The following is a 54311-nucleotide window of genomic DNA, read 5'->3' on the forward strand; positions in this document are numbered from 1 at the left end:
GCCGGCCCTTCAGCGGGCCCCACTCGTTCGGGTCGGGAACGCCCGGCGGCAGCATCTGGCGGCGCTTGGGGCCGCCGTGCTCGGACTCGCCGGGCTCCTTCGCTCCGGGCCAGGCCTTGGCGACGCGGGCGGCGAGGACGAAGTCCTTGCGCAGCGGGTGCCCCTCGAAGCTCTCCGGGAGGAGCAGGTGCTCCAGGCCCGGATGACCCTCGAACACCACGCCGAACATCTCGTGGGTCTCACGCTCGTGCCAGGCCGCGCCCGCGTAGACGCCGACGGCGGTCGGCAGGGCGGGCGCCTCGTGCGGGACCGTCGTACGGACCAGGAGGCGGCGCACCGGGTTCAGGGCGACGACGTGGGCGCAGACGCGGAAGCCCATGCCGGGCTCGTCGACCGCGCTCAGCCAGTCGAAGTAGGTGCAGGACAGGGTCGTACGGGCCGTCTCCAGGGCGGTGAGCCAGGCGGACGGCGGCACGTCCACCGTCAGGACCTCGTACGACTCCTCGGCCGTGGCCCCCGCGCCGAAGAGGTCCTCGGCGGCGGCGGGCAGCCAGCCGACGGCCGCGCTCATCGGGCGTCCCCCTCCGCGGAGGCCGGCGCCGGGGGCTTCACCAGGTCGCTCTGCAGGGCGGCCGGGGACGGCCGGTGGGCCTGGTACCGCTCGCCGAGCGACTCGTTCGCGATCTTCTCCTGGAGCTTCAGGATGCCCTGCAGCAGCGCCTCGGGGCGGGGCGGGCAGCCGGGGACGTACACGTCCACGGGGATGATCTGGTCGACGCCCTTGGTGACGGAGTACGAGTCCCAATACGGGCCGCCGCAGTTGGAGCAGGCGCCGAAGGAGATGACGTACTTCGGCTCGGGCATCTGCTCGTACAGGCGCTTGACCGCCGGGGCCATCTTGTCCGTGACCGTGCCCGACACCACCATCAGGTCGGCCTGGCGGGGGCCCGGTGCGAAGGGGATGACGCCGAGCCGGATGAAGTCGTGGCGGGCCATCGACGCGGCGATGAACTCGATCGCGCAGCAGGCGAGGCCGAAGTTGAAGACCCAGAGCGAGTACCGGCGGCCCCAGTTGAGGACCACCTTCATCGGCTCGGGGGCCAGGCGGGCCAGCGCGCCCAGCCTCCCCCCGCCTTCGACGGGGGGACCCCCGGGCTCCGGGAGGTAGACGGGATCCGGGGTCACGTCCATGCCAGGACGCCCTTCTTGTATGCGTACAGCAGGCCCACGGCGAGGAAGCCGAGGAAGAGGAACATCTCCACCAGGGTGGTCGCGCCGTAGCCGGGGGCGGCGAAGACCGTCGCCCAGGGGAACAGGAAGATCGAGTCGACCGCGAAGATCACGTACAGGAAGGCGTAGACGTAGTAGCGGACCTGGGTGTGGGCCCAGCCCTCGCCGACGGGGTCGACGCCGCACTCGTAGGTCAGGAGTTTCTCGGGGGTGGGCACGACCGGGCGCAGCAGGCGGCCGGCGCCGAAGGCGACCGCGACGAAGAGCACGCCGATGAGCGCGAGCAGCCCTACCACCGAGTAGGACCGGAAGTAGCCGGCCGCCATGACATGCGCCGTGGCGGCCGTGGAGTCACCCAGTGTCTCCCGCACCGTGCGTCCCTCGCTCCCTGACCTCGTGTCCTTGGTGAATCCTGTGATGCAACGTGATTCGAGGATCTGTACGCACCGGAGTCTAGGCCCTGATAAAGAAGTGGTAAGCAGCCCGTCATGCCGTGAGACGCCTCGTGCGGCCGGGGGTGGGGTTTTCCCCCGTCGGCCAAGGGCGGCGCACCGCATGGCGCAAGGCGGGCCGAGCACGGCAGGCTGACCGTTATGACCGCTCCCAACTCCGCTGCCGACCGGGCCGACGGCACCGACCGCCTGCCTCCGCCCCGGTTCGCCTACGACGCGCATACCTGGAAGGAGATCGCGCATCTCCTGCTGAATCTGCCTGTGACGGTGTTCGGGTTCGTCTACGCGGTCACCGTACTGTCCACAGGCGGGGCCCTCACCGTCACCGCGATCGGTCTGCCGCTGCTGGCGCTGTCCCTGCTGGGCGCCCGGCAGCTGGGGAAGCTGGAGCGGGCCCGCGCCCGCGCGCTGCTCGGCGTCCGGGTGGAGGAGCCGACGCCGCTGCCGCTCGCCAGGGGCGGGGGGCTGCTGCAGCGGCTGTGGCTGGCGTTGAGGGACCCGGTCGGCTGGCGCACGCTGCTGTACGACGCGATCCGGCTGCCCTGGGGCATCCTCACCTTCTGCACGGTGCTGACCTCGCTGTTCGTGCTGTGGCCAGTGCTGCCGTTCCTCGCCCGGGGCCTGGCGAACGTGGACCGGATGATGGTGCGCGGACTGCTGTCGCCCTCCGACGAGCTGGAACGCCGGATCGCCGAACTGGAGTCGGACCGGGGCGTCGTGGTCGACACCGCCGCCGCCGACCTGCGGCGCATCGAGCGGGACCTGCACGACGGGGCGCAGGCCCGGCTGGTCAACCTGGCCATGGGGCTGGGCCTGGCCAAGGAGAAGCTGCTGGAGGATCCCGACGCCGCCGCGGCGATGGTGGCGGAGGCGCACGGCGAGGTGAAGCTGGCCCTGCAGGAGCTGCGGGACCTCGCCCGGGGCATCCATCCCGCGGTGCTCACGGACCGCGGTCTGGACGCGGCCCTGTCCTCGGTGGCCTCCCGCTGCACGGTGCCGGTGAAGGTGACCGTGGACCTGCCGACCCGCCCGGCGGCGGCCATCGAGGGCATCGCCTACTTCACCGTCTCCGAACTGCTGCAGAACGTCAGCAAGCACAGCGGGGCCCGGTCCGCCTCCGTCGACGTGTGGCGCGCGGAGGAACGGCTGCTCATCCAGGTCCGGGACGACGGCCGGGGCGGTGCCCGGCTGGACGGCGGCAGCGGCATGCGGGGGCTCGCGGACCGGCTGGGCGCGGTGGACGGCCTGTTCGTGGTCGACTCGCCGGCCGGCGGGCCGACAGTGGTCACGGCCGAACTGCCCTGGCGGGACCGCACCCAGTAGCCGGGCCGGGCGGCGTGGGGCGGGGTGGGGAAAACCCCCGGTCCAAGACGCCGACGCTCTCCATGGTTGCCACAAGCGCCGGGCGCGACTCTGGAACCACGGCTGAACCGCCGCTCGGACGAGAAGAACGGGGCGACATTCGATGGCCACGGAGTACGGGCACGACTATGGACAGGCGTACGGGCCGGAGCCCGGGCGGCCCGCGGCCGGAACCGGCTTCCGGCTGCCCGCCGCACTGCGGGCCCCGTTCGAGGCGCGCGCCCTGCGCGAACTCGGTTACGTGCTGCTGAGTCTGCCGGTCGCGGTGCTGCTGTTCACCTGGACGGTGACGATGGTGTCGATGGGCGCGGGCCTGCTGGTGACCTTCCTCGGCGTCCCGGTGCTGGCGGCCGCGCTCGCCGGCTGCCGCGGCTTCGGCGCGCTGGAGCGGGCCCGCGCGCGGGCGCTGCTGCGGCTGGACGTGGCCGAGCCGGAGCCGCTGCGGATGCCCAGGCCGGGTGCGCTGTCCTGGATGGGCGCGGTCCTCAAGAGCGGCGCGTCCTGGCGCGCGCTGCTGTACGCGATGGTCCAGTTCCCGTGGGCGGTGTTCTCGTTCTCGGCCGCGGTGACCTTCTGGCCGCTGGGCTGGGGCCTGCTGACGTACCCACTGTGGTTCTGGGTCTTCCCGACGTACGGCGGCCAGGGCGGTCTGCAGCTGTACGGCGACGAGCACCACAGCGTCTACCTCGACAACCCGTTCGAGATCACCGCGACCGCGCTGGCCGGACTGCTGATCACGCTGGCCACACCGTGGCTCGTGCGGGCTCTGACGACGGTGGACGGGCTGCTCGTGCGCTCCCTGCTGGGCCCGTCGCTGCTGTCGGCGCGGGTGGTGGAGCTGGAGTCGGACCGGGGCGTCGTGGTGGACACGGCCGCCGCCGACCTGCGGCGCATCGAGCGGGACCTGCACGACGGGGCGCAGGCCCGGCTGGTCGGCCTGGCCATGGACCTGGGTCTGGCGAAGGAGAAGCTCCGGGAGGACCCGCAGGCGGCGGCGCGCATGGTGGAGGAGGCGCACGGCGAGGTGAAGACGGCCCTGCAGGAGCTGCGCGACCTCGCCCGCGGCATCCACCCCGCCGTGCTGACCGACCGCGGCCTGGACGCCGCGCTGTCCTCGGTCGCCTCCCGCTGCACGGTGCCGGTCAGGGTCGAGGTCGACCTGCCGGCCCGGCCCGCGCCCGCCATCGAGGGCATCGCCTACTTCACCGTCTCCGAGCTGCTGCAGAACGTCAGCAAGCACAGCGGGGCCCGGTCCGCCTCGGTCGACGTGTGGCGCGCGGAGGACCGGCTGATGCTGCAGGTCGTCGACGACGGTGTGGGCGGCGCGGACGCCTCCCGCGGCTCGGGCCTCGCGGGCCTCGCCGGACGCCTCGACGCGGTGGACGGCGTCCTCCTGGTGGACTCCCCCGCCGGCGGCCCCACCCGGGTGATCGCGGAACTGCCCTGGCGAGGCTGACGGCCGGCCCTCACCCCCCGACTTGCGGAGTGCGGCGGCGTCCCGGCCGGAATGCTGGAATGCTTGACCTCCGTTACGCAGGGACGACGCGACGCACGTCACGGACCGACGGTCGTCGCCGGATCGGGCTGTGGGGGCCGAGGAATCGTGGAGGACAGAGTGCGGGTCGTCATCGCCGAGGACTCAGTGCTGCTCAGGGAGGGCCTGACCCGGCTGCTGACCGACCGCGGGCACGATGTGGTGGCGGGCGTCGGGGACGCGGAGGCGCTGGTGAAGACCATCGCCGACCTCGACACGAAGGGCGCGCTGCCCGACGTGGTGGTGGCCGACGTGCGGATGCCGCCGACGCACACCGACGAGGGCGTGCGGGCGGCCGTGGCGCTGCGCAAGGCGCACCCGGGGCTCGGCGTGCTGGTGCTGTCGCAGTACGTGGAGGAGCGTTACGCCACCGAACTGCTGGCGGGCTCCAGCCGGGGCGTGGGCTATCTGCTCAAGGACCGGGTCGCCGACGTGCGCGAGTTCGTGGACGCGGTGGTGCGGGTCGCCGAGGGCGGTACGGCGCTGGACCCGGAGGTGGTCGCGCAACTGCTCGGCCGCAGCCGCAAGCAGGACGTGCTCGCGGGGCTCACCCCGCGCGAGCGCGAGGTGCTCGGGCTGATGGCGGAGGGGCGGACCAACTCGGCGATAGCCCGGCAGCTGGTGGTCAGCGACGGCGCGGTGGAGAAACACGTCAGCAACATCTTCCTCAAGCTCGGACTGGCGCCGAGCGACGGGGACCACCGGCGTGTTCTGGCCGTCCTGACCTACTTGAACTCCTGATCGATCGAGACTGTGTCAGCGGCGCGTCAGATCGTCCGGCTTCCGTAGACGGTGGGTACCCGGGTGGAGACCGGAGGAGGAAGCCGGGGAAGGAAGCCCTGATGCGTCAGCGCACAGGCCGACTCGAAACACCGTCCAAACTGCGGATGGCTTCGGGTAGGCGACCCTAACCGACGTAGGGTTGATCCTGGGATGGTCCGTGGGACGACCACACCCCGGACAGCCGCCTCGAAGGAGGTCCAGTTCAGTGACCAGCCAGGTCAGCAGCCCAGCGGAGCAGGCCGACGGAACCGTCGTAGGAGAGCAGCGCAAACCGGGCGGCGCGAAGGACGTGCGGCGCCTGGACCGGGTGATCATCCGGTTCGCGGGGGACTCGGGTGACGGCATGCAGCTCACCGGTGACCGGTTCACCTCGGAGACCGCTTCCTTCGGCAACGACCTCTCCACCCTCCCGAACTTCCCCGCCGAGATCCGCGCCCCCGCCGGCACCCTGCCGGGCGTCTCCTCGTTCCAGTTGCACTTCGCCGACCACGACATCCTCACGCCGGGTGACGCGCCGAACGTGCTGGTGGCGATGAACCCCGCCGCCCTGAAGGCGAACATCGGCGATCTGCCGCGCGGCGCCGAGATCATCGTCAACACGGACGAGTTCACCAAGCGCGCCCTGCAGAAGGTCGGCTACGCCAGCGACCCGCTCGGAGACGGCTCGCTCGACGGGTACAGCCTTCACCCGGTGCCGCTGACCACCCTGACGGTGGAGGCGCTCAAGGAGTTCGACCTCTCCCGCAAGGAGGCCGAGCGCAGCAAGAACATGTTCGCGCTGGGGCTGCTGAGCTGGATGTACCACCGGCCCACCGAGGGCACCGAGAAGTTCCTGCAGTCGAAGTTCGCCAAGAAGCCGGACATTGCCGCGGCCAACATCGCCGCGTTCCGCGCGGGCTGGAACTTCGGCGAGACGACCGAGGACTTCGCGGTCTCCTACGAGGTCGCCCCGGCCGCCAAGGCCTTCCCGGTCGGCACCTACCGCAACATCTCCGGCAACCTCGCCCTGGCCTACGGCCTGATCACCGCCTCGCAGCAGGCGGACCTGCCGCTGTTCCTGGGCTCGTACCCGATCACGCCCGCCTCGGACATCCTGCACGAGCTGAGCAAGCACAAGAACTTCGGCGTGCGGACCTTCCAGGCGGAGGACGAGATCGCGGGCATCGGCGCGGCGCTCGGCGCGGCGTTCGGCGGCTCGCTGGCGGTGACGACGACGTCCGGTCCCGGTATCGCGCTCAAGAGCGAGACGATCGGCCTGGCCGTGTCGCTGGAGCTGCCGCTGCTGGTCGTCGACATCCAGCGCGGCGGCCCCTCCACCGGCCTGCCGACCAAGACCGAGCAGGCGGACCTGCTGCAGGCGATGTTCGGCCGCAACGGCGAGGCGCCGGTCCCGGTCGTCGCGCCGAGGACCCCGGCCGACTGCTTCGACGCCGCGCTGGAGGGGGCCCGGATCGCGCTGGCGTACCGCACGCCTGTGGTGCTGCTCTCCGACGGCTACCTGGCCAACGGATCCGAGCCGTGGCGGATCCCGGACCTGGACGAACTGCCGGACCTCAGAGTCCAGTTCGCCGCCGGGCCGAACCACACCCTCGCGGACGGCACCGAGGTCTTCTGGCCGTACAAGCGGGACCCGAAGACGCTGGCCCGGCCGTGGGCCGTCCCGGGCACACCGGGTCTGGAGCACCGCATCGGCGGCATCGAGAAGCAGGACGGCACCGGCAACATCTCCTACGACCCGGCCAACCACGACTTCATGGTCCGCACCCGGCAGGCCAAGATCGACGGCATCGAGGTGCCGGACATCGAGGTCGACGACCCGCACGGCGCGAAGACCCTCGTGCTCGGCTGGGGCTCGACGTACGGGCCGATCACGGCGGCGGTACGGCGGCTGCGCGCGGCCGGCGAGTCGATCGCGCAGGCCCACCTGCGCCATATCAACCCCTTCCCGCGCAATCTCGGCAAGGTGCTGGGTCAGTACGACAAGGTGGTCGTCCCCGAGATGAACCTCGGGCAGCTCGCCACCCTGATCCGGGCGAAGTACCTGGTCGACGCCCACTCGTACAACCAGGTCAACGGCATGCCGTTCAAGGCGGAACAGCTCGCCGCGGCGCTGAAGGAGGCCATCGATGACTGACACCGGCAACGGGCTGCTGCAGCTGGTCCCCAAGGCCGAGGCCAAGCAGTCGATGAAGGACTTCAAGTCGGACCAGGAGGTCCGCTGGTGCCCGGGCTGCGGTGACTACGCGATCCTCGCCGCCGTGCAGGGCTTCATGCCCGAACTGGGTCTCGCCAGGGAGAACATCGTCTTCGTCTCCGGCATCGGCTGCTCCTCCCGCTTCCCGTACTACATGAACACCTACGGGATGCACTCCATCCACGGCCGCGCCCCGGCCATCGCGACCGGACTGGCCACCAGCAGGCGGGATCTGTCGGTGTGGGTCGTCACCGGCGACGGCGACGCGCTGTCCATCGGCGGCAACCACCTGATCCACGCGCTGCGGCGCAACGTCAACCTCAAGATCCTGCTCTTCAACAACCGGATCTACGGCCTGACCAAGGGTCAGTACTCCCCGACCTCGGAGCTCGGCAAGATCACCAAGTCGACGCCGATGGGCTCGCTGGACGCGCCGTTCAACCCGGTGTCGCTGGCGATCGGTGCGGAGGCGTCGTTCGTGGCGCGCACCATCGACTCCGACCGCAAGCACCTGACCGAGGTGCTGCGTGCCGCGGCCGACCACCCGGGCACGGCCCTGATCGAGATCTACCAGAACTGCAACATCTTCAACGACGGCGCGTTCGAGGCCCTGAAGGACAGGCAGCAGGCCGAGGAGGCGCTGATCCGCCTGGAGCACGGGCAGCCGATCCGGTTCGGTGCCGACGGCTCGCGCGGGGTCGTCCGCGACCGGCGGACCGGCGACCTGGAGGTCGTGACGGTGACGCCGGAGAACGAGGCGGACATCCTGGTCCACGACGCGCACGCCACGTCCCCGACCACGGCCTTCGCCCTGTCCCGCCTGGCCGACCCGGACACCCTGCACCACACCCCGATCGGTGTCTTCCGCTCGGTGGAGCGGCCGGTCTACGACACGGCGATGGCCGACCAGCTCGACGCGGCCGTCGAACAGCGCGGCAAGGGCGACCTGGCGGCGCTGCTGGCCGGCGGGGACACCTGGACGGTCGTCGGCTGACGCCTGCCGCTGATCGCCGCCACGAGGCCCGGGAGCGCTGCTCCCGGGCCTCGGCGTAGGCCCGGCGGGCCGTCTCCACCTCGCCCGTGCGGTCACGGGTCCGCCGCCCGTCATGACCGTATGCCGATACGGACATGACAGGCGGGGGTGCCCGGCGCTACCTTCTTCCTCGCGCGCGTGAGGATTCCGCGCGCTTGGTGAGAAGGAGGGGCCGTGGACGGAACGTCCCGGGGTGAGCACCGCACAGGCCTGCTGAACGGCTTCGCCGCCTACGGCATGTGGGGCCTGGTGCCCCTGTTCTGGCCGCTGCTGAAGCCCGCCGGAGCCATCGAGATCCTCGCTAACCGCATGGTGTGGTCCCTGGTCTTCGTCGCCGTGGCACTGCTGTTCGTGCGGCGCTGGGCGTGGGCCGGCGAACTGGTGCGCCGGCCCCGTCGGCTGGCGCTCGTCACCGTGGCCGCGGCCGTCATCACCGTGAACTGGGGCGTGTACATCTGGGCCGTGAACTCCGGCCATGTGGTCGAGGCGTCCCTGGGGTACTTCATCAACCCCCTGGTCACCATCGCCATGGGCGTGCTGATCCTGAAGGAGCGGCTGCGGCCCGTGCAGTGGGCGGCGGTCGCGACCGGCTTCGCCGCCGTCGTCGTCCTGACCGTCGGCTACGGCCGCCCACCGTGGATCTCGCTGTGCCTCGCCTTCTCGTTCGCCACCTACGGGCTGGTGAAGAAGAAGGTCGACCTCGGCGGCGTGGAGTCGCTGGCCGCCGAGACCGCGATCCAGTTCGTGCCCGCGCTCGGCTATCTGCTGTGGCTCACCGCGCACGGCGAGAGCACCTTCGCGACCGAGGGAGCGGGCCATGCCGCCCTGCTCGCCTCCACCGGCCTCGTCACCGCCCTGCCGCTGGTCTGCTTCGGTGCGGCGGCGATCCGCGTCCCGCTGTCCACGCTGGGCCTGCTGCAGTACCTGGCCCCGGTCTTCCAGTTCCTGCTCGGCATCCTGTACTTCCACGAGGCCATGCCGCTCGAGCGCTGGGCCGGGTTCGCGCTGGTCTGGCTGGCGCTGATCCTGCTGACGGGCGACGCGCTGCGCTCCGCGAGGAGGCCCAGGGGCCCGCTGCCGGCGCCCCGGCTGCAGACGCCGGACTCCGCTCCGGTGGACGCCTGAACGGGGCCGCGCCGCCCACCGCTTGGGCGCCGGCCGATGTCGGTGTCGCCGTGCACTGACCTGCGGCGCGGGGGGGTCTGTCACGCGCGGGCGCGAGTCGGCGCACCCGGATCCGCGGCTCAGGAGTGCGCGGCGCGCGAGGCGCGGGCGGTCAGGCGGGTCATGCGGGCGCGGGCGGACTCCAGGGGGCCGAGGTCGTCGGCGGCGGGGCCCGGTTCGGCGGTGAGGGCCGTCCACAGCTCGATCAGGTCGCGGCCGAGGCGCAGGCCCTCCTCCGGGTCACGCACGGCACGCCACGCGGTCGCCGCGCTCTGCACGTTGTCGTAGGCCGCCTCGGTGTCCCCTGCGCTGCGGCGTTCCCGGGCGAGGTCCAGGGACAGCCGGAAGGCGCGAACCGGGTCGCCCGCCAAGTAGGCGATGTAGGCGGTCAGTTCGCGCAGGTGCAGCACCTCGGGGTGACGGGGGCCCAGCGCGGCGGCCGCCTCGTGAGCCGTGCGGTCGACGAGTTCCGCCGCCGCTTCGATGCGGCCCGCCCGCACGGCCTCGTTGATCCGCGCCATCGGCCCGGCGAGCAGCTCGGCCCCCTCCGCCGTCTCGGTCAACGGCCCGTCCCCGAGCACTTCCTCGGCGACGGCGTCGAACCCGCGGGGCGGGGTGGGGGTGGCGGTGGTCGCGGGGGCGGGGTCGGCGGCGACGGTCCCGGTCGCCTCCGCCGTGCCGGAGGGCACGTCCATGACGGGAGCCGGTCCGAACTCCCCCGTCGGCGGCCGGACCGTCCCGGACGGCACGGGCTCCGGCGCCTGCATCGGGGCGGCGGCGGAGGTGCCGCGCCCCTGCTGCGAAATCACCCGTACGGGGTCCCCCGTGACCCGGCTGGAGCCGTCCGCCGAGACCTCCAGGGGTACGACACAGCCGGCGCGGTCGTCCTGGATCGTGGCGCGTATCGGGGCGCCGACGCTGATGGCCAGGCGCTGAAGGTGGTTGAGGACCGCCTGCTGGATCTCCTGGCCCGGCGCGGCCACGACCCGAGTCCCGCCCACCGAGGCGTCGCCCGCGCCGGACACCCGGACGGACACCACCACCGGGTGCGCCACGGGCTGCTGCGCCCGCTTCTTCTCGAAGCTGAGTCGAGACATCGGATTTCCTCACTCCCCCGGCGTCGCGATCCGGTGCTAGGCGTCGTACCAACCAGTTTGTCGGCTCGGCTCGCCTTCCGCGTCACCGAGACGTCACAGCCTCGCACCAGCCGCAGACCCCTGGAGGGAATTGATTGCATGCGCATAAAATGCATGCGCTCGTATTCGGAGAACGACATTGCTCACCTGGGGGACCCATGAGCCGCCGCTTCCTCTTCGTCCTGGGCAGCGCCCGCGCCGAGGGAAACACCGAACTGCTGGCCCGTCAGGCCGCCGAGCAACTGCCCGCCGGCGTCGCACAGCGCTGGATACGCCTCGCCGAGCTACCGCTGCCCGACTTCGTGGACCTGCGGCACGACAGCGACCACGTGCGGCCGCCGTCGGACACCGCCGCCGGCCTGCTCCTGGAGGCCACGCTCGCCGCCACGGACATCGTGATCGCCTCGCCGCTGTACTGGTACTCGGTGTCCAGCCTCACCAAGCGCTACCTGGACCACTGGTCGGCCTGGCTGCGCACGCCCGGCCTCGACTTCAAGGCGACCCTGGCCGGCCGCACCCTCTGGGGCATCGCCGCGCTCGCGGACGACGAACCGTCGGTCGCCGACCCCTACGTCGGCACGCTCAACAACTCGGCCGCCTACATGGGGATGCGCTTCGGCGGCGTCCTGCTCGGCAACGGCAGCGCACGCGGTGACGTACTGAAGGACACGGAGGCGCTGGCGCGCGCGAAGACCTTCTTCGCGCGGGACGCTCCCCTCGCCCGATTCCCGTACGAGACGCGCGAGACCTGCTGAGGCATCCCTCAGGCGCTGATGTCCTTCGTCGTGAACCTGGCCCAGGCCGCCGAGCCGAACACGGCCGCGTACAGGGCCTGCAGGCCGAGGTTCTTCTCCAGGTCGTCCCAGTAGACGGGGTCGCGCATCAGGTCGGCGAAGGACAGCCAGTAGTGCGAGAAGAAGTACGGCTGCAGCGCGTGCAGCTGGGGTATCTGGTCGAGGATCTGGACGGTGATGAGCAGGCCCACGGTGGTCGCCATCGCCGCGATGCCGCTGCCGGTGAGGGTCGACACGAACAGCCCGAGGGCCGCCACCCCGGTCAGCGAGGCGGCGACGACCAGGGCGATCAGCACGGCCCGGCCGAGCCCGTCGGCGAAGCTGATGCGGGTGCCGGAGATGGTCATCAGGTCGCCCAGCGGGAACAGCAGCGCCCCGACGACCAGTGCCGAACAGGCGACGACCAGGGTGGCCAGCACGCAGAAGGCCATCACGGTCGCGTACTTGGTCAGCAGCAGCCGGGTACGGCCTGCCGGGGCGACCAGCAGATAGCGCAGGGTGCCCGCGCCGGCCTCGCCCGCGATCGCGTCACCCGCGACCACTCCGACGGCCATGGGCAGGAAGAACGGCAGCGTCGCGGCCAGCGCCGTGAACACCAGGAAGAGGCCGTTGTTCGTGATCTGGGTGATGAACGCCGGTCCGCCCGCGCCGCCCCGGCCCTGGCCCGCGCCGCCCCGCGTCTGGATCTTCACCGCGATCCCCACCAGCACCGGTACCGCGGCCAGCACGCCGAGCAGGGCGAGTGTGCGCCAGCGGCGGACCGTGGTGGCCAGTTCGCTGCGCAGCAGCCCGAACGTCCACAGAGGGCTCGGCCTTCGGGAACCGGGCGTGGCGGATGCCGGAAGTGGCTCAGCCCGCGACATCGAAACCCTCCCCCGTCAGCGCCACGAACGCGTCCTCCAGGGAGGCCCGTTCGACCGTGAAGCCCCTCACCCGCACCCCGGCGGCGACCAGGGCCGCGTTCACCTCGGCAAGGTCCCGCGCGGGCGGTTCGCCGGTGACCCGGTCGCCCTCGGCGGTGACGTCCCCGATGCCCTGCTCCTTCAGTACCCGGGCCGCCTCGGCCGGGTCCGGGGTGGTCACCACCAGCCGGCCGCGCGCACCGGCGGCCAACTCGCCCACCGTGCCCTGCACGACGAGCCGGCCCTGCGCCATCACCGCCGCGTGCGTGCACACCTGCTCGATCTCGTCGAGGAGATGGGAGGACAGGAACACGGTCGTGCCGTCGGCGGCCAGCTCTCTGATCAGCGTGCGGATCTCGCGCATGCCCTGCGGGTCGAGGCCGTTGGTCGGCTCGTCCAGCACGAGCAGCCTGCGCGGCTGGAGCAGCGCGGCGGCCAGGCCCAGGCGCTGCTTCATGCCGAGCGAGTACGCCCTCGCCTTCTTGCCGGCGGCGGCGGCGAGACCCACCCGGTCCAGCGCGGCCGCGACCCGGGCACGCCGGGTGCGCGGGTCGGCGGTCGGGTCGGCGGCGTCGTAGCGCAGCAGGTTGTCCCGGCCGGAGAGGAAGCCGTACAGGGCGGGGCCCTCGATGAGCGCGCCTACCTGCGGCAGGACCGTACGGGCCGCCCGCGGCATGGGCCGGCCCAGAACACGGGCCGTGCCGGAGGTCGGTTCGATCAGGCCCATCAGCATGCGGATGGTGGTGGTCTTGCCGGAGCCGTTCGGGCCGAGGAAGCCGAAGACGCTGCCCGCCGGGACGGTCAGGTCGAGCCCGTCGACGGCGAGCTGTCCGCCGCGGTAGCGCTTGGTGAGGCCACGCGTGGCGATGACGCTCGCCGGCGCGTCGGCCCGATCCGGCTCCGTGGCGGACGGTTCGTCCATCGGCTCCCCTTCGTCTCGTCATGCCCCGGCAGGACCGGGAAGGGTCACTTCCCCGCAGGACCGGGAAGGGTCACTTTCCCGTGTCCGCCGCCTTCACCAGGGCGTCCTTGGTGACCGCGCCGACGTAGACCTTGCCGTCGTCGGTGATCAGGGCGTTGACCAGGCGGGTGGAGAAGAACGTGCCCCGGCCGAACTTCCCGGAGGTCTTGTCGCCCAGCGAGCCGAGGAAGCCACCAAGGTCACTGCCCTTGGCACCGGTCGGAAGTCCGCCCCGGGCGCCCGTCTCGAAGGTGGCGACGGAGGTCCAGCCCTTGCCGAGGACATCCGCGCCGTTGAGGCCCTTGGCGAAGTCCCCACCCGGCATGGGGGCGTGCTCGCGCGCCTGGGAGTGCTTCTTCTCCTCGGTGACCTTCGCGCCCTTGGGTGGGGTGAAGTCGAAGGTGGAGGCGGCCGGCCTGGCGAAGGAGACCTGGGTGAAGCTCACGTCGATCACGGCGGTGCCGCCGCTCTTCGGAGTCAGCGTGAACTTCAGCGGCATGCCCGTCTTCGCGTCGACGGCGATGCCGATCGCGCCGACCGTGGTGCCGGACTGCCTGGGCTTGATGAGCAGTCGGTAGGCGTCACGCCCGGCGACCTGCGCGGTGCCGTCGACGGTGACGGACGTCGTGTCGTCGACCGACTTCAGGGCCTGGTCGGCGAAGTCCTTCGGTGTGGCCGGGGGCTCGGCCCGCCGGACCTTGCCGGAGCCGGCGGCGGTGCCGTGCGAGACCTCGTTGCTCTTGCTGTCGTAGCCCCAGACGTCCTTGCCGTTGTGGATGAGGCTGTACTCGGCGCCCTGCTCCAGCAGCGACAGCTTCTGCCGGTCCGGGCCGTCGGCGGCGACGCGCAGGGTGTGCGTGCCGGAGACCAGCTCGGTGAGCTTGGCCCGCGGGTCGGCCGAGGAGCCGTGGCCGGAGCCCTTGGCCGCGCCCGAGGCGATGCCGCTCTCCAGGCCGCCGAGGTCGGGCAGGCCGAGGTCGGTGCTGATCTTCACGGTGCCGGACATCTGCTGCACGTCCGACTTGGCGATCTTGTCGATGAGCTGCTGAGCGGTGATCCTGGGCAGGTCGGGGTCACCGGAGTCGGCGAGGGCCGGGACGAGCCCGATCGTGGCCGCCGCCACCCCCACCACCGCGACCGGGACGGCGTACCGCGCGACCTTGCGTCGGCCGGAGTGCGGCTCCTCTTCGCGCGCGGCGCCCGCTGCGTCGTCGGATTCGTACGGTGCCATGTGTGCCTTACCTCCGTCGTCGGCGGCGGCTGTCCTCACGCTGGTCCCCCTGAGCCGCCATTCTCACCCGAATCGGTGAGGAGTGGTGATTTCCGTGGTTTCCATCTCACCAAATCAGCCATGAGGAATCGTCAGACCTCGGAGCCAACTCCGTGTACGCCTGCGGTATGACACGTAGGGGCGGGGACGTGCCCGACCCGTAGGGGTCGTACGCGTCGTACGACCGTACGACGGGCCACGCGCGGCCGTCATCCGGAGTGCACCCGATCACCGTCCGGAGCGCACGCGCGCGCCACCCGGAGCGCGTTCGGGCGGCCCGTACGCTTCGACGGCCGCCCGCGCCGGAGGCCCTCCGCTTCGGGGGCCGTCCGCTTCGGCGGTCAGCCGGCGCGGTGGACCACCGCGTCGCACAGCTCGATCAGCGCCGCCTTGGCGTCGCACTCCCTCAGCGGCACCAGCGCCGACCGCGCCTCCTCGGCGTACCGGATGGTGTCGCGCCGGGCCTGCTCCAGCGCGGGGTGCGCGCGCAGCGCGGCCAGCGCCTCGGCGTGCCGGGCGTCGTCGCTGAGGTCGGAGTCGAGCAGCTCGCACAGGGCGATGTCCTCGGACAGCCCCATCCGGGCCGCCCGCTCGCGCAGCCGGAGCACGGGCAGGGTCGCGATGCCCTCACGCAGGTCGGTGCCCGGGGTCTTGCCGGACTCGTGGGAGTCGGAGGCGATGTCCAGGACGTCGTCGGCGAGCTGGAAGGCCACCCCGAGGCGCTCGCCGTACTGGGTGAGCACATCCACGACCGTCTCGTCGGCGCCGGACATCATCGCGCCGAACCGGCAGGACACCGCCACCAGCGAGCCCGTCTTGCCGCCCAGCACGTCCAGGTAGTGCTCGACCGGGTCGCGGCCGTCCGTGGGGCCGGCCGTCTCCAGGATCTGTCCGGTGACCAGCCGTTCGAAGGCGAGGGCCTGCACCCGGACCGCCTCGGGGCCGAGGTCGGCGAGGATCTGCGAGGCGCGGGCGAAGAGGAAGTCGCCGGTGAGGACCGCGACGGAGTTGCCCCAGCGGGTGTTGGCGCTGTCCACGCCGCGCCGCACGGCCGCCTCGTCCATGACGTCGTCGTGGTACAGCGTGGCGAGATGCGTCAGCTCCACGACCACGGCCGACGGCACCACGCCCGGCGCGTAGGGGTCGCCGAACTGCGCCGCGAGCATCACGAGCAGCGGCCGGAACCGCTTCCCGCCGGCCCGCACGAGGTGCTGCGCGGCCTCCGTGATGAACGGGACCTCGCTCTTGGTGGCCTCGAGCAAGCCTTCCTCGACAGCCGCCAATCCGGCCTGGACATCGGCTTCCAGAGCCTGGTCCCGCACGCTCAGCCCGAACGGCCCGACGACGGTCACGAGGGGTCTCCTGTCTGCTGGTGTCTGCTGTCGATTACACGGCTTGTCGATAGGTCGCTGCCATCACTCAAGTCAGCGTATCCGGTCCTCTTTCGATCACCGATAGCGCCCACGGGTCCAGCCCGGGCGGTTTCGGAGCACGACCGACATGGATCTGATCAGATGATAGGAAAGGACATTTATTGACTTACTGGGACATAAGAGCTTCGCCGTGAATCGGCCGGAGGGGGTCGACCCCACACCCAGGACGGACCCACCCTGGCGTGCACCCGGGTGGCTCCACCTCCCTCCGCACTCCCGGCCCCCGCCCCGAGAACGACTGGCGCGACGTCAGAGGTTCCACGCCCCTCCACCTCCCGGGCCGCACCCGCGAATCACCCATGTCCGACATGATGCTATTTGCTATTCCGTGAAATGGGTCACGTCACCCATCGGTGCCCCCGGTCGCCCGATCACCCGTTCTCCCTTTGCGCATCGGCGAGTTGAAGGTTGGCAACCGCAAAGGATCAAGTACCCCATACGACTCCGTTCAAGGTCAAATAGGACGTTGTGTGACGCGGGCACTTGTTCCCGACATGTGCTGTCGCATACGTTCCCGACCCGTCGGGCGGAACGCCGAATCCTGCCGCCGCCCGCACGACCCATCGACGAACTCATTCGTACGGCAGGAGCGGGGGATCCAGGTAAGTCGCCGGACCGGACGGCACGCGTCGCACCGGAACGGCTAGGGGTGAAGCCGTGCCTCTCCAGGGCACGGCCGGGCACCTCCCCGCCCGAACCCGACAGCTCACCTCGTAGGCGACGGAGAGGAACACCCCCATGCCTGCTGCCGCCAAGCACCGCCGCCCCCGCAACAACCGCCTCGCCCGCACGCTCGCCGCCGTCGGAGCCGGCGCCGGCGTCCTCGCTCTGCCGATCATCGGAGCGACCACCGCCTCGGCGGCCCCGGCCACCGCCCCCGCCGCCACGACCCCGACGGTCTCCACCACCCCCGCCGGGTACCCGAACAACCTCGACGGCTGGATCCGCGAGTCGCTCGCGATCATGGCCGAGAAGGGCATCCCGGGCAGCTACAACGGCATCTACCGCAACATCATGCGGGAGTCCTCCGGCAACCCGAACGCCATCAACCTGTGGGACTCCAACGCGGCCAAGGGCATCCCGTCCAAGGGCCTGCTCCAGGTCATCGACCCGACCTTCAACGCGTACCACGTGGCCGGAACGTCGTACAACATCTACGACCCGGTCGCGAACATCACGGCCGCCTGCAACTACGCGGCGCACCGCTACGGGTCGATCGACAACGTGTTCGGCGCCTACTGATCGGCGCATCCGGCAGGCGCTACTGATATCCCGGTCAGTCGGTCGGGAACAGTCTTTCGAGGACGACGGCGACGCCGTCGTCCTCGTTCGACGTGGTGACCTCATGCGCGACCGCCTTGAGTTCGGCATGGGCGTTGGCCATGGCGACCCCGTAACCGGCCCAGTCGAACATCGGGATGTCGTTGGGCATGTCCCCGAACGCCAGCGCGCGTTCGGCTGCGATCCCCAGCCGCTGTGCCGCCAGCGCCAGTCCCGTCGCCTTGGTCACCCCGCACGGCTGGAGTTCCACGGTCCCCGGACCCGACATGGTGACCGTCGCCAGCGAACCCACCACCGACCGCGCGATGGCCGCCAACTCGTCGTCCGGCACGGTGGCATGGCGCAGCAGTACCTTGCTGATGGGCGCGCACCACAGGTCGTCGCGCCGACCCACCCGGACCGCGGGCAGGGTCGGGTGGGGCATCAGATAGCCGGGCTCGATGAGCGTGAGCCCGTCCACGCCGTCCTGGTCGACGGCCGCGTACACCTGCCCCACCTCGGCCTCGATCTTGCCGAGCGCGGTCTCGGCCAGTTCCCGGTCCAGCCGGACCGACCACAGCAGGCGATCGGCTCCCGCGTCGTACACCTGTGCGCCCTGCCCGCACACCGCGAGCCCCCTGCAGCCGAGGTCCGCCAGCAGGGGCCGCACCCGGGGGGCCGGGCGGCCGGTCACCACCAGATGCCGGGCACCGGCCCGCACCGCCCGAGCGAGCGCGGCGCGCGACCGGTCGGAGACCGTGTCGTCGCCGCGCAGCAGCGTTCCGTCCAGGTCAGTGGCGATCAGTGCATACGCGGGGGAGGGTGCCATGATCAGAGAATACGGACACCGCGCCCCACCGACTCACCACCCACTGCCCGCACTTGTCTGTCCCTGGCCCCAAGTTCCGTCTTTTCAGCCCCTGATGGCGACCGACGTCAGCCGTGGACCGCGGCCGGATGCTTCAGGAGGCGCGGGGAGGCGAACCCCGTGCCGGCGCCCGTGTCCCCGAAGGGCGCTGAGCCGGAAGGGCCACCTCCTGCGAGACTCATTCGGACATTGCGGACTCTTGGGGCATCGTTCGGCAACCCCGGAGGGGTGCCCCGGCGTCCTTTTCACACCGCTCTCGACTTCACACCGCTCTCGACGCACTCCCGCAGCCCTGGCCGGGGCACGTCCCACGTCGCGCCCCGGCACACTGCCCAAGACACGCATCTCAGCCGTAACGTGTGGCGCGACCACATGAAACGCAGCGCCATGCACGGCCCGGATGAGAGTGAGGCAGCACCCCCATGCCCCCCTTCGACGTCCCCGAGGGCGACCCCTTCGGCCCGCACAACCTTCCCTATGGCGTGTTCTCGCCCGCCGGCAGCACGGAGCGGAGGGTCGGCGTCCGGCTCGGGGACCACGTCCTCGACGTGGGCGCGGCGGCCGCCGCGCTCGGCTCGCCGTACCACTCGCTGCTCGCGCACCGCACCCTCAACCCGTTGCTGGCGGCCGGCCGCACCGCGTGGTCCGAGGTGCGGCGCGCCATCACCGCCTGGGCCACCGACCCCACGCACCGCGACGCGGTCGAACCGCTCTTCCACCCCCTGTCCGAGGTGACCCTGCACCTGCCCTTCGAGGTGGCGGACTACGTCGACTTCTACGCCTCGGAGAACCACGCCCGCAACGTCGGCCGGATCTTCCGCCCGGACGCCGAGGACTCGCTCACCCCCAACTGGAAGCACCTGCCGATCGGTTACCACGGCCGTTCCGGCACGGTGATCGTCTCCGGCACGGACGTCGTACGCCCGTCCGGACAGCGCAAGGGCCCCGGCGACCTCGCGCCCGTCTTCGGCCCGTCGATCCGGCTGGACATCGAGGCCGAGGTCGGCTTCGTCGTGGGCGTGCCGTCCGAGCTGGGCAGGCCGGTCGCCCTCGGCGACTTCAGCGAGCACGTCTTCGGGCTGTGCCTGCTCAACGACTGGTCCGCGCGGGACATCCAGGCCTGGGAGTACGTGCCGCTCGGCCCCTTCCTCGGCAAGTCCTTCGCGACCTCGGTGTCGGCGTGGATCACTCCGCTGGAGGCGCTGGAGCACGCGCGCGTGGCGCCGCCGGAGCGCACCCACCCGCTGCTGCCGTACCTGGACGACTCGGCGCCGGGGGTCGAGCCCGGCGGTTACGACCTGCGGATCTCTGTCGCGATCAACGGTCATGTCGTCTCCGAGCCGCCGTTCTCCACCATGTACTGGACCGCCGCCCAGCAACTCGCCCACATGACGGTGAACGGCGCCTGTCTGCGCACCGGCGACCTGTACGGCTCCGGCACGGTGAGCGGACCGGAGGAGCGCCAGCGGGGCTCCCTGCTGGAGCTGACCTGGAACGGCCGCGACCCCCTCGAACTCCCCGACGGCAAGCGCGCCTTCCTGGAGGACGGCGACGTGGTGACCCTGTCGGCCTGGGCACCCGGGGCGAACGGGACCCGCGTCGGACTGGGAGACGTGAGCGGGCGGGTCGTGTCGGGCTGAGCCGGCGGCAGGGCCCCGGGGTCGGGGGCGGTGACACCGTCGCCGACCCCGGGCGCGCACGGGGCGAACCACCGCGCGGGGCGCGGTGGGAGGGGCGCGGGCGAGTGGCGCAGAGCGAACCGGCGCACGAGGCGCGGTGGGAGAGGCGCGGGCAGGTGGCGCGGGAGCAGGCGCGGGCGGGCGGTGCGAGGGGTGTGGCCCCCGGCGGGGTACGGCTTCGGCCGGTTCGTCTCCGGCACCTGACTCGGGGCGCCCGTCTTCGTCATACTGACGGGGCACGCACCACACGCGGCGCGCGCCCGCGCGCCGCTCCCGTGGCACCACCGACACCCGCACGCCTCTCCGACCAGAACCGGAGCCCCGGCATGACCGTCTGCCTGCTCCTGCTGAGCGTCGTCGCCCTGACGGCCGCCGTGCCGGCGCCGCGCGCTCTGACCCGCGCCGACTGGCCCGAGCGGGAACCCGTGGTCGCGTTGTGGGTGTGGCAGTGTCTGGTCGCCACCGTCCTGCTGTGCTGCGTCGCCGCACTCGTGCTGGGCGCGGCGGCCGTCTTCCACACCGTGCGCGACCACGTGTTCGCCCCCGCGCCGCCCGCCGTCACCGCTGCCTACGACCTCTCCGCCGCGCCGGTGTGGGCGGCCGCGCTCACCGTCCTGCTCGCGTGCGGTGCCGCATGGACGACCGCGATGCTGGGCCGCGAACTCGTCGAGGCCCGCCGCAGCCGCGGCCAGGTTCGGGCCCAGCTGCGCGAGCGCGCCCCGGATCTTCCCGCGGGGCTGCCGGCGGCGCGGGGACCGATGCTGGTCCTGGAGGACGAGTACCCGGACGCCTGGTGGATGCCGGGGCATCCGCCGCAGCTGGTCGTCACCACGGGGGCCCTGCAGCGCCTCACCGACCACCAGTTGGACGCCGTCCTGACCCACGAGCGCGGGCACGCGCGCGCCCACCACGACTGGCTGCTGCACCTGTCCACCGCGCTCGCCACCGGTTTCCCGCGCGTGCCGCTCTTCGCCCACTTCTGCGAGCAGACGCACCGCCTGGTGGAACTGGCCGCCGACGACGCCGCCTCCCGTCGCTGCGGGCACCTCACCACGGCTCTTGCGCTGATCGAGCTGAACCAGCACCGGGGTGTCCTCTCCTGTGCCTCCAGCCGCCGCCTCCTCGGGGAGCGCGTGGACCGCCTGCTCGCACCGCCGCCACGGCTGCTGCGCCGGCACCGCGCCCTGACGACGGCGGTGGCCGCGCTCGTACCGCTGCTCCCACTGTTGATCACGTTCGCCCCGGGGCTGACGGCACTGTCCTGACCGGTCCGCCGCATGGCCGCTCGCCGCCCGTGCCGTGGCATCGCGCCCCCAGGCCGGTCCCCGGTCCCCTATGTCCAGGCGTCCGGCTCGGGCTCCTCGTCCTCCACGGAGGCCGCGTCCGCCGGTGCGTCCTCCACGGATCCGGCCGGGGCGTCCAGGGAGGCCAGGACCTCGAGCACGCCTTCCCCGTACGTCGCCAGCTTCTTCTCGCCGACCCCGCTCACCGTGCCCAGCTCGCGCACCGAGCCGGGCCGGCGGGTGACGATCTCCCGCAGCGTGGCGTCGTGGAAGATGACGTAGGCCGGGACGCCCTGCTCCCGCGCCCGGTCGGCGCGCCAGGCGCGCAGCGCCTCGAAGGCGGGCAGCAGTTCGTCGGGCAGCTCGGCCGCGGCGGCCTTGGCCTTGCGGTCGCCGCCGGAGCCGCCGTCCGGCCGCGACCGGGAGGCGGCCGGCTTCTTCGGCTCCTTGCGCAGCGGAACCTCCCGTTCCCGCCGCAGCACCGAACCGCTCGCCCCGGTGAGCACCAGCGTGCCGTACTCCCCCTCGACGGCGAGCAGTCCCTGGGCCAGCAACTGCCGGATGACGCCCCGCCATTCGCCCTCGGTGAGGTCCTGGCCGATACCGAAGACGGACAGCTGGTCGTGGTCGAACTGGATCACCTTGCCGGTGCGCTTGCCGAGCAGGATGTCGACGATCTGCAGGGCGCCGAACTTCTGCCCGCGCTCGCGCTGCAGCCGTACGACCGTCGACAGCACCTTCTGCGCGGCGATGGTGCCGTCCCAGGTCTCCGGCGGGGCGAGGCAGGTGTCGCAGTTGCCGCAGCCCGCCGGATCGGCGTCCTGGCCGAAGTAGGCGAGCAGCTGACCGCGGCGGCACTGCGCCGTCTCGCACAGCGCGAGCATCGCGTCGAGGTGGGCGGACGCCCGGCGGCGGAACGCCTCGTCGCCCTCGCCCGACTGGATCAGCTTGCGCTGCTGTACGACGTCGTTCAGGCCGTACGCCATCCAGGCCGTGGACGGCAGGCCGTCGCGGCCCGCACGGCCTGTCTCCTGGTAGTAGCCCTCGATCGACTTGGGCAGGTCGAGGTGGGCCACGAAGCGGACGTCGGGCTTGTCGATGCCCATGCCGAAGGCGATGGTCGCCACCACGACCAGGCCGTCCTCGCGCAGGAACCTGGCCTGGTGCGCGGCGCGGGTGCCCGCGTCCAGGCCCGCGTGATACGGCACCACCTCGATGCCGCCCGCGGTGAGGAACTCCGCCGTCCGCTCCACCGAGTTGCGCGAGAGGCAGTACACGATCCCGGCGTCGCCCGCGTGCTCCTCCCGCAGGAAGGTGAGCAGCTGCTTTTTCGGGTCGGCCTTGGGCACGATGCGGTACTGGATGTTGGGCCGGTCGAAGCTGGCGACGAAATGGCGGGCCGCCGGCAGGCCGAGCCGCTGAGTGATCTCCTCGTGGGTGGCGCGCGTGGCCGTGGCGGTGAGGGCGATCCGGGGGACGTCCGGCCAGCGCTCGCCGAGGAGCGCCAGGGTGAGGTAGTCGGGGCGGAAGTCGTGGCCCCACTGGGACACGCAGTGGGCCTCGTCGATCGCGAAGACGGAGATCTTGCCGCGGGAGAGCAGGTCGAGGGTGCCGTCCAGGCGCAGCCGCTCCGGCGCCAGGTACAGCAGGTCCAGCTCGCCGGCCAGGAACTCGGCCTCGACCGTGCGCCGCTCGTCGAAGTCCTGCGTGGAGTTGATGAACCCGGCCCGCACGCCGAGGGCGCGCAGGGCGTCCACCTGGTCCTGCATGAGCGCGATGAGCGGTGAGACCACGATGCCGGTGCCGGGTCTGACCAGGGCCGGGATCTGGTAGCACAGCGACTTGCCGCCACCGGTCGGCATGAGCACGACGGCGTCGCCGCCCGCCACCACGTGCTCGATGACCGCCTGCTGCTCGCCCCGGAAGGCCTCGTACCCGAAGACCCGGTGCAGCGTGGCCAGCGCCTCGCTGCCGGCCGCGCCCGGCCCTTCGGTCAACCCTGGCATCTCGCTGATCCCGCCCGTCGCATCCATCGTCGGTCCCCGTCTGTCCCCCGTGTGCCGTCCCTCGACCACTGCGTCAACGATAGGGGCCCGCGCCGACAGTGCCGGAAGTTGTCCACAGGCCACCCCGAGCACCCTCCGGCCAGGGACCCGAATGTCGTACACGTGTTCCCACGAGGGCTGCCCGCCTCCCCGGAGACGCCGCTGCCCGGCACCCGCCTTCTGGCGGGCTGCCGGGCAGCGGCATGGGCACGGTGGGCGTCAGCGCACGAACACCCCTGCCTGGCTCGCCAGGTCCAGGAAGTACTGCGGCGCCACGCCGAGCACGACGGTCACAGCCACGCCGATGCCGATCGCCAGCGTGGTCAGCGGCGACGGCACCGCCACGGTCGGGCCCTCGGGCTTCGGCTCGCTGAAGAACATCAGCACGATCACGCGGATGTAGAAGAACGCGGCGATCGCCGAGGAGATCACACCGATCACGACCAGCGGGACCGCGCCACCGGCCGCCGCCGCCTTGAACACGGCGAACTTTCCGGCGAAGCCGGAGGTCAACGGGATGCCGGCGAAGGCGAGCAGGAAGACCGCGAACACGGCTGCCACCAGCGGCGACCGGCGACCGAGCCCGGCCCACTTGGACAGGTGGGTGGCCTCGCCGCCCGCGTCGCGCACGAGCGTGACCACCGCGAAGGCGCCGATGGTGACGAAGGAGTATCCCGCCAGGTAGAAGAGGACGGACGACACACCGTCCTTCGAGGTCGCGATGACACCCGCGAGGATGAACCCGGCGTGCGCGATGGACGAGTAGGCCAGCAGCCGCTTGATGTCGGTCTGCGTGATCGCGACGATCGCGCCGCCGAGCATCGTGATGATCGCCACCGCCCACATCACTGGGCGCCAGTCCCAGCGCATGCCGGGCAGGACGACGTACAGCAGCCGCAGCAGCGCGCCGAACGCGGCCACCTTCGTGGCCGCCGCCATGAAGCCGGTGACCGGGGTCGGAGCGCCCTGGTAGACGTCCGGGGTCCACATGTGGAACGGCACCGCGGCCACCTTGAACAGCAGGCCCATCACGATCATCGCGCCGCCGATGAGCAGCAGCGCGTCGTTGCCCATGGTGTTGGCCAGCGCCGGGTCGACACCGGTGACCGTGCCGTCGACGACCTGGGCGATGCGCGCGTAGGACACCGAGCCGGCGTAGCCGTACAGCATGGCGATGCCGAACAGCGTGAACGCGGAGGCGAACGCGCCGAGCAGGAAGTACTTGACCGCGGCCTCCTGCGACATCAGCCGCTTGCGACGGGCCAGTGCGCACAGCAGGTACAGCGGCAGGGAGAAGACCTCCAGGGCCACGAAGAGCGTCAGCAGGTCGTTGGCCGAGGGGAACACCAGCATGCCGGCGACGGCGAAGAGAAGGAGCGGGAAGACCTCGGTGGTGGTGAAGCCGGCCTTCACCGCGGCCTTCTCGCTGTCGCTGCCCGGCACGGACGCGGCCTGCGCGGCGAAGGAGTCGACCCGGTTGCCGTGCGCCGCCGGGTCCAGGCGCCGCTCGGCGAACGTGAACAGGCCGACCAGGCCGGCCAGCACGATCGTGCCCTGCAGGAAGAGGGACGGGCCGTCGACCGCGATCGCGCCCATGGCCGCGATGTGCGCCTTGGTGGTGCCGTAACCGTCGGCCGCGAGCGCGACGACCGCGGCGAACGCGGCGCACAGGGCCACGGCCGACACGAACACCTGCGCGTAGTAGCGCGACTTGCGCGGGACGAACGCCTCGATGAGCACCCCGACCAGCGCCGCGCCGACGACGATCAGGGTCGGCGACAGCTGTCCGTATTCGATCTTGGGTGCCGGGATCTTCGAGATCGGGTCGGCCGCGGTTGTCCACAGGCTGTGGACGGCTGTTGTGCTCACTTGGCCGCCTCCACCGAGGGCTTGGGGTCGGTCTTGTGTACATCGGACATCGTCTGCTTGACCGCCGGGTTGACGATGTCCGTCACGGGCTTCGGGTAGACGCCCAGGAAGATCAGCAGCGCGATCAGCGGGGCGACGACCACGAGCTCCCGCACGCGGAGGTCGGGCATCGCCGAGACCTCGGGCTTCACCGGCCCCGTCATCGTCCGCTGGTAGAGCACGAGGGCGTAGAGCGCGGCGAGGACGATGCCGAAGGTGGCGATGATCCCGATCGCCGGGTGGCGCGTGAACGTGCCGACCAGCACCAGGAACTCGCTCACGAACGGCGCGAGACCGGGCAGCGAGAGGGTGGCGAGACCACCGATCAGGAAGGTTCCGGCGAGCACGGGGGCGACCTTCTGCACACCGCCGTAGTCGGTCATGAGCCGCGAACCGCGCCGGGAGATCAGGAAGCCGGCGACCAGCATCCAGGCCGCCGTCGAGATGCCGTGGTTGACCATGTAGAGCGTGGCGCCGGACTGGCCCTGGCTGGTCATCGCGAAGATGCCCATGACGATGAAGCCGAAGTGGGAGATCGACGCGTAGGCCACCAGGCGCTTGATGTCCCGCTGGCCGACCGCGAGCAGCGCACCGTAGATGATGCTGATCAGGGCCAGGACGAGGATCACCGGCGTCGCCCACTTGCTGGCCTGCGGGAACAGCTGCAGGCAGAAGCGGAGCATCGCGAAGGTGCCCACCTTGTCGACGACCGCCGTGATGAGGACGGCGACCGGCGCGGTGGACTCCTGCATGGCGTTGGGCAGCCAGGTGTGCAGCGGCCACAGCGGCGCCTTCACCGCGAAGGCGAAGAAGAAGCCCAGGAACAGCCAGCGTTCGGTGCTGGTCGCCATGTGCAGCGAGCCGTTGGCCCGGGCCTCGGCGATCTGCTGGAGGGAGAAGTTCCCGGCGACCACGTACAGGCCGATCACCGCGGCCAGCATGATCAGACCGCCGACGAGGTTGTAGAGCAGGAACTTCACCGCCGCGTACGACCGCTGCGTGGAGGCCGCCTCCTCGCCCTGCGCGTGGGCGCGGTCCCCGAAGCCGCCGATGAGGAAGTACATCGGGATGAGCATGGCTTCGAAGAAGATGTAGAAGAGGAAGACGTCGGTGGCCTCGAAGGAGATGACCACCATCGCCTCGACGGCCAGGATCAGCGCGAAGAAGCCCTGGGTGGGGCGCCAGCGGCGGCTGCCCGTCTCCAGCGGGTCGGCGTCGTGCCAGCCGGCCAGGATGATGAACGGGATCAGTACGGCGGTCAGCGCGATCAGCGCCACCGCGATGCCGTCGACCCCCAGCTCGTACCGCACGCCGAAGTCCTTGATCCAGGCGTGGGACTCGGTGAGCTGGTAGCGGGAGCCGGCCGGGTCGAAGCGGACCAGGACGGTGATCGCCAGGGCGAGCGTGGCGAGCGAGACGACCAGCGCCAGCCACTTGGCGGCGGTGCGCCGCGCGGCCGGTACGGCGGCCGTGGCGACCGCCCCGAGGGCCGGGAGCGCCGCCGTCGCTGTCAGCAGTGGAAAGGACATCGGTATCAGACCGCCCTCATCAGCAGGGTCGCGGCGACCAGTAGTGCCGCACCGCCGAACATCGAGACCGCGTAGGAGCGGGCGAAGCCGTTCTGGAGCCTGCGCAGCCGCCCGGACAGACCGCCGAACCCGGCCGCCGTGCCGTTGACCACGCCGTCGACCAGGGTGTGGTCGAGGTAGACCAGGGAGCGCGTCAGGTGCTCGCCGCCGCGCACCAGGACCACGTGGTTGAAGTCGTCCTGGAGCAGGTCGCGGCGGGCCGCGCGGGTGAGCAGCGAGCCGCGCGGGGCGACGGCCGGCACGGGCCTGCGGCCGTACTGGGCCCAGGCGATGGCCACACCGATCACGAGACACACCATCGTCGCGCCCGTGACCGCACCGGCGCCGACCGGGGAGTGGCCCTCGCTGTGCCCGGTGACCGGCTCCAGCCAGTGCAGGAAGCGGTCGCCGATGCTGAAGAAGCCACCGCCGAGGACCGAGCCGACGGCCAGCACGATCATCGGGATCGTCATGACCTTCGGGGACTCGTGCGGATGCGGCTCGGCGTGCTCGCCGCCGTGCTCGGCGGCGGGCTCGGCGCTCGGCGCCTCCGGCGAGCGGGTGGGCCGGTTCCTCCAGCGCTCCTCCCCGAAGAAGGTCATCAGCATCACGCGCGTCATGTAGAAGGCGGTGATGGCCGCGCCCAGCAGGGCCGCCCCGCCGAGGATCCACCCCTCGGTGCCGCCCTTCGCGAAGGCCGCCTCAATGATCTTGTCCTTGGAGAAGAAGCCGGACAGGCCCGGGAAACCGATGATGGCCAGGTAGCCGAGGCCGAAGGTGACGAACGTGACCGGCATGTACTTGCGCAGGCCCCCGTACTTGCGCATGTCGACCTCGTCGTTCATGCCGTGCATGACGGAACCGGCGCCGAGGAACAGCCCGGCCTTGAAGAAGCCGTGCGTGACCAGGTGCATGATCGCGAAGACGTAGCCGATGGGGCCGAGACCCGCGGCCAGCACCATGTAGCCGATCTGCGACATGGTCGAGCCGGCCAGGGCCTTCTTGATGTCGTCCTTCGCGCAACCGACGATCGCACCGAACAGCAGCGTGACCGCACCGACCACGGTGACGGCCAGCTGGGCGTCGGGCGCCGCGTTGAAGATGGCCGCGGAGCGGACGATCAGGTAGACGCCCGCGGTCACCATGGTCGCCGCGTGGATCAGGGCCGAGACCGGGGTCGGGCCCTCCATCGCGTCCCCGAGCCAGGACTGCAGCGGCACCTGGGCGGACTTGCCGCAGGCGGCGAGCAGCAGCATCAGCGCGATGGCGGTGAGCTTGCCCTGGGAGGTGTCACCGGCGTGAGCGAAGACCGGGCCGAAGGCGAAGCTGCCGAAGGTGGCGAACATCAGCATGATCGCGATCGACAGGCCCATGTCGCCGACGCGGTTGACCAGGAAGGCCTTCTTCGCGGCCGTGGCGGCGCTGGGCTTGTGCTGCCAGAAGCCGATCAGCAGGTAGGAGGCGAGACCGACGCCCTCCCAGCCGACGTAGAGCAGCAGGTAGTTGTCGGCGAGGACGAGCAGCAGCATCGCCGCGAGGAACAGGTTCAGGTAGCCGAAGAAGCGGCGGCGCCGCTCGTCGTGCTCCATGTACCCGACCGAGTACAGGTGGATCAGCGACCCGACGCCCGTGATGAGGAGGACGAAGGTCATCGACAGCTGGTCGAGGCGGAAGGTGACGTCCGCCTGGAAGCTGCCGACGGAGATCCACGTCCACAGGTGCTGGGTCAGGGTGCGGTGGTCGGCGCTCCTGCCGAGCAGGTCGGCGAAGAGGATCAGGCCGAACACGAAGGAGGCGGCCGACAGGAGCGTGCCGACCCAGTGGCCGACGCGGTCCAGGCGCCGGCCGCCGGCCAGCAGGACGGCCGCTCCGAGCAGGGGCGCCGCGATGAGCAGCGCGATCAGGTTCTCCACGATTCTTCCGACCCCTTACAGCTTCATCAGGCTGGCGTCGTCGACCGAGGCCGAGTGGCGGGTACGGAACAGCGACACGATGATCGCGAGGCCCACCACGACCTCCGCGGCGGCGACGACCATCGTGAAGAAGGCGATGATCTGGCCGTCGAGGTTGCCGTGCATCCGGGAGAAGACGACGAACGCGAGGTTGCAGGCGTTCAGCATCAGCTCGATGCACATGAAGACCACGATCGCGTTGCGGCGGATCAGTACGCCGGTCGCGCCGATCGTGAACAGCAGCGCGGCGAGATAGAGGTAGTTGACCGGATTCACTTGGACGCCTCCTCGGACCGCTTGAACGTCGCCGGTTCGATCGCCCTGCGCTCCAGGCGCTCCTCCGCGCGCTGCTCCAGCGCGCGCAGGTCGTTGAGCGCCTCGGCGGACACGTCACGGATCTGACCGCGTTCCCGCAGCGTCTTGTTGACGGTCAGTTCGGACGGGGTGCCGTCGGGGAGCAGTCCCGCGATGTCCACGGCGTTGTGCCGGGCGTAGACACCGGGAGCAGGCAGCGGCGGGACGTGCTTGCCTTCCCTCACGCGCTGTTCGGACAGCTCGCGCTGGGTCTTGGCGCGCTCGGTGCGCTCGCGGTGGGTGAGCACCATGGCGCCGACGGCGGCCGTGATGAGCAGGGCGCCGGTGATTTCGAAGGCGAAGACGTACTTGGTGAAGATGAGGGAGGCGAGGCCCTCCACATTGCCGTTGGCGTTCGCCTGGCCCGTGCCGTCGAACTCCTTCAGGGCGGCGTTCCCGATGCCGGCGAACAGCAGGACGGCGAAGCCGATCCCGCACAGAAGGGCCAGCCAGCGCTGGCCCTTGATGGTCTCCTTCAGCGAGTCCGCGGCCGTGACGCCGACGAGCATCACCACGAAGAGGAACAACATCATGATCGCGCCGGTGTAGACGACGATCTGCACGATTCCCAGGAAGTAGGCGCCGTTGGCGAGATAGAACACCGCCAGGACGATCATGGTTCCGGCCAGGCACAGCGCGCTGTGCACGGCCTTCTTCATGAGGACGGTGCCCAGGGCGCCGAGCACCGCGACCGTGCCGAGGACCCAGAACTGGAAGGCCTCACCGGTGGAGGTGGTGTAGGCGGCGAGCTGTGCGGTCATCGGCCGATCACCTTCTTCGAGGCCGGCTCGTCCTCACCGGGGGTGGACGCGGCCTCCTGCGGGACCTCCCCCTTGGAGAGGGCGACCTGGCGGACCGTGCCGGGCGCGGCCTGCGTCACCAGGCCTCGGTAGTAGTCCTCCTCGGTCGTCCCGGGGAAGATCGCGTGGGGCGTGTCGACCATGCCCTCTTCGAGGCCGGCGAGCAGTTGCTCCTTGGTGTAGATGAGGTTGGCGCGGCTGGAGTCGGCCAGCTCGAACTCGTTGGTCATCGTCAGCGCGCGCGTGGGGCACGCCTCGATGCACAGGCCGCACAGGATGCAGCGGGCGTAGTTGATCTGGTAGACGCGGCCGTAGCGCTCGCCCGGCGAGTAGCGCTCCTCGTCGGTGTTGTCGGCGCCCTCCACATAGATGGCGTCGGCGGGGCAGGCCCAGGCACACAGCTCGCAGCCGACGCACTTCTCCAGGCCGTCCGGATGGCGGTTGAGCTGGTGCCGTCCGTGGAACCGCGGGGCCGTGGTCTTCTTCTGCTCCGGGTACTGCTCGGTGAGCCGCTTCTTGAACATGGCCTTGAAGGTCACGCCGAAGCCGGCCACGGGGTTCTGGAAACCGGGCTTGGTCTCCTTGGGCTCCTCAGCCATCGGACGCCTCCTTTCCATCCGAAGATCCGTCACTGACAGTGTCCGGTCCGCCACTGACAATCAGCTCCCGCTCGTGGCGAGGACGCCGCCTCGGCACCGGCGGCAGCTCCTGTCCGGGCAGCGGCGGTACGGGGAATCCGCCCGCCATCGGGTCGAATCCGGGCTGCTCGGCGGCGGGCTGCCCGGCCGCCTTCGCCTTCTCCCGGAACATGTCGACGAGGTAGGAGATCACCACCAGGGCGAGGACCGCTCCGCCGACGGGCAGGGCGATGCTCGGGAAGTCGTAGTGCTCGTTGCGCAGGGCCCGTACGGTCGCCACGAGCATCAGCCAGGTCACGGAGACCGGGATGAGGACCTTCCAGCCGAGCTTCATCAGCTGGTCGTAGCGCACCCGCGGGAGCGTGCCGCGCAGCCAGATGAAGAAGAACAGCAGCAGCTGGACCTTGATGACGAACCAGAGCAGCGGCCACCAGCCGTGGTTGGCGCCCGTCCAGAAGGAGCTGATCGGCCAGGGGGCCCGCCAGCCGCCGAGGAACAGGGTGGTGGAGACGGCGGAGACCGTCACCATGTTCACGTACTCGGCGAGCATGAACATCGCGAACTTGATCGACGAGTACTCGGTGTTGAAGCCGCCGACCAGGTCGCCCTCGGACTCCGGCATGTCGAAGGGGGCGCGGTTGGTCTCGCCGACCATCGTGACGATGTAGAGGATGAAGGAGACGGGCAGCAGCAGGATGTACCAGCGGTCGTGCTGCTGCTCGACGATCGTCGACGTCGACATCGACCCCGAGTAGAGGAACACCGAGGCGAAGGCGGCACCCATGGCGATCTCGTAGGAGATCATCTGCGCGCAGGAGCGCAGGCCGCCGAGGAGCGGATAGGTGGATCCGGAACTCCAACCCGCCAGCACGATGCCGTAGATGCCGACCGAGGCGACCGCGAGGATGTAGAGCATCGCGATGGGCAGGTCGGTCAGCTGCATCGTGGTGCGCGTACCGAAGATCGAGATCTCGTTGTCGGCCGGGCCGAAGGGGATCACCGCGATCGCCATGAAGGCCGGGATGGCCGCGACGATCGGCGCCAGGACGTAGACCACCTTGTCGGCGCGCTTGACGATGACGTCTTCCTTGAGCATCAGCTTCACGCCGTCGGCGAGCGACTGGAGCATGCCCCAGGGGCCGTGGCGGTTGGGGCCGATGCGCAGCTGCATCCAGGCGACGACCTTGCGCTCCCAGACGATGGAGAACAGCACGGTCACCATCAGGAAGGCGAAGCAGAAGACGGCCTTGACGACGACCAGCCACCAGGGGTCGCGGCCGAACATCGAGAGGTCTTCAGCGGCGAGGTACGGGCTCATGCCTCCACCTCCTTGGGGGCCTCTTCGGCGGGTGCCGCCGGGCCGATGCGGACGAGGGAGCCGGGCAGTGCCCCGGTGTCGGAGGCGACGCCGGCGCCGGCGGAGTTCAGCGGAAGCCAGACCACCCGGTCGGGCATCCCGGTGATCTGGAGCGGGAATGCGGTGGTTCCGGCGGGGCCCGTGACGGCGAGGAGGTCGCCGTCCTTGACGCCGGCCTCGGCGGCCGTCGCCGCCGACACGCGCGCGCGTGCGGCGTGCCGGGTGCCGGCGAGGGCCTCGTCGCCCTCCTGGAGGACGCCCTGGTCGAGCAGCAGCCGGTGCCCGGCGAGCACGGCCTCACCGGCCGCCGGACGGGGCAGCACTGCAGCGGACTCCACGGGCTCGGCGGCGCGCGGACCGTCCCAGGAGCCGAGCCGGTCGATCTCCGCGCGCGTGGTGCGCAGGTCCGGCAGGCCCAGGTGGACGTCCATGGCGTCGGCCAGCATCTGCAGCACGCGCGCGTCGGTGGGTGCGAGGCGGCGGGTCATCTGGTCGGGCTTGAGGGCGGCCTCGAAGAAGCGCACCCTGCCTTCCCAGTTCAGGAAGGTGCCCGCCTTCTCGGCGACCGCGGCGACCGGCAGGACGACGTCGGCGCGCTCGGTGACCTCGCTGGGCCGCAGCTCCAGCGACACCAGGAACCCGACGTTGTCGAACGCCTCACGCGCGCGTGCCGGGTCGGGCAGGTCGGCGGCCTCCACACCAGCGACCACCAGTGCCGACAGTTCGCCGCTCGCCGCGGCCTCGACGATCTGGCGGGTGTCGCGGCCGTAGCGCAGCGGGAGTTCGGCCACGCCCCAGACTGCGGCGACCTCCTCACGCGCGCGGGGGTCGGTCGCGGGGCGGCCGCCCGGCAGCAGCGACGGCAGCGCGCCGACCTCGACGGCGCCGCGCTCGCCGGCCCGGCGCGGGATCCACACCAGCTGGGCGCCGGTCGCGGTCGCGGCGCGCACCGCGGCGGTGAGCCCGCCTGCGACCGAGGCGAGCCGCTCACCCACGACGATCACCGCGCCCTCGGCGCGCAGCGCCTCGGCGGCGCGGGTCCCGGGCTCCTCCAGGCCGACGCCGCTCGCGAGGGCGTCCAGCCACTCGGTCTCGGTGCCGGGAGCGGCCGGCAGCAGGGTGCCGCCCGCCTTCTGAAGGCCCCGGGTCGCGTGCGTGGCCACCGCGAACACCTTCTGCTGGCGTTTGCGCCAGGCCTTGCGCAGCCGCAGGAAGACGCCGGGTGCCTCCTCCTCCGACTCGAAGCCGACGAGCAGGACGGCGGGCGCCTTCTCCAGCGAGGTGTACGTGACGCCCGTACCGTCCAGGTCGCGGCCGTGGCCCGCCACCCGAGAGGCCAGGAAGTCGGCCTCCTCGCCGCTGTGCACACGCGCGCGGAAGTCGATGTCGTTGGTGTCGAGGGCCACCCGCGCGAACTTGCTGTACGCGTAGGCGTCCTCGACGGTCAGCCGGCCGCCGATGAGGACACCGGCCCGGGAGCGGGCGGCGGTCAGGCCCTGCGCGGCCGCCTCCAGCGCCTCCGGCCACGAGGCGGGCCGCAGGACACCGTCGGCGTCCCGGACCAGCGGGGTGTCGAGGCGGTCCTTCAGCTGCGCGTACCGGAACGCGAAGCGTCCCTTGTCGCAGATCCACTCCTCGTTGACCTCGGGGTCGTTGGCGGCGAGCCGCCGCATGACCTTGCCGCGCCGGTGGTCGGTGCGCGTGGCGCAGCCCCCGGAGCAGTGCTCGCACACCGACGGCGAGGAGATCAGGTCGAACGGGCGGGAGCGGAAACGATAGGCCGCCGAGGTGAGCGCCCCGACCGGGCAGATCTGGATGGTGTTGCCGGAGAAGTACGACTCGAACGGGTCGCCCTCGCCGGTGCCCACCTGCTGCAGCGCTCCGCGCTCCACCAGCTCGATCATCGGGTCGCCGGCAACCTGGTTGGAGAAGCGGGTGCAGCGGGCGCACAACACGCACCGCTCGCGGTCGAGCAGCACCTGCGTGGAGATCGGCACGGGCTTCTCGTAGGTGCGCTTCTTGCCGTCGAAGCGGGACTCGGCCTTGCCGTGCGACATGGCCTGGTTCTGCAGCGGGCACTCGCCGCCCTTGTCGCAGACCGGGCAGTCCAGCGGGTGGTTGATGAGCAGCAGCTCCATCACACCCTTCTGGGCCTTCTCGGCGACCGGCGAGGTCAGGTGCGTCTTCACCACCATGCCGTCGGTGCAGGTGATGGTGCAGGACGCCATCGGCTTGCGCTGGCCCTCGACCTCGACGATGCACTGCCGGCAGGCGCCCACCGGGTCCAGGAGGGGGTGGTCGCAGAACCGCGGGATCTCGATGCCGAGCTGCTCGGCGGCACGGATGACCAGGGTGCCCTTGGGCACGCTGATCTCCACGCCGTCGATCGTCAGCGTGACGAGGTCTTCCGGCGGGACCGCCGCCTCTCCCCCTCCGGTGGGGGCGCTCGTGGTCACGGTCATGCGTTCACCTCCGGGCGGTCCGCCCAGGCCGTCGACTTGGCCGGGTCGAAGGGACAGCCCCGGCCCGTGATGTGCTGCTCGTACTCCTCGCGGAAGTACTTCAGCGAGGAGAAGATCGGGGAGGCCGCGCCGTCGCCGAGGGCGCAGAAGGACTTGCCGTTGATGTTGTCGGCGATGTCCGCGAGCTTGTCGAGGTCGGACATGGTGCCCTTGCCGGCCTCGATGTCCCGCAGCAACTGCACCAGCCAGTACGTCCCCTCGCGGCAGGGCGTGCACTTGCCGCAGGACTCGTGGGCGTAGAACTCGGTCCAGCGGGTCACCGCCCGTACCACGCAGGTCGTCTCGTCGAAGCACTGCAGGGCCTTGGTGCCGAGCATGGAGCCGGCGGCGCCCACCCCTTCGTAGTCGAGGGGGACGTCGAGGTGCTCGTCGGTGAACATCGGCGTGGAAGAACCGCCCGGTGTCCAGAACTTCAGCCGGTGGCCGGGGCGCATCCCGCCGCTCATGTCGAGCAGCTGGCGGAGCGTGATGCCGAGCGGGGCCTCGTACTGGCCGGGGCTCGCGACGTGGCCGCTGAGCGAGTAGAGCGTGAAGCCGGGTGACTTCTCGCTGCCCATCGACCTGAACCATTCCTTGCCGTTTTTCAGGATGGCGGGAACTGATGCGATCGACTCGACGTTGTTCACAACAGTCGGACAGGCGTAGAGGCCTTCCACCGCAGGGAAGGGGGGACGCAGCCGCGGTTGACCACGGCGGCCTTCGAGCGAGTCGAGCAGCGCGGTCTCCTCACCGCAGATGTAGGCGCCGGCGCCCGCGTGCACGGTGAGTTGGAGGTCGAGTCCGCTGCCGAGGATGTTCTCGCCGAGGTAGCCCGCCGCGTAGGCCTCGCGCACGGCCTCGTGCAACCGCCGCAGAACGGGGACGACTTCACCACGCAGATAGATGAAGGCATGCGACGACCTGATGGCATAGCACGCGATCACAATGCCCTCGATGAGGCTGTGCGGGTTCGCGAAGAGGAGCGGGATGTCCTTGCAGGTCCCGGGCTCCGATTCGTCGGCGTTGACAACTAGATAGTGCGGTTTTCCATCACCCTGCGGAATGAACTGCCACTTCATTCCGGTCGGGAATCCCGCGCCGCCGCGCCCGCGCAGTCCGGACTCCTTGACGTACGCGATCAGGTCGTCCGGTGACATGGCGAGCGCCTTGCGCAGCCCCTCGTACCCTTCGTGCCTCCGGTAGACGTCCAGGCTCCAGGACCGGTCCTCGTCCCAGAAGGCCGACAGCACGGGTGCGAGCAGCTTCTCGGGGCTCGAGTCCTTGAGTTCGGCTGCCACGGTCATCACTCCCCCTCCTCTGCGGTAGGCCCTGCGGGGTGAGCCGGGTCGGTGGCCGATGTGTCCTGCGGCGCGTCGTGGGAGCTGAGGTGCTCGGCCGGCGACGGCTCGTGCACCCTGTCCTGCGGTTCCTCATGCGGACCTCCGCGCGGATGGACCACGCGCGCGGGTGCAGCCTCTCCCCTTGCCAGGCGAAGGCCCACCAGCGACGCGGGTCCCGCACTGCCGCCCTCCTCGACGGCCCCGGGCCGCTCGTCGGGGAAGCCGGCCAGGATCCGCGCGGTCTCCTTGAAGGTGCACAGCCGCGCCCCGCGCGTGGGCTGGACGGGCCGTCCCGCGCGCAGGTCGTCGACCAGCTGCTTGGCGCTGCCGGGCGTCTGGTTGTCGAAGAACTCCCAGTTGACCATCACGACCGGCGCGTAGTCGCAGGCCGCGTTGCACTCGATGTGCTCCAGGGTGACCTTGCCGTCGTCGGTGGTCTCGCCGTTGCCGACGCCCAGGTGCTCCTGGAGGGTTTCGAAGATCGCGTCTCCGCCCATCACCGCGCACAGCGTGTTGGTGCACACGCCCACCTGGTAGTCACCGGACGGCTTGCGTCGGTACATGGTGTAGAAGGTGGCGACCGCGGTCACCTCGGCCGTGGTCAGGCCGAGCATGTCCGCGCAGAACCGCATCCCGGTGCGCGTGACGTGGCCCTCCTCCGACTGCACGAGGTGGAGCAGCGGCAGCAGGGCGGACCGGGAGTCCGGGTAGCGCGCGATCACCTCGCGCGCGTCCGCCTCCAGCCGGGCCTGGACGTCGTCCGGGTAGGCGGGCGCGGGCAGCTCGGGCATGCCCAGGCTGACGCCCCGCTCGGAAGAAGAGGTGGTCACCGGTCGACGCCTCCCATCACGGGGTCGATGGACGCGACGGCGACGATCACGTCGGCGACCTGGCCGCCCTCGCACATCGCCGCCATGGCCTGCAGGTTGGTGAAGGACGGGTCGCGGAAGTGGACCCGGTAGGGGCGGGTGCCGCCGTCGGAGACGGCGTGCACGCCGAGCTCGCCCTTGGGCGACTCGACGGCCGCGTACGCCTGTCCCGGCGGGACGCGGAAGCCCTCGGTCACCAGCTTGAAGTGGTGGATCAGGGCCTCCATGGAGGTGCCCATGATCTTCTTGATGTGGTCGAGGGAGTTGCCGAGCCCGTCCGGTCCCAGGGCGAGCTGGGCGGGCCAGGCGATCTTCTTGTCGGCGACCATGACCGGTCCGGGCTGGAGCCGGTCCAGGCACTGCTCGATGATCCCGAGCGACTGGCGCATCTCCTCCAGCCGGATCAGGAAGCGGCCGTAGGCGTCGCAGGTGTCGGCGGTCGGGACGTCGAAGTCGTACGTCTCGTAGTCGCAGTACGGCTGTGTCTTGCGCAGGTCGTGCGGCAGGCCGGTGGCCCGCAGGATCGGGCCGGTCGCGCCGAGCGCCATGCAGCCGGCCAGGTCGAGGTAGCCGATGTCCTGCATGCGGGCCTTGAAGATGGGGTTCCCGGTGGCGAGCTTGTCGTACTCCGGGAGGTTCTTCTTCATCTTCTTCACGAACTCGCGGATCTGGTCCACCGCGCCCGGCGGCAGGTCCTGGGCGAGTCCGCCGGGCCGGATGTACGCGTGGTTCATCCGCAGGCCCGTGACCAGCTCGTAGATGTCGAGAATCATTTCACGATCACGGAATCCGTAGATCATGATCGTGGTGGCGCCGAGCTCCATGCCGCCGGTGGCGATGCACACCAGGTGGGAGGAGAGCCGGTTCAGCTCCATCAGGAGCACCCGGATGATCTTGGCGCGCTCGGTGATCTGGTCCTCGATGCCGAGGAGCTTCTCGACGGCGAGGCAGTAGGCGGTCTCGTTGAAGAAGGACGTCAGGTAGTCCATGCGCGTGACGAAGGTGGTGCCCTGCGTCCACGTGCGGAACTCGAGGTTCTTCTCGATGCCGGTGTGCAGATAGCCGATGCCGCAGCGGGCCTCGGTGACCGTCTCGCCCTCGATCTCCAGGATCAGGCGGAGCACCCCGTGGGTGGAGGGGTGCTGCGGACCCATGTTGACAACGATGCGCTCGTCGTCGGCGCGGGCCGCGGACTGGACGACCTCGTCCCAGTCGCCACCGGTGACCGTGTAGACGGTGCCCTCGGTGGTCTCGCGTGCCGAGGCGGCCGACGCGGCGGATGCTGACTGCGTGCTCACGAGTACGACCTCCGCTGGTCCGGAGCCGGGATCTGGGCGCCCTTGTACTCGACGGGGATGCCGCCGAGGGGGTAGTCCTTGCGCTGCGGGTGGCCCTGCCAGTCGTCCGGCATCATGATCCGCGTCAGCGCCGGATGGCCGTCGAAGACGATCCCGAAGAAGTCGTAGGTCTCGCGCTCGTGCCAGTCGTTGGTCGGATACACGGAGACCAGGGACGGGATGTGCGGGTCGCCGTCGGGTGCGCTGACCTCGAGGCGGATCAGCCGGTTGTGGGTGATCGAGCGCAGGTGGTAGACGGCGTGCAGCTCGCGGCCCTTGTCGTGCGGGTAGTGCACTCCGCTCACGCCGGTGCAGAGCTCGAAGCGCAGGGCCGGGTCGTCGCGCAGGATGCGGGCGACGCGGAGCAGGTGCTCGCGTTCGATGTGGAAGGTGATCTCGCCGCGGTCGACGACCGTCTTCTCGATGGCGTTCTCGGGGAGGAGCCCCTGCTCGTCGAGGGCGCCCTCCAGCTCGTCGGCGACCTCGTCGAACCAGCCGCCGTAGGGGCGGGTCGCCGGTCCCGGGAGTCGGACCGAGCGGACCAGGCCGCCGTAGCCGGAGGTGTCGCCGCCGTTGTTGGCGCCGAACATGCCGCGCTGGACGCGGATCTCCTCGCCGCCCTGGCCGCGCCGGCCGGGGAGGTTGGAGGCGGAGAGGTCCTTCTCGGGGTTCACCCCGTTCGCGGACCCGTTCGCGCCGTGGGTGCCGTTCGCGTCGCTCACCGCAGCAGCCCCTTCATCTCGATGGTGGGCAGGGCCTTGAGCGCCGCCTCCTCCGCCTCGCGGGCCGCTTCCTCGGCGTTCACGCCGAGCTTGGAGGACTGGATCTTCTGGTGGAGCTTGAGGATCGCGTCCATCAGCATCTCGGGGCGGGGCGGGCAGCCGGGGAGGTAGATGTCGACCGGGACGATGTGGTCGACGCCCTGGACGATCGCGTAGTTGTTGAACATGCCGCCCGAGGAGGCGCAGACGCCCATGGAGATCACCCACTTGGGGTTGGGCATCTGGTCGTAGACCTGCCTCAGGACCGGCGCCATCTTCTGGCTGACCCGGCCCGCGACGATCATCAGGTCGGCCTGGCGCGGCGAGCCGCGGAAGACCTCCATGCCGAAGCGGGCCAGGTCGTAACGGCCGGCGCCGGTGGTCATCATCTCGATGGCGCAGCAGGCGAGGCCGAAGGTGGCCGGGAAGACGGACGCCTTGCGCACCCAGCCCGCGGCCTGTTCGACGGTGGTCAGCAGGAAGCCGCTCGGCAGCTTTTCTTCGAGTCCCATGTCTAAAGGCCCCTCAGTCCCATTCCAGGCCGCCGCGCCGCCATACGTACGCGTACGCGACGAAGACGGTGAGCACGAAGAGCAGCATCTCCACGAGCCCGAAAATCCCCAGGGCGTCGAAGGTGACGGCCCAGGGGTAGAGGAAGACGATCTCGATGTCGAAGACGATGAAGAGCATCGCCGTCAGGTAGTACTTGATGGGGAAGCGCCCGCCGCCGGCCGGCGTGGGGGTCGGCTCGATACCGCACTCGTAGGCCTCGAGCTTGGCGCGGTTGTACCGCTTGGGACCGATCAGTGTGGCCATGACCACGGAGAAGATCGCAAAGCCTGCCCCGAGGGCTCCCAGTACGAGGATGGGCGCATACGCGTTCACCGCTCCTCGCTCCTCTCAGTCGGCACTGACTGCTGGCGGTTGCACTGGGCTCACATCCGCCTCGCCTGTCCCACGGACCCCGCCGGTCCCGGCGAAGATCGAGAACATGTGAAGCAGGTCACAAGCCCAACTGCCTCGCATCTTATGCCTGCCGCTCTGTGATCTGCGACACGGGGTATTCCACAAGCTTTGTGATCTCCACCACCTGACGAAGGATCATGAAGTCGGATGATGGGTGATCTTCACACGCGAAGCGTTCAGTTGATCACCAGAAGTGACATTCTCGCGCGTCGTCGCAGGCCGGAGGGGGCGTCTCCATATCAAGAGGCTTCCGATGCATGCAAATTGGCGCCGGACACACGGAGCTGCTAGAGGGTCGCGTTCACACATCAGAGGGAGGGCCGGGGCGCGATGTGGACGAGAGAACGCGCGTGCACGCGTTCACGAGCTCGGCACGCGCAGGGACGCCGCCCTTCCGGTAACCGTTCCGTGACCTCCGCCACATTCATGAGAGGTCCCTGAGAACCGGGCTTGGCCAACGAACCCAACCGATGGTAGGCGGGGGGCAATTCGGACGTAATGATCAAAGACCGTGATCAAGGGCTTGATCACGGGCGTCCGCTATGTCCGTTACGGCGTCAATAAGGACCGACACGCCCGGGACTTGGGACCGCGATTGAGCAATTGTGGCGCAGCACACGTTTCTTGAAGATATGAAGGAGCCCCTGGTACCGGTTATTCCCATGTCCCACACCGCTCACATACGCAGCCACCGGAAACCCCGCCGCAGCGCGTCGACCCTCGCGATGCGGGCCGGAGTTGCCGGTGGCGTCCTCAGCACCCTGGCAGTCGCCGGGGCTGCCGGATCGGCGAACGCTGCCGAGCCGGTCACCCAGACCCTCGAACTGCCCACCCTGACGGCCGACCTGGCCGCTCAGGCGGCCCAGTCCGCGGACGCCACCCAGCAGGCCGCGGCGAACTACCAGCTGCAGGCCGAGCGTGACGCGGCCGCCGCAAATGCCGCGAAGCAGGCCAAGGCGGACCTCGCCAAGGCCAAGCAGAAGGCAGAGGCCAAGAAGAAGGCCGCGGAGGCCGCCCGCAAGGAGGCCGCAGCGCGCGCCTCCCGCAGCGCGGAGCGCACGACGCTCTCCGCCACGACGAGCACCACCTCCACGAGCACGTCCACGGCCACCGGTTCCGCCGCGGCCGTCGTCGCCTTCGTCAAGGCGCAGATCGGCAAGGCGTACGTCTCCGGTGCCACCGGCCCGTCCGCCTACGACTGCTCCGGCCTCGTGCAGACGGCCTTCAAGCAGGTCGGGATCAGCCTGCCGCGCGTCTCCCAGGACCAGTCGACCGCCGGCACCCAGGTCTCCCTGAGCAACCTGCAGCCGGGCGACATCCTGTACTGGGGCAGCGCCGGCAGCGCGTACCACGTGGCGGTGTACGTGGGCGACGGCATGTTCGTCGGTGCGCAGAACCCGTCCAGCGGCGTCGGCGAGCACCCGCTGTCGTACGACCCGCCCACCGGGGCCGTGCGGGTGCTCTGAGCGCACCCCGCACCTCTCACGCGCATGGGGCCGCAGCCGCTCGGGGGCAGCGGCCCCTGTGGCGTCCCCTGCGGCCCCTTGCGGACCCCTTGCGCCCTTGCGGGCCTCTGCGCCCCTTGCGGCCCTCTGCGCCCCGTGGGGCCCTCTGCGCCCCGTGAGGCCCTCTGCGCCCCGCGGGGGCTCGTGCGGCCCCGTGCAGCCCCCTACGCCCCGTGCGGCCCCCGTGCGGCCCCCGTGCGGCCCCCGTGCAGGGAACGCCGTCTCCCGCCCGCGGGCGCGGCTTCCCGGCCAGGAGGCGCGACTTCCCCACGGGCTCCCCGCCGCTCCTGACATGCTCGGTGCGGGCCGCCGCCCGGCGGTCCGGACGCGAGCGAAGGAGACAGCGCGATGCCACGCGTGTTCGTGCAGGGAAGCCCCGTCGACCGATTCCCCCGGTACGCCCCCCAGGCCGGGCGTGGAGCGGTGCGCCGGATCACCGAGGTCGGCGAGGAGGTGCTGCACAAGCCCTGCCGGGACGTCACCGAGTTCGGACCCGACCTCGCCGCCCTCGTCGACGACATGTTCCGCACCATGTACGTCGCCGAGGGAGCGGGACTGGCGGCGAATCAGGTCGGGGTCGATCTGCGGCTTTTCGTGTACGACTGCCCCGATGACGATGGAAACCGACATGTCGGACACATCGTCAACCCCGTGCTGGAGACACCACTGAACGGCAGGCGACTGCTGGACGAGGGCGAGGGGTGCCTGTCGGTGCCGGGCGCCGTCATGGCCGTACCGCGGCCGGACCGGGCCGTCGTGCGCGGACGGGACAAGGACGGCAACGCCCTTGCCGTCGAGGGCACGGGCTACTTCGCGCGCTGCCTCGCCCACGAGACCGACCACACCAACGGCTACGTCTACCTGGACCGGCTCACCAAGCGACAGAAAAGGGACGCACTGGGGCAGATGGCGGACCGGCGGGACGAAGTGTATGCCCGCCGGGCCGCCCGGGCCGAGGAGCTGAGCCGGCCCTGAGAGGGGCTCACGCCTTTGGGGCCACCTTGCTGAGGCCGTTGATGATGCGGTCCATCGCGTCGCCGCCCGTGGGGTCGGTGAGGTTCGCCAGCAGCTTCAGGGTGAACTTCATCAGCAGCGGGTGAGTGAGGCCGCGCTGGGCGGCGATCTGCATGACCTTCGGGTTGCCGATGAGCTTCACGAAGGCGCGGCCGAGGGTGTAGTAGCCGCCGTAGGTGTCCTTGAGGACACGCGGGTAGCGCTGCAGGGCGATCTCCCGCTGGGCGGGCGTGGCCCTCGCGTGGGCCTGCACGATGACGTCGGCGGCGATCTGGCCGGACTCCATGGCGTAGGCGATGCCCTCGCCGTTGAAGGGGTTCACCAGGCCGCCGGCGTCGCCGACGAGCAGCAGCCCGCGCGTGTAGTGCGGCTGGCGGTTGAAGGCCATGGGCAGGGCGGCGCCGCGGATCGGGCCGGTCATGTTCTCGGGGGTGTAGCCCCAGTCCTCGGGCATGGAGGCGCACCAGGCCTTGAGGATCTCGCGCCAGTCCAGCTCCTTGAAGGCGGCGGAGGTGTTGAGCACGCCGAGGCCCACGTTCGAGGTGCCGTCGCCCATGCCGAAGATCCAGCCGTAGCCGGGCAGCAGGCGGTCCTGGGGGCCGCGCCGGTCCCACAGCTCCAGCCAGGACTCCAGGTAGTCGTCGTCGTGGCGCGGCGAGGTGAAGTAGGTGCGCACGGCGACGCCCATCGGGCGGTCCTCGCGGCGGTGCAGGCCCATCGCGAGGGACAGGCGGGTGGAGTTGCCGTCGGCGGCGACCACGAGCGGCGCGTGGAAGGTGACCTCGCGCTTCTCCTCGCCGAGCTTGGCGGTGACGCCGGTGATGCGGCCGGTGCGGTCGTCGACGATCGGGCCGGAGACGTTGCAGCGCTCGAAGAGGCGGGCGCCGGCCTTCTGCGCGTTGCGGGCGAGCTGCTCGTCGAAGTCGTCGCGCTTGCGGACGAGTCCGTAGTTCGGGTAGGAGGCCAGTTCCGGCCAGTCCAGCTGGAGGCGGACGCCGCCGCCGATGATGCGCAGGCCCTTGTTGCGCAGCCAGCCGGCCTCCTCGGAGATGTCGATGCCCATGGCCACGAGCTGCTTGACCGCGCGCGGGGTGAGGCCGTCGCCGCACACCTTCTCGCGCGGGAACTCGGTCTTCTCCAGGAGCAGGACGTCGAGACCGGCCTTGGCGAGGTGGTAGGCGGTCGTGGAGCCGGCCGGCCCCGCGCCGACGACGATCACGTCGGCGGTGTTTTCGGAGAGGGGCTCCTTCACGACGGTCACGGCGGGATCTCCCCAAGTTCGAAATCTGCGTGCCGACCGGCACTGGACATGGGCAGTCTATTCAGCAGAATTGATCACCCGGCTGAAGGGCTGCCCCCGTGAACCGACCCCTCCCCGCGGTACGGCTGCGCGTTCCGACCCATGAGGACGCCGTCGCCTGGCACCGGGTCTTCAACGACCCCGAGGTCATGGAGTTCTACGGCGGCCGGCCGGCCGGGCTGTCGGTCTACGAGGAGCTCACCGCGCGCCAGCGGCGGCACGACGCGGAACTCGGCTTCTGCCTGTGGACCCTGCTGGACGAGTCCGGGGAGGTCATCGGATTCACCGGCGCCCAGCCCTGGCGGCCGGACTGGGGTCCCGTCGGTGAGACGGAGATCGGCTGGCGGCTCGGAAGGGCGCACTGGGGCAAGGGGTATGTCACGGCGGCCGCGCGCGAGACCCTGAAGCGGGTGCGGGCGGCGGGCGTGCCGGGCGTGGTGGCGATGGTGCGGCCGGGCAACGAGCGCTCGATCGCGGTGACCCGGCGGCTCGGCATGGAGCCGGCGGAGACCTACCCGCACCCCTCCCTGAACGAGTCGGCGCTCTGCTTCCGGCTCCACCTCGATGACGCACAGTAGTCCTCTGTGACAGACAGGCACCGGCGCCTTCCGGCCGGGGCGCCCGGGAGTTACCCTTCCAGTACCGCTGGGGGTGACATCTGTGCGCATAACACGCAAAACACCCGAAGTGCGCGTACCACGGCTGGTCGGTCTGATGGCCGTGGACGCGCGCGAAACGGCCCGGGCGCGGGGCCTGTTCCTGAACGCGCCGGACCGCCCGGACTTCCACCGCACCCTCGTCGACTACGTCGTGCGCCAGTACCCGCAGCCCGGTGCCGAGGTGCCGCCGGACTCGATGGTGTACGTGTGGTTCGACTTCGGTGAGGGCGAGGGCGGCGGAGGCGTGCGCGAGCCACGCATCCCGCGACCGCCCACGGGTGGGATGCAGCGCGAACTGGGCGAGCCCGGGGACGCCTTCGAGATGATCAACCGGTGAGCCGGAGGCGCCGGCTCAGCCGTCCTTGAAGCCCCGGCTCAGCTGTCCTTGAAGCCCCGGTGCAGTGCGACCACGCCACCGGTGAGGTTGCGCCACGCCACCCGGGACCAGCCCGCTTTCTGCAGCCGTTCGGCGAGGGCGGGCTGGTCGGGCCAGGCGCGGATGGACTCGGCGAGGTAGACGTACGCGTCCGGGCTGGAGGAGACCGCGCGCGCGACCGGCGGCAGCGCCCGCATCAGGTACTCGGTGTAGACGGTCCGGAAAGGCGCCCAGGTCGGGTGCGAGAACTCGCAGATCACCACGCGCCCGCCCGGCCGGGTCACCCGGTACATCTCGCGCAGCGCGGCGTCCGTGTCCTGCACGTTGCGCAGCCCGAAGGAGATGGTCACCGCGTCGAAGGTGTCGTCCTTGAACGGCAGCCTCGTCGCGTCGCCCGCCGTGAACGGCAGCCAGGTGTGCTTCTTCTTGCCCACCTGGAGCATCCCCAGGGAGAAGTCGCAGGGGACGACATACGCGCCGGTCCGCGTGAAGGGCAGCGAGGAGGTGGCCGTGCCGGCGGCGAGGTCGAGGACCTTCTGCGCGGGGCGCGCGTCGACCGCGCTCGCCACCTCCTTGCGCCAGCGCCGGTCCTGTCCCAGGGACAGCACGTCGTTGGTCAGGTCGTACCGTTCCGCCACGTTGTCGAACATCGAGGCGACTTCGTGCGGCTGCTTGTCCAGGGATGCGCGGGTCACCCGCCCATTGTTGCAGCACGCCTTCACGGCAGGAGCCGGGGCTCGTCGCGCACCGCGACGTCCTCCACCCGGCGGCACAGCAGGGCCGTCGATGACGTCTTCACCCGGCGGCGCAGCAGGACCAAGGCCTCGATGACGTCCTCCACCCGGCCGCACGGCACGCCCGAGGCGCCGATGCAGATCCCGAGGCGCCGATGCAGATGCGGCCGACGGCGGGTCAGCGGCGCCGGTAGACCAGCCGGCCCGCCAGCACGGTCGCCACGCAGGTGCCGGCGCCGCGTTCGGCCAGCTCCGCCTCGTCGCGGACGTCGAAGACGGCGAACCGGGCGGCCGAGCCGCGGTCGCGCGGGGGCGCGAACTCGACCGGGACCCCGGCGGCGAACGGGTCGAGGGACGGCACACCGGCCGGGCGCCGGGAACGGCCCGCGAGCACCAGTCCGGTGCGCCGGACGGCGTCTCGCACCGCGCGGTTGGCCAGGGGCTCGCAGGCCGCCGCGACCGTGCCGTGCGCCAGCATCCGCTGCACTCCGCGCCGGGCGCTCGCGCCCCAGCGGGCGTCGTCGAGCGCCAGCGAGGCGAGCGCGTCGCCGGTCAGCGGCTCGGTGCCCAGCTCGTCGGCCTCCCGGGGGTCCGGGTGGTACGCCTCCTCCAGCAGCTCCGTGCCGTGGAGGTTGACCAGGCCGGGCGTGAGGATGCCGGGCCAGGTGCGCACGCGCGCGTGGGGGTACGCGCCCGCCAGCTCCTCCAGGGGCCCGGCGGCGGCGATCCGCTCGCCCTCGACGGCGAGGGCGAGGCCCCGGGAGTCGGCGTGGATCGTCAGCAACGCGCGCTCAGTTGGACGCCAGCAGCTTCAGCTCGGGGTGGGCCGTGCCGCCCTCGATCGCGGTGGACGAGATGTGGGAGACCACGCGGTCGTCGACGGGGTCGTTCGCCGGGTCGTCGTGGACGACGAGGTGCTCGTACGTCGTGGCGCGCTGGGCCGGGACACGGCCCGCCTTGCGGATGAGGTCGATGATCTCGAGCCGGTTGGAGCGGTGCTTGGCGCCGGCCGAGGAGACCACGTTCTCCTCCAGCATGATCGAGCCGAGGTCGTCCGCGCCGTAGTGCAGCGACAGCTGGCCGACCTCCTTGCCCGTGGTGAGCCAGGAGCCCTGGATGTGCTGGACGTTGTCGAGGAAGATCCGGGCGATCGCGATCATCCGCAGGTACTCGAAGAGGGTCGCCTGGGTGCGGCCCTTCAGGTGGTTGTTCTCGGGCTGGTAGGTGTACGGGATGAACGCGCGGAAGCCGCCCGTGCGGTCCTGCACGTCCCGGATCATCCGCAGGTGCTCGATCCGCTCGGCGTTCGTCTCGCCCGTGCCCATCAGCATGGTGGAGGTGGACTCCACGCCCAGCCGGTGCGCCGTCTCCATGATCTCCAGCCAGCGCTCGCCGCTCTCCTTCAGCGGGGCGATGGCCTTCCGGGGCCGCTCGGGCAGGAGTTCCGCACCGGCGCCCGCGAAGGAGTCCAGGCCGGCCTCGTGGATGCGGGTGATGGCCTCTTCCACCGTGACACCGCTGATCCGGGCCATGTGCTCGACCTCGGAGGCGCCCAGCGAGTGGATCACCAGCTGCGGGAAGGCCTCCTTGATGGCGCGGAAGTGCTTCTCGTAGTACTCGACGCCGTAGTCCGGGTGGTGCCCGCCCTGGAACATGATCTGGGTGCCGCCCAGCTCGACGGTCTCCGCGCAGCGGCGCAGGATGTCGTCGAGGTCGCGGGTCCAGCCCTTCTCCGTGTCCTTGGGAGCCGCGTAGAAGGCGCAGAACTTGCACGCCGTGACGCACACGTTCGTGTAGTTGATGTTGCGCTCGATGATGTACGTCGCGATGTGCTCGATGCCCGCGTACTTGCGGCGTCGTACGGCGTCGGCGGCGGCGCCCAGCGCGTGCAGCGGCGCGTCGCGGTAGAGGTCGAGCGCCTCCTCGGGCGTGATGCGTCCGCCCGCTGCGGCTCGGTCGAGCACGGACTGGAGGTCGGCCTTCTCGGTCACCGGGCGTCCCTTTCGTCAAGGGTTCGAATCATGGACAGTGCGCGAAGCGCTCGGACAAAGGTGGTGGTGGCAGGCGGGCGGGCGGACCGAACCAGCCTACGCCAGCGCCTTCACGGCACCGACCTCAGGCCGCGTATGCGCCGATCAGCAGCCCGGCGAGGGCGCCGGCCATGAGGAACGGCCCGAAGGGGATCGCGGTGGTGCGCCCCGCGCGCCGTACGAGGACGAGCAGGCCGCCGTAGAGCGCACCGGACAGGAACCCCGCGAAGGTGCCGAGGAGGACCGTCGGCCAGCCGTACCAGCCGAGTACGGCGCCCATGCCCACGGCCAGTTTGACGTCGCCGAAGCCCATGCCGGCCGGGTTGACGAGATACAGCACGAAGTAGCCGGCGCCCAGGGCGAGGGCGCCGTAGAGCGCGGTGAGCCAGTGACCGGTGTGCTCGGGCACCAGGGCGGTGAGGCCCAGCAGGGCGAGGGCGGCGGCCGCGAGGGGCAGGGTCAGCGGGTCGGGCAGGCGCTGCACCCTCAGGTCCACGGCGGCCAGCAGCACACCGGCGGGCGCGAGCAGCAGCCAGACCCCGAGCTCCGGGCGAGTCCCGGTGGCGGCGGCCAGCGCGGCGCAGACGAGCGCCGTCGCCGCGGAGAGCAGGGGGAGGGAGGGGGTGTAGGGCAACTCGGCCGCGCCGGAGGGCTCCACCGCACCGAGCGGCTCCGCGGAAGCCGTGCCGTCCCGCGCGCACCGACCGCAGCGCGCCGGCCCGAGCCAGCCCCGCAGCGCGTGTCCCCGGGGGCACCGCTCGCGCCAGCCCTCCCCCGTCGGTACGGCGAAGCGGTAGGCGGCCCTGGGAAGCAGTGCTCCCGCCGCCGCGCCCCACAGCGCGGCGGCGCCCCACAGCAGTACGGCGCTCATACGGCCGTGTCGCCCTGCGACAGCGGGCGGCCGGATTCGACGGCGAGTACGGCGGGCAGGCCGGCGATCAGCAGGAGCAGGGCGGCGAACGCGAGGAGCGGCTTTGCCGCGTCCTCGGCCGTGCGCCACACGGGCACCGGCCGCGGTGTCCGGTACGGCGGGGCCGGCGGGCTTCCCGTCGAGCCTGATGTGCTGCGTCGCGCCATGGCGGGTGTCCTGGGTCGTGTGGGCGGGAGGAGTGGAGCCGGTGGGCCCGGAGGGACGGAGGTGCTGTGGACCGGGACTGACAGTGTCGCAGGACATGCGGTGCGTCAGGGGGTCCTGGTCCGGCGGCGGCCACAGCCGCCCGCGTCCCGTCGTCACCCCGTTCGGATTCGGGTTCGGGTTCGGATTCGGGTTCGGGTTCGGGTTCGGGTTCGGGCCGACGGTCCGGGCGGGTTTTCGTCGCGGCAAGGGGGTCGGCAGTGAAGACCCAAGCGCGGCCACGGCTCTCGGTCGCCCGCTGGGGGCGCACCCGTATCGTTACGGCGCATGTGGCCAGGAGAGCATGCGCCGGGGGGCGGCCAGAATCGGCAGCAGCCCCCGGCCGGACACCAGCCGAACCCGTACCAGCAGCCCGGCCAGGGCCAGCCGAGTCCATACCAACAACCCGGTACCGGCGGGCCGAACCCCTACCAACAGCCCGGTACCGGCGGGCCGAACCCCTACCAACAGGGGCAACCGCAACAGGCTCAGCCCTGGCAGCTCCCCACCCAGCCGGCCGCCGGCGCGCCCGTGCCCGCGCCGACGGGCGTCCGCCGGAACCGGACCGGCATCATCGCCGTCGTCGCGGCGGCGGCCGTCGTGCTTGCCGCAGGCGTCACCGGAGTGCTGGCCCTCGGCGGCCACCGGCAGGACAGGCCCGGCCCGAAGCCCACCAACGCTCCCTCCTCATCGCACAGTTCCACCGATCCCCGGGGAACCGGCACCCTGACCGCCACGATCAAGGGCTGGAAGGTCCTGACGAACCCGACCCAGGGCATCGCGTTCGACGTCCCGCCGCACTGGGAGATCCAGTCCTCCGGCTGGGTCAGCTACGCCTCCAAGGACGGGGACCCGGACGACACTCCCCTCATCGCGATCCGCAATGTCGCGATGCTGCAGAAGAACTGGTGCGCCTCGGACGACAACCGGGACGGCACCGTGGAGAACACACCGCTGGCGCAGGTGGGCACGAGGGGCAACAACGGCTACCGGAGCACCCAGGACATCGCGCACTCCGACCCGGAGACCTGGGTGTTCGGGGGCTACACCCAGCCGGACAGGACAAAGGTGAAGAGCGGCTCCGTCCAGCCCTTCACCACGAACTCCGGTCTCAAGGGCACCCTGGGCACCGCCTGGTCCGTGGGCGTGACGAAGTCGAAGAAGTGCGCGTCGGACGGCAAGGCGTGGACCTTCGGCCTCAAGAACGCCTCGGGGGACCTGGTCTCCTGGTCGTTCTTCGGCGCCAGGAACGTCCGCGGCGAGGTGCCGGACGCGACGATACGAAGGATCCTCGGCACCGTACGCCTCTACGAGGCTCCGCCCGACTCCTGATGCCACGTCCCGTCCGACGGCGCGGCGGGAAGGCCGGTCACTCTGTGACTCCACGGGGCCGGGGCCGGACCACGGGCCACCGCCGCCGGGCGTGCCGGCTCGGGCGGGGCGGCCGTCATGCGGCTACGGGGCCTTCGACAGCCTCGCCTCCGGGTTGCCCTCCGCCGCGCTGTCCGAGGTGTACCGCAGGTCGTCACCGACGGGTGTCAGCGCGATCTGGTGTGGGGCGGGGTCGCAGCCCGCGTGGTTGCCCTTCGCTCCCACCGAGGTCGCGAGGAGCTGGGACTTCGTCACCTTCGTCAGGGTGAGGATGTCGGTGCACACGGCGCCGATCTGGTCGGTCTGCTTCAGCCGCCCCAACTCCTCGCCCTTGCGGGCCTGGTGCACGGTGAGCCGGAAGGTGCCCATGGGCAGGGCGCCGCCGAGTCCGGTGGCCTGGCCCTCCCAGGTGCCGAGGTAGCGGGCCGGGATCGCGCCGGGCCGTGCGCTTTTGTCGGCGGCGCCGCTGCTCGCTGCCGCGCTCGGTCCCGGGGTGTGGGCGGCGCCGCTGCCCGCCCCCGTGTCCCCGCCCCCGGTGTCGAACCACGGGCGCAGCAGGGCGCCTGCTCCGACGGTCACCGCGGCGAGCGCCCCGGCGACCGCCAGCGCCACCGTGCAGCTCACGCGCCGCCCACGGCCGCTCTCCCCCGGCGTCGAACTCGCCGCCACACTCACGGAGACCCGGCCGGGCCGGGCTGCGTCCTGGGGTGCGGGCACGACGGTGGGCGCGCCCGGGGTGAGCCCGGGTGCGCCGGTGGGAGGGGTGGGCAGTCCGGGCGGGGTGACGGGCGGCGGAGTCGGCAGCCCCTGCCCAACGCCAGGCCCGACAACCGGCGGAGTCGGCAGCCCCTTCCCACCGCCGGGCGGGCCGGCCGGCGAAGTCGGCGAACCGTGCGGAGTCGGCCCACCGCGCCCACCCCCGGGCGCATCAGCCGGCCGGGCCGGGAATCCAGGGGCAGTCGCACCCACCGCGCCGCCGGCACCCGCGCTCACCCCCTCCCCGGTACCAGTGGGAGGACCGCCCGGATTCATCACGGGCGCCGGGCCGAACTCCCCGGCAACCGCGTCCCCGTCCCCACCCGCGGCAGAGGCACCCTTCACCGCCCCGCTCGTGCCGCCCACCGAAGGGCTGCTGAACGGCACCGGTCCCGAGCGGACCGCCTCACCCGAGTCCAGGTTGAGGAGGTGGACGGCGCTGCGGCTGACCTGTTCCACCAGCGGGCCCGGCAGCCAGCCGCCGGCGACCAGGCGGGCGGCGCCCTCGGGGGCGAGCCGTCGGCTCACGTCGGCGGGGGCGGGTCTGGACGCCGGGTCCTTGGCCAGGCAGGCCGCCGCGATCTCCCGCACGTCGCCGCTCAGCGAGCCCAGTTCGGGTTCCTCGTGGACGACCTTGTAGAGCAGCGCGGCGGAGGAGTCGCCGGGGAAGGGCTGTTCGCCGGTGGCCGCGTAGGCGAGGACGGCGCCCAGGGAGAAGACGTCGGCGGCGCCCGTGACGCCCTTGCCCAGGATCTGCTCGGGCGACATGTAGCCCGGGGAGCCGATGGACACACCGGTGGAGGTGAGGGACGCCGTGCCGTCCGTGGCACGCGCGATGCCGAAGTCGATCAGCAGCGGGCCGTCGAGGGTCAGCAGCACGTTGGACGGCTTCACGTCCCGGTGGACGAGGCCCAGGTCGTGCACGGCGGCCAGTGCTTCGGCCAGGCCCGCGCCCAGCGCCCGTACGGTGTGCGCGGGCAGCGGGCCGGTGCCGGTGACGGCGGCCGCGAGGGACGGGCCGGCCGCGTAGGCGGTGGCGACCCAGGGCACAGGCGCGTCCGGGTCCGCGTCCAGCACGGGCGCGGTCCAGGCGCCGCCGACCCTGCGGGCGGCCTCGACCTCGCGGCGGAACCGGGCGCGGAACTCCTCGTCGAGCGCGAAGTGCGGGTGCACGATCTTCACGGCGACCGTGCGTCCGCCCGCGCTGCGGCCGAGGTAGACCCGGCCCATCCCGCCGGACCCGAGCCGCCCGAGCAGCCGATAGGGCCCGACGGCGACCGGTTCGTCGGCTGCGAGCGGCTGCATGGCGTCCCTCCTGTCCCCCGTCACGCCTGGCCTCCGTAGGGCCGTACCCCGGCACTGCTCACTGCACGCAGGGTAGTGCCGGGGGGATCGCGAGGGGATGCGGAGGGGATTACGGCTGCAGCAGATCCACCGCGACGTCCGCCGGGAAGCCGGTGGTCGGGCCGACGCGGCGGGCGAACTCGGCCACGGCCGCCAACTGGGGGCTGCCGAAGCTGAAGTCGAGGGTGGTGAAGTACTGCTCCAGGGTCGCCTCGTCGAAGGCCTCCCAGCGGGCCGCCTGCTCGGCGACCTTGCCGACCTCCTCCAGGGAGAGGTTGCGGGAGGCGAGGAATGCCTCGTGCACCTTGCGGGTGATGACGGGCTCGCGCTCCAGGTAGTCCCGGCGGGCCGCCCACACGGCGAAGACGAACGGCAGGCCCGTCCACTCCTTCCAGAGCGAGCCGAGGTCGTGCACGTCGAGGCCGTAGCGCGGGCCGTCGTGGAGGTTGGCGCGCAGGGCGGCGTCGCCGATGAGAACGGCGGCCTCCGCCTCCTGCATCATCACGCTGAGGTCCGGCGGGCAGGTGTAGTAGTCCGGCTGGACGCCGTACCGCTCGGCGAGCAGGAGCTGGGCCAGCCGGACCGAGGTGCGGGAGGTCGAACCGAGGGCGACGCGGGCGCCGTCCAGCCGGTCGAGGGGGACCTGCGAGACGATCACGCAGGACATCACCGGGCCGTCGCAGCCGACGGCGATGTCGGGGAAGGCGACCAGGTCGTCCGCGTTCTTCAGGAACTCGACCAGGCTGATGGGTCCGATGTCGAGGTCGCCCTGCACCAGCTGCTCGTTGAGCTTCTCCGGGGTGTCCTTGGTCAACTCGAAGTCGAGGAGCGTGCCGGTTCTCGCGAGCCCCCAGTAGAGGGGCAGGCAGTTCAGGAACTGGATGTGGCCGACGCGCGGCCGGGTGCGAGAATTGTCCACATCGCGAGACTCTAGACCTGGGCTGGTACGGTGCCGGTACCGGCCCCACCGTCAAACGGGTTACAGGGGTTCAAACATCCGGGTGAAGTGATCTTGCCCTCTATTGCTTTCGGCTGCCTGCGTGCTAGGCTCGCCGCAAGTTGCAGTTTGGTTTCCCTTGCAGTACAGAGCCTGCGGAGCATGTGACCGCGGGCTCTCGTCGTTTTCAGACGTATGCAGTTGTGCAGCACAGTTTCGCACTTGCAGGTTCTGGAGCAGGGCAACCCTTTTGAGCCCAAGGAGGGCTTATGGCTACCGGAACCGTTAAGTGGTTCAACGCCGAAAAGGGCTTTGGCTTCATCGCCCAGGAGGGCGGCGGCCCCGACGTCTTCGTTCACTACTCCGCGATCAACGCCACCGGCTTCCGCTCCCTCGAGGAGAACCAGCAGGTGACCTTCGACGTGACCCAGGGCCCGAAGGGTCCCCAGGCGGAGAACGTCACCCCCGCCTGATCACCGCCTGATCGCAGAACCTGAGTGCAGTACCCAAGGAGCCCCGCGCCGTCCGGCGACGGGGCTCCTGCCCTTTCCGGCCGTTCTCGGGCGGTTCCAGGGGCATGCTCCGGCCGTTCTCCGGACTTTTCCGGCCCGGCCGCCCTTCCCTTTCGGCGCCGATGCCCTCCGCGGTCGCCGGAATGCACGGTTCGGTATCCCGAACGATCCCGGGAAAGACATCACGCGAAGGCCATGGTCGTCGTGATTCCGGCCCTGGACGCGCCGCGGTGGGTCCAGGCCGCCGAGGCGAGGCCTCCGCGGCCGGCGGGCTTGGGTCAGGCGGCCTCGCGCCAGACGGTCAGCTGTCCGTAGAGGAACGCGAGGTCCGGCATCGCGGTCGACTTCGTCTGGATCACGAACACCCCGATGTTCCCCGCGGCGTCCTTGACGCAGATCTCGGTGCCGTTCGCCGCGCCGGCCAGCGGAAGGGTGTGGCTCTTCGCGTGGGCGAGCAGGAGGCGGCACGTGTCGAGGGTGCCGTCGCCGGGCTTGCCGTACACCTGGAGGAACACGGCGGTGTCGCTCGTCAGCTCGCAGCCGACCGTCTTGCAGCCGAAGCGGATGTCCCCCTTGCCGTTCTTCAGTTCGACGTCGGGGTTCCTGAGGTTCACGGAGGTCTTGGCGTCCAGCGAGACCAGGGGGTAGGGAGTGGCGACGGGCTCCCGGGGTGATGCCGAGGCGGAGTGCGAGGCCCCGGACGTGTCGTCACCGGCCCCCCGGTCCGACGAGTCCGTCGAGCCCTTCGAGGTGCCCGGCGCGGACGCCGACGACCGTGCGGCCGGTCCCGTGGCGGACGTCGTGGGGTCCGCCGCGTCCCGGTGACCGGGCCGGCCCTTCGCGTCCATGACCGACCAGGCCAGCGCCGCCACCAGCAGCGCTCCGCCCACCACACCGGCGGCCCTGATCAGCGCGGTCCGCCGCC

Annotated in this window: 49 protein-coding genes, 1 pseudogene and 1 riboswitch; of the genes and pseudogenes, 16 read left to right on the top strand and 34 right to left on the bottom strand. The window is 71.1% G+C overall.

Features of this window, described 5'->3' with window-relative positions:
• The 3 genes from ACLU3S_RS11985 to ACLU3S_RS11995 all read right to left on the bottom strand — a co-directional run.
• Positions 1–571 (bottom strand): NADH-quinone oxidoreductase subunit C (locus tag ACLU3S_RS11985; protein WP_413951766.1); only part of this gene is annotated, 571 nt, incomplete at its 3' end.
• A complete protein-coding gene (locus ACLU3S_RS11990; RefSeq protein ID WP_413951767.1) occupies positions 568–1191 on the bottom strand; it encodes an NADH-quinone oxidoreductase subunit B in 624 nt (207 codons plus the stop codon). The genes ACLU3S_RS11985 and ACLU3S_RS11990, both read right to left, overlap by 4 nt.
• The gene (locus ACLU3S_RS11995) at positions 1182–1556 is read right to left on the bottom strand and encodes an NADH-quinone oxidoreductase subunit A (RefSeq protein WP_413951809.1); all 375 of its coding nucleotides are present in this window, start codon (positions 1554–1556) and stop codon (positions 1182–1184) included. Before ACLU3S_RS11995 ends, ACLU3S_RS11990 begins: the two co-directional genes overlap by 10 nt.
• Positions 1557–1823: 267 nt before the next feature.
• Here ACLU3S_RS11995 and ACLU3S_RS12000 point away from each other — a divergent pair, with 267 nt between their 5' ends.
• The 6 genes from ACLU3S_RS12000 (at position 1824) to rarD (ending at position 9713) form a co-directional block, all read left to right on the top strand.
• A complete protein-coding gene (locus tag ACLU3S_RS12000) occupies positions 1824–3005 on the top strand; it encodes a sensor histidine kinase (protein ID WP_413951768.1) in 1182 nt (393 codons plus the stop codon).
• Positions 3006–3147: 142 nt separating this feature from the next.
• A complete protein-coding gene (locus ACLU3S_RS12005; RefSeq protein ID WP_413951769.1) occupies positions 3148–4500 on the top strand; it encodes a sensor histidine kinase in 1353 nt (450 codons plus the stop codon).
• 159 nt (positions 4501–4659) lie between these two features.
• Positions 4660–5319, top strand: a complete 660-nt coding sequence (locus ACLU3S_RS12010; protein ID WP_413951810.1) for a LuxR C-terminal-related transcriptional regulator — start codon at positions 4660–4662, stop codon at positions 5317–5319.
• A 247-nt stretch (positions 5320–5566) separates the two neighbouring features.
• Complete coding sequence (locus ACLU3S_RS12015) at positions 5567–7495, top strand: 2-oxoacid:acceptor oxidoreductase subunit alpha (protein ID WP_413951770.1); 1929 nt, start codon at positions 5567–5569, stop codon at positions 7493–7495.
• Positions 7488–8549, top strand: coding sequence for a 2-oxoacid:ferredoxin oxidoreductase subunit beta (locus tag ACLU3S_RS12020; RefSeq protein ID WP_413951771.1), 1062 nt, complete (start codon positions 7488–7490; stop codon positions 8547–8549). Before ACLU3S_RS12015 ends, ACLU3S_RS12020 begins: the two co-directional genes overlap by 8 nt.
• A 213-nt stretch (positions 8550–8762) precedes the next feature.
• Positions 8763–9713 (top strand): EamA family transporter RarD, encoded by a 951-nt coding sequence (gene rarD / locus ACLU3S_RS12025; protein ID WP_413951772.1) that lies wholly within the window; start codon positions 8763–8765, stop codon positions 9711–9713.
• A 119-nt stretch (positions 9714–9832) separates the two neighbouring features.
• Here the strand turns inward: rarD and ACLU3S_RS12030 are convergent, their stop codons facing one another.
• Positions 9833–10849, bottom strand: coding sequence for a hypothetical protein (locus tag ACLU3S_RS12030; RefSeq protein WP_413951773.1), 1017 nt, complete (start codon positions 10847–10849; stop codon positions 9833–9835).
• A gap of 197 nt (positions 10850–11046) precedes the next feature.
• Between ACLU3S_RS12030 and ACLU3S_RS12035 the strand changes: the two genes are divergently transcribed.
• Complete coding sequence (locus tag ACLU3S_RS12035; RefSeq protein ID WP_413951774.1) at positions 11047–11643, top strand: flavodoxin family protein; 597 nt, start codon at positions 11047–11049, stop codon at positions 11641–11643.
• A gap of 8 nt (positions 11644–11651) precedes the next feature.
• On the opposite strand, the gene ACLU3S_RS12040 is transcribed toward ACLU3S_RS12035, so the two are convergent.
• The 4 genes from ACLU3S_RS12040 to ACLU3S_RS12055 all read right to left on the bottom strand — a co-directional run bounded on the left by ACLU3S_RS12040 (position 11652) and on the right by ACLU3S_RS12055 (position 16167).
• Complete coding sequence (locus ACLU3S_RS12040; protein WP_413951775.1) at positions 11652–12545, bottom strand: ABC transporter permease; 894 nt, start codon at positions 12543–12545, stop codon at positions 11652–11654.
• Positions 12532–13506, bottom strand: coding sequence for an ATP-binding cassette domain-containing protein (locus ACLU3S_RS12045; RefSeq protein ID WP_413951776.1), 975 nt, complete (start codon positions 13504–13506; stop codon positions 12532–12534). The genes ACLU3S_RS12040 and ACLU3S_RS12045 overlap by 14 nt, the downstream gene beginning before the upstream one ends.
• Before the next feature lie 70 nt (positions 13507–13576).
• Positions 13577–14776, bottom strand: coding sequence for a LolA family protein (locus ACLU3S_RS12050; RefSeq protein ID WP_413951777.1), 1200 nt, complete (start codon positions 14774–14776; stop codon positions 13577–13579).
• 380 nt (positions 14777–15156) lie between these two features.
• The gene (locus ACLU3S_RS12055) at positions 15157–16167 is read right to left on the bottom strand and encodes a polyprenyl synthetase family protein (protein WP_413951778.1); all 1011 of its coding nucleotides are present in this window, start codon (positions 16165–16167) and stop codon (positions 15157–15159) included.
• A gap of 635 nt (positions 16168–16802) precedes the next feature.
• Positions 16803–16981, top strand: a riboswitch (cyclic di-AMP (ydaO/yuaA leader).
• 5 nt (positions 16982–16986) lie between these two features.
• On the opposite strand from ACLU3S_RS12055, the gene ACLU3S_RS12060 reads away from it, so the two are divergent.
• Positions 16987–17490 carry a transglycosylase SLT domain-containing protein gene (locus ACLU3S_RS12060; RefSeq protein WP_413951779.1) on the top strand — a complete coding sequence of 168 codons (504 nt, stop codon included), beginning with the start codon at positions 16987–16989 and terminating at the stop codon, positions 17488–17490.
• A 34-nt stretch (positions 17491–17524) separates the two neighbouring features.
• Here ACLU3S_RS12060 and ACLU3S_RS12065 read toward each other — a convergent pair whose 3' ends face one another.
• Positions 17525–18337 (bottom strand): HAD family hydrolase, encoded by an 813-nt coding sequence (locus ACLU3S_RS12065; RefSeq protein WP_413951780.1) that lies wholly within the window; start codon positions 18335–18337, stop codon positions 17525–17527.
• Positions 18338–18798: 461 nt separating this feature from the next.
• Here ACLU3S_RS12065 and fahA point away from each other — a divergent pair, with 461 nt between their 5' ends.
• Positions 18799–20016 carry a fumarylacetoacetase gene (gene fahA, locus ACLU3S_RS12070; RefSeq protein ID WP_413951781.1) on the top strand — a complete coding sequence of 406 codons (1218 nt, stop codon included), beginning with the start codon at positions 18799–18801 and terminating at the stop codon, positions 20014–20016.
• A 365-nt stretch (positions 20017–20381) separates the two neighbouring features.
• A complete protein-coding gene (locus ACLU3S_RS12075; RefSeq protein WP_413951782.1) occupies positions 20382–21320 on the top strand; it encodes a M56 family metallopeptidase in 939 nt (312 codons plus the stop codon).
• 68 nt (positions 21321–21388) lie between these two features.
• Here ACLU3S_RS12075 and recQ read toward each other — a convergent pair whose 3' ends face one another.
• The 15 genes from recQ to ACLU3S_RS12150 all read right to left on the bottom strand — a co-directional run bounded on the left by recQ (position 21389) and on the right by ACLU3S_RS12150 (position 39653).
• A complete protein-coding gene (gene recQ, locus ACLU3S_RS12080; RefSeq protein ID WP_413951783.1) occupies positions 21389–23371 on the bottom strand; it encodes a DNA helicase RecQ in 1983 nt (660 codons plus the stop codon).
• Between the two features lie 231 nt (positions 23372–23602).
• Entirely contained in the window at positions 23603–25252 is a 1650-nt protein-coding gene (gene nuoN / locus ACLU3S_RS12085) for an NADH-quinone oxidoreductase subunit NuoN (RefSeq protein WP_413951784.1), read from the bottom strand.
• Entirely contained in the window at positions 25249–26820 is a 1572-nt protein-coding gene (locus ACLU3S_RS12090) for an NADH-quinone oxidoreductase subunit M (protein WP_413951785.1), read from the bottom strand. The genes nuoN and ACLU3S_RS12090 overlap by 4 nt, the downstream gene beginning before the upstream one ends.
• Positions 26821–26825: 5 nt before the next feature.
• Positions 26826–28772, bottom strand: coding sequence for an NADH-quinone oxidoreductase subunit L (gene nuoL / locus ACLU3S_RS12095; RefSeq protein WP_413951786.1), 1947 nt, complete (start codon positions 28770–28772; stop codon positions 26826–26828).
• A gap of 15 nt (positions 28773–28787) precedes the next feature.
• Complete coding sequence (gene nuoK / locus ACLU3S_RS12100) at positions 28788–29087, bottom strand: NADH-quinone oxidoreductase subunit NuoK (RefSeq protein WP_073901863.1); 300 nt, start codon at positions 29085–29087, stop codon at positions 28788–28790.
• Entirely contained in the window at positions 29084–29926 is an 843-nt protein-coding gene (locus ACLU3S_RS12105; protein WP_413951787.1) for an NADH-quinone oxidoreductase subunit J, read from the bottom strand. The genes nuoK and ACLU3S_RS12105 overlap by 4 nt, the downstream gene beginning before the upstream one ends.
• Positions 29923–30564: an NADH-quinone oxidoreductase subunit NuoI gene (nuoI, locus tag ACLU3S_RS12110; RefSeq protein ID WP_413951788.1), complete on the bottom strand. Its 642-nt coding sequence runs from the start codon at positions 30562–30564 to the stop codon at positions 29923–29925. The genes ACLU3S_RS12105 and nuoI overlap by 4 nt, the downstream gene beginning before the upstream one ends.
• Complete coding sequence (gene nuoH / locus ACLU3S_RS12115; protein ID WP_413951789.1) at positions 30557–31921, bottom strand: NADH-quinone oxidoreductase subunit NuoH; 1365 nt, start codon at positions 31919–31921, stop codon at positions 30557–30559. Before nuoH ends, nuoI begins: the two co-directional genes overlap by 8 nt.
• On the bottom strand, positions 31918–34422 hold the full coding sequence (locus ACLU3S_RS12120) for an NADH-quinone oxidoreductase subunit G (RefSeq protein WP_413951790.1): 2505 nt from the start codon (positions 34420–34422) through the stop codon (positions 31918–31920). Before ACLU3S_RS12120 ends, nuoH begins: the two co-directional genes overlap by 4 nt.
• Positions 34419–35768 carry an NADH-quinone oxidoreductase subunit NuoF gene (gene nuoF / locus ACLU3S_RS12125; protein ID WP_413951791.1) on the bottom strand — a complete coding sequence of 450 codons (1350 nt, stop codon included), beginning with the start codon at positions 35766–35768 and terminating at the stop codon, positions 34419–34421. Before nuoF ends, ACLU3S_RS12120 begins: the two co-directional genes overlap by 4 nt.
• Complete coding sequence (nuoE, locus tag ACLU3S_RS12130; protein WP_413951792.1) at positions 35765–36631, bottom strand: NADH-quinone oxidoreductase subunit NuoE; 867 nt, start codon at positions 36629–36631, stop codon at positions 35765–35767. Before nuoE ends, nuoF begins: the two co-directional genes overlap by 4 nt.
• Positions 36628–37968: an NADH-quinone oxidoreductase subunit D gene (locus ACLU3S_RS12135; protein ID WP_413951793.1), complete on the bottom strand. Its 1341-nt coding sequence runs from the start codon at positions 37966–37968 to the stop codon at positions 36628–36630. Before ACLU3S_RS12135 ends, nuoE begins: the two co-directional genes overlap by 4 nt.
• The gene (locus tag ACLU3S_RS12140) at positions 37965–38729 is read right to left on the bottom strand and encodes an NADH-quinone oxidoreductase subunit C (RefSeq protein ID WP_413951794.1); all 765 of its coding nucleotides are present in this window, start codon (positions 38727–38729) and stop codon (positions 37965–37967) included. The genes ACLU3S_RS12135 and ACLU3S_RS12140 overlap by 4 nt, the downstream gene beginning before the upstream one ends.
• A complete protein-coding gene (locus ACLU3S_RS12145) occupies positions 38726–39280 on the bottom strand; it encodes a NuoB/complex I 20 kDa subunit family protein (RefSeq protein WP_007383964.1) in 555 nt (184 codons plus the stop codon). The genes ACLU3S_RS12140 and ACLU3S_RS12145 overlap by 4 nt, the downstream gene beginning before the upstream one ends.
• 13 nt (positions 39281–39293) lie before the next feature.
• Positions 39294–39653: an NADH-quinone oxidoreductase subunit A gene (locus tag ACLU3S_RS12150; RefSeq protein WP_003992243.1), complete on the bottom strand. Its 360-nt coding sequence runs from the start codon at positions 39651–39653 to the stop codon at positions 39294–39296.
• A gap of 743 nt (positions 39654–40396) precedes the next feature.
• Here ACLU3S_RS12150 and ACLU3S_RS12155 point away from each other — a divergent pair.
• Together ACLU3S_RS12155 and def are read left to right on the top strand one after the other, a co-directional pair.
• A complete protein-coding gene (locus ACLU3S_RS12155; protein WP_413951795.1) occupies positions 40397–41200 on the top strand; it encodes a C40 family peptidase in 804 nt (267 codons plus the stop codon).
• A 387-nt stretch (positions 41201–41587) separates the two neighbouring features.
• Positions 41588–42214: a peptide deformylase gene (def, locus tag ACLU3S_RS12160; RefSeq protein ID WP_413951796.1), complete on the top strand. Its 627-nt coding sequence runs from the start codon at positions 41588–41590 to the stop codon at positions 42212–42214.
• 7 nt (positions 42215–42221) lie between these two features.
• On the opposite strand, the gene ACLU3S_RS12165 is transcribed toward def, so the two are convergent.
• Positions 42222–43514 (bottom strand): geranylgeranyl reductase family protein, encoded by a 1293-nt coding sequence (locus ACLU3S_RS12165; protein WP_413951797.1) that lies wholly within the window; start codon positions 43512–43514, stop codon positions 42222–42224.
• 98 nt (positions 43515–43612) lie between these two features.
• Between ACLU3S_RS12165 and ACLU3S_RS12170 the strand changes: the two genes are divergently transcribed.
• A complete protein-coding gene (locus ACLU3S_RS12170; RefSeq protein ID WP_413951798.1) occupies positions 43613–44131 on the top strand; it encodes a GNAT family N-acetyltransferase in 519 nt (172 codons plus the stop codon).
• Between the two features lie 109 nt (positions 44132–44240).
• The gene (locus tag ACLU3S_RS12175; RefSeq protein WP_413951799.1) at positions 44241–44549 is read left to right on the top strand and encodes a PASTA domain-containing protein; all 309 of its coding nucleotides are present in this window, start codon (positions 44241–44243) and stop codon (positions 44547–44549) included.
• A 38-nt stretch (positions 44550–44587) separates the two neighbouring features.
• On the opposite strand, the gene ACLU3S_RS12180 is transcribed toward ACLU3S_RS12175, so the two are convergent.
• The 6 genes from ACLU3S_RS12180 to ACLU3S_RS12205 all read right to left on the bottom strand — a co-directional run bounded on the left by ACLU3S_RS12180 (position 44588) and on the right by ACLU3S_RS12205 (position 48360).
• Complete coding sequence (locus tag ACLU3S_RS12180) at positions 44588–45283, bottom strand: demethylmenaquinone methyltransferase (protein ID WP_413951800.1); 696 nt, start codon at positions 45281–45283, stop codon at positions 44588–44590.
• Positions 45284–45306: 23 nt separating this feature from the next.
• Positions 45307–45429: a hypothetical protein gene (locus ACLU3S_RS12185; RefSeq protein ID WP_413951801.1), complete on the bottom strand. Its 123-nt coding sequence runs from the start codon at positions 45427–45429 to the stop codon at positions 45307–45309.
• 71 nt (positions 45430–45500) lie between these two features.
• Positions 45501–46106, bottom strand: coding sequence for an imidazolonepropionase-like domain-containing protein (locus tag ACLU3S_RS12190; protein ID WP_413951802.1), 606 nt, complete (start codon positions 46104–46106; stop codon positions 45501–45503).
• 7 nt (positions 46107–46113) lie between these two features.
• Positions 46114–47313, bottom strand: coding sequence for a cyclic dehypoxanthinyl futalosine synthase (gene mqnC / locus ACLU3S_RS12195; RefSeq protein WP_413951803.1), 1200 nt, complete (start codon positions 47311–47313; stop codon positions 46114–46116).
• Positions 47314–47437: 124 nt separating this feature from the next.
• Positions 47438–48223, bottom strand: coding sequence for a prepilin peptidase (locus ACLU3S_RS12200; RefSeq protein WP_413951804.1), 786 nt, complete (start codon positions 48221–48223; stop codon positions 47438–47440).
• Positions 48220–48360 (bottom strand): hypothetical protein, encoded by a 141-nt coding sequence (locus ACLU3S_RS12205; RefSeq protein ID WP_413951805.1) that lies wholly within the window; start codon positions 48358–48360, stop codon positions 48220–48222. Before ACLU3S_RS12205 ends, ACLU3S_RS12200 begins: the two co-directional genes overlap by 4 nt.
• 637 nt (positions 48361–48997) lie before the next feature.
• Between ACLU3S_RS12205 and ACLU3S_RS12210 the strand changes: the two genes are divergently transcribed.
• Positions 48998–49798 (top strand): hypothetical protein, encoded by an 801-nt coding sequence (locus tag ACLU3S_RS12210; RefSeq protein WP_413951806.1) that lies wholly within the window; start codon positions 48998–49000, stop codon positions 49796–49798.
• Positions 49799–49921: 123 nt separating this feature from the next.
• Here ACLU3S_RS12210 and ACLU3S_RS12215 read toward each other — a convergent pair whose 3' ends face one another.
• Positions 49922–51898, bottom strand: a complete 1977-nt coding sequence (locus ACLU3S_RS12215) for a serine/threonine-protein kinase (protein WP_413951807.1) — start codon at positions 51896–51898, stop codon at positions 49922–49924.
• A 109-nt stretch (positions 51899–52007) separates the two neighbouring features.
• The gene (locus ACLU3S_RS12220) at positions 52008–52856 is read right to left on the bottom strand and encodes a menaquinone biosynthetic enzyme MqnA/MqnD family protein (protein ID WP_413951808.1); all 849 of its coding nucleotides are present in this window, start codon (positions 52854–52856) and stop codon (positions 52008–52010) included.
• 287 nt (positions 52857–53143) lie between these two features.
• Here ACLU3S_RS12220 and ACLU3S_RS12225 point away from each other — a divergent pair, with 287 nt between their 5' ends.
• The gene (locus ACLU3S_RS12225) at positions 53144–53347 is read left to right on the top strand and encodes a cold-shock protein (protein WP_006133199.1); all 204 of its coding nucleotides are present in this window, start codon (positions 53144–53146) and stop codon (positions 53345–53347) included.
• A gap of 317 nt (positions 53348–53664) precedes the next feature.
• Here the strand turns inward: ACLU3S_RS12225 and ACLU3S_RS12230 are convergent.
• Positions 53665–54311, bottom strand: a pseudogene (locus ACLU3S_RS12230) (serine/threonine protein kinase); the annotation flags it as partial.

Origin of the sequence: Streptomyces sp. AF1A, assembly GCF_047340315.1 — a bacterium.
GTDB lineage: Bacteria > Actinomycetota > Actinomycetes > Streptomycetales > Streptomycetaceae > Streptomyces.

Excerpts from the sequence above, each read along its gene's own strand:
- ACLU3S_RS12200 (WP_413951804.1), bottom strand. The coding sequence starts at position 48,223 with ATGAGCGCCGTACTGCTGTGGGGCGCCGCCGCGCTGTGGGGCGCGGCG.
- ACLU3S_RS12215 (WP_413951807.1), bottom strand. The coding sequence starts at position 51,898 with ATGCAGCCGCTCGCAGCCGACGAACCGGTCGCCGTCGGGCCCTATCGG.
- ACLU3S_RS12120 (WP_413951790.1), bottom strand. The coding sequence starts at position 34,422 with ATGACCGTGACCACGAGCGCCCCCACCGGAGGGGGAGAGGCGGCGGTC.
- ACLU3S_RS12060 (WP_413951779.1), top strand. The coding sequence starts at position 16,987 with ATGCCTGCTGCCGCCAAGCACCGCCGCCCCCGCAACAACCGCCTCGCC.
- ACLU3S_RS11995 (WP_413951809.1), bottom strand. The coding sequence starts at position 1,556 with ATGGCGGCCGGCTACTTCCGGTCCTACTCGGTGGTAGGGCTGCTCGCG.
- nuoI (WP_413951788.1), bottom strand. The coding sequence starts at position 30,564 with ATGGCTGAGGAGCCCAAGGAGACCAAGCCCGGTTTCCAGAACCCCGTG.
- ACLU3S_RS12000 (WP_413951768.1), top strand. The coding sequence starts at position 1,824 with ATGACCGCTCCCAACTCCGCTGCCGACCGGGCCGACGGCACCGACCGC.
- nuoH (WP_413951789.1), bottom strand. The coding sequence starts at position 31,921 with ATGAGCCCGTACCTCGCCGCTGAAGACCTCTCGATGTTCGGCCGCGAC.
- ACLU3S_RS12065 (WP_413951780.1), bottom strand. The coding sequence starts at position 18,337 with ATGGCACCCTCCCCCGCGTATGCACTGATCGCCACTGACCTGGACGGA.
- ACLU3S_RS12050 (WP_413951777.1), bottom strand. The coding sequence starts at position 14,776 with ATGGCACCGTACGAATCCGACGACGCAGCGGGCGCCGCGCGCGAAGAG.
- ACLU3S_RS12030 (WP_413951773.1), bottom strand. The coding sequence starts at position 10,849 with ATGTCTCGACTCAGCTTCGAGAAGAAGCGGGCGCAGCAGCCCGTGGCG.
- def (WP_413951796.1), top strand. The coding sequence starts at position 41,588 with ATGCCACGCGTGTTCGTGCAGGGAAGCCCCGTCGACCGATTCCCCCGG.
- ACLU3S_RS12040 (WP_413951775.1), bottom strand. The coding sequence starts at position 12,545 with ATGTCGCGGGCTGAGCCACTTCCGGCATCCGCCACGCCCGGTTCCCGA.
- ACLU3S_RS12045 (WP_413951776.1), bottom strand. The coding sequence starts at position 13,506 with ATGGACGAACCGTCCGCCACGGAGCCGGATCGGGCCGACGCGCCGGCG.
- ACLU3S_RS12090 (WP_413951785.1), bottom strand. The coding sequence starts at position 26,820 with ATGTCCTTTCCACTGCTGACAGCGACGGCGGCGCTCCCGGCCCTCGGG.
- ACLU3S_RS12005 (WP_413951769.1), top strand. The coding sequence starts at position 3,148 with ATGGCCACGGAGTACGGGCACGACTATGGACAGGCGTACGGGCCGGAG.
- ACLU3S_RS11990 (WP_413951767.1), bottom strand. The coding sequence starts at position 1,191 with ATGGACGTGACCCCGGATCCCGTCTACCTCCCGGAGCCCGGGGGTCCC.
- ACLU3S_RS12075 (WP_413951782.1), top strand. The coding sequence starts at position 20,382 with ATGACCGTCTGCCTGCTCCTGCTGAGCGTCGTCGCCCTGACGGCCGCC.
- fahA (WP_413951781.1), top strand. The coding sequence starts at position 18,799 with ATGCCCCCCTTCGACGTCCCCGAGGGCGACCCCTTCGGCCCGCACAAC.
- ACLU3S_RS12155 (WP_413951795.1), top strand. The coding sequence starts at position 40,397 with ATGTCCCACACCGCTCACATACGCAGCCACCGGAAACCCCGCCGCAGC.
- ACLU3S_RS12105 (WP_413951787.1), bottom strand. The coding sequence starts at position 29,926 with ATGACCGCACAGCTCGCCGCCTACACCACCTCCACCGGTGAGGCCTTC.
- recQ (WP_413951783.1), bottom strand. The coding sequence starts at position 23,371 with ATGGATGCGACGGGCGGGATCAGCGAGATGCCAGGGTTGACCGAAGGG.
- ACLU3S_RS12020 (WP_413951771.1), top strand. The coding sequence starts at position 7,488 with ATGACTGACACCGGCAACGGGCTGCTGCAGCTGGTCCCCAAGGCCGAG.
- ACLU3S_RS12145 (WP_007383964.1), bottom strand. The coding sequence starts at position 39,280 with ATGGGACTCGAAGAAAAGCTGCCGAGCGGCTTCCTGCTGACCACCGTC.
- ACLU3S_RS12225 (WP_006133199.1), top strand. The coding sequence starts at position 53,144 with ATGGCTACCGGAACCGTTAAGTGGTTCAACGCCGAAAAGGGCTTTGGC.
- ACLU3S_RS12035 (WP_413951774.1), top strand. The coding sequence starts at position 11,047 with ATGAGCCGCCGCTTCCTCTTCGTCCTGGGCAGCGCCCGCGCCGAGGGA.